The sequence below is a fragment of the Streptomyces sp. A012304 genome (assembly GCF_026008495.1).
Lineage (GTDB): Bacteria > Actinomycetota > Actinomycetes > Streptomycetales > Streptomycetaceae > Streptomyces.
The window spans coordinates 1-56,470 of sequence record NZ_BQUN01000039.1 but is presented as its reverse complement, the minus strand read 5'-3'; the positions used below and the strand labels follow the sequence as shown (position 1 = coordinate 56,470).

Sequence of the window (56,470 nt, the reverse complement as noted above, 5' to 3'; positions counted from 1 at the left end):
GGACGGGGCGTCTCCACCGTGCGGACCTCGCCGTCGCGCACCAGCAGCGGCGGCGCGTGCCCGCAGTTGACCAGTTCCAGGCTGCCCGGCCGGGGGTGTCCGGCGACCACGGCGGTGACGAAGTCGTCGCTGCCGAGGTTGCGCGCCAGGCTCCGCTCGATCCGGTCGACGACGTCGAGGAGATCGGGCTCGTCGTAGGCCGCCTCACGGAACACACCGAGCACCAGCGCGGCGGTCCCCACCGCCGGCAGCCCCTTGCCGCGCACATCGCCGACGATCAGCCGGACACCGTACGGAGTGGACACCAGCGCGTAGAGGTCGCCGCCGATCCGGGCCTCCGCCGCGGCGGCGCTGTAGCGGACGGCCACCTGGAACGGGCCGACCCTCGCGGGGACGGGTTTGAGCAGCGCGTGCTGGGCGGCCTCCGCGACCGAGCGGACCGCCGCGAGGACCCGCTCGCGACGTCCCCGCAGCGCGCTGGCCAGACCGCTGGCCAGGGTGACGGCGCCCAGGGCGGCCAGGACGACCGCCAGGTCGTGCCCCGGCGCCCCGTCCCGCAGCCCGAGCGTCGTGCCGAGCACGGTGGCGAGCAGGCCGACGCAGAGCACACCGCGTGGTCCGCAGGTGGTGGTGGCGAGCGCCGGGGCCGCGGCGAGCATCGGCAGCCAGGTCATCGCCGCCCCGCCGAGGAGGTCGACGACCACGATGGCCGTGATGATCAGTACGGGCAGTACGGGCGTGCCGGCGGCCAGTTGGGCGGGGGTGTGCTTGCGGGGCGTCGCCTGACTCATGATTCGTCCGCGGTCCTCACCTGTGGGCGGGGGTGTACAGGTGTCTTCAGGAAACAGGTTCGGTCGCGTGCGTCACAAGGAGAGGGTTTTCAGATAGTGAGCGACAGGCCCCTGGTCACGCGGCTCGCGGTCGGCAGCAGCCGCGCCCGGACCGCCTCCAGCCGGGACAGCCGGTCGGCGGGCAGCGACACGCCGAGCGAGCCGAGCGTGTCCCCGCTGTACACCGGTACGGCGACGCAGACCGTCCCGAGCGTGTACTCCTCCAGGTCGGTGACGGCCGGCGCCAGCGGCGCGGCGTCCAGGCGGCGCAGCAGTTCCGGCGGGTCGGTGATGGTGCGCGGCGTGAGGTCGGCGAGCTGGTGCCGGGAGAGGTAGTCCTTGCGGGCCTCGTCGTCCAGCTCGCGCAGCACGGTCTTGCCCAGCGCGGTGGCGTGCGCGGCGTCCTCGAAGCCCACCCAGAGGTCCACCCGGGGCGCGCGGGGGCCGTCGACGATCTCGGCGACCCTGATCTCGCCGTCCTCGTAGAAGGTGAGGTAGGCGGCGGTCGACAGCTCGTCCCGCAGCGCGGCCAGCGCCGGACGGACCCGGCTGAGCAGCGCCTGCCCGCGACCCCCGGTGTGCAGCGTCCGCAGCTTGTCGCCCAGGATGAACCCGCCGTCGTCCAACTTGCGCAGGTATCCGTCGTGCACCAGCGTGCGCAGCAGGTGGTAGGCGGTGGCCAGGGGCAGCCCCGTCTCGCGCGCCAGCTGTTTCGCCGGTGCGCCGTTCGCGTGCGCCCCCACCGCCTCCAGCAGCCGGAACGCCCGCTGCACGGAGGTGATGAGCGTGGGTCCCTCGCTCGCACCCATAGGACCAGCGTGCGCCGGGCGCGCGGCCCAGGCAAGGCACGCCCGGTTCCGCACGCTCCGGCGCGGGACGGTGACGTCCTAGGCGTTCTTGGGCGCCGCCTGCTGCACGACCTCGAACGACCACAGCGTGGAGGCGGACGCCGCGGGCTTGGGCCGCTCGGCGCCCTCGCCGCCGCCCTGGTGGGCGGCCTTCATCGGCCCCTCCATCCACGCCTGGAACGACTCCTCGTCGCGCCACCGCGTGTACACCAGGTAGGTGTCGGTGCCCTCCACCGGCCGCAGGAGCTCGAACCACTCGAACCCGTCGGAGCTCTCGACGGCGTGGGCCCGGGAGGCGAACCGCTTCTCCAGCGTCTCCCGCTGCTCGGCGGGCACGGTCAGCACGTTGATCTTCACTACGCTCATGACCCCATCCTGCCGGATGCCCCCACCACCCGGCCCCACCGGGCACCTGCGGCGTGCTGGGCGCCCCGAGCCGGGCCCACGCGGCCGGCCGGCCGAAGTCCGGCACGGTCGCGGGGCGGGCGGGCGGCGGTCCGGCGTCCGGGACCGTCGCGGAAGGAACGGGCGCCCGGCGTCCGGTGGGTCAGGTCTCGGACGACAGCACCGGGTCGCCTCCCAGGGCGGCCAGTTCCTCCGGGCTGCGGGGGCCGGGGGCGGTGTCCGCCAGGAGGCCCCGGGCGCGCAGCAGACGGGTGACCGCGACACCCCAGGGCAGTCGCAGCCCGGCCTGCCGGAGGAGATCCGCGCGGGCCAGCGTCGTGGGCGCGGGCCCGGTGTGGGCGCCCGACGGGGTGAGCAGGGCGGCGTCGTCGGCCCAGCGCAGGGCGAGGTCGACGTCGTGGGTGGCCATCACCACCGTGGTGCCGCGGGCGCGCAGCTCGTCGAGGGTGACGAGCAGCCGCTCCTGGCCGTCGGGGTCGAGCCCGGCGGTCGGCTCGTCGAGGATCAGGACCCGCGGGCGCATCGCGACGGCGCCCGCGATCGCGGTCCGCTTGCGCTGCCCGTAGGAGAGCAGATGGGTGGGCCGGTCGGCCAGGCCGGTGATGTCCAGCGCGGCCAGCGCCTCCGCCACCCGCGTCCGCACCTCGGCGTCGGACAGCCCCAGGTTCAGTGGCCCGAAGGACACGTCCTGGGCGACGGACGCGGCGAACAGCTGGTCGTCCGGATCCTGGACGACCAGCTGGACGGTCGTGCGCAGCCGGGTCAGCCCCGCCCGGTCGTACGACACCGCCCGGCCGTCGACCGTCAGCTCCCCGCGGTGCGGGCGCAGCCCGCCGCTCAGCAGCCGCATCAGGGTGGTCTTGCCGCTGCCGTTGCGGCCCAGCAGCGCGAGCGCGCGCCCTTCGCGGATCTCGAAGTCGAGGCCGTCGAGCACGGTCGGGCCGTCCTCGTACGCGAAGGAGGCGCCCCGCAGCGCGACCAGCTCGCTCATGACAAGGACCTTTCCAGGACGAGGGTGAGGGCGGCCAGGGCCACCAGGAGCGCGCACGCGGCCGCCGTGAACCGCGGCGAGACACGGGCCTCGGGCACCAGCACGCGCAGGGTGCCGTCGTAGCCGCGTCCGGCGAGCCCGGCCTGGAGCCGGGCCGCCCGGTCGAAGGACCGCACGAACGCGGTCGCTCCGAGCCCCGCCAGGGAACGCCACTCGGCGGCCCGGGAGGTGTGTCCGAGCCGTGCCGCCTGCGCCTGGCGGATCCGGCGCACGGAGTCCAGCAGCAGGAAGCTCATGCGGTACGTCACCAGCGCGACGTCGACGACCGGCGCCGGCACGCCCGCCCGCACCAGACGCGGCAGCAGATCGGACATGGGGGTGGTGAAGGCGAACAGCAGGACGCCGAGGGAGGCGGCCGAGGTGCGCAGCATCAGCTCCCCGGCCCGCACCCATCCGCCGTCGGCCGGCGTGAGGAACCCGTCGGGCCCGCCCACCTGGACCAGCAGGGTGACCGCGCCCGTCGCGCAGAAACCCAGCGGCACCCGGTAGGCGCGCCACAGCCGCCGGGCCGGCACGCCCGCCGGACCCAGCAGCACGACGAGCGCCGTCACCAGCACCAGGGCAGCGCCCGGCCACGGCGGGAGCGAGATCGCCAGCACGGTCAGGCCCAGCCCGAGCACGGCCTTGTCCACGGGATGACGGCGGCGCCAGCGGCTGCTGTGCGCCGCCGCGTCGATCGGCAGCACGAGCGCTCAGGCCCGTTCCGGTGTGGACCGCTCGGCGTCCGCCGACCTCGCCACCCCCGCGCTGCCCGCGGGAGCGGCGTCCGCCGTCCGCGCCATCCCGGCGGTGTCCGCGTCCGCCGCCTGCGCGCGCGCCCGCAGCTCGCCCTGGCGCCGCCCGCGCCGCAGCCCGAAGTAGTAGGCGAGGACGCCCGCGCCGAGGGCCGCCTGGACGGCGAACAGCGCCGACTCGATCTCCCCGGACGGCGGCTCGTACAGCGGCGAGAACCACGGCTCGTAGTCCGGTTCGATCTCGGTGATCGCCGTCTCCGCCTCGGCGTCGGCGCCCGTGAAGGGCTCCTCCTTGTGGTCGCCCAGGCCGAGCGCCAGCGGCAGCACGGCGAGCGCGACCACCACGAGCAGCAGCAGACCGTTGATCTTCGTGTTCCGGTTCATCGGGACACCGCCTCCGTCCCGGCGGGGGCCTTCCCGCCCGTCACCAGCACCCCGAGCCGGGTCAGCTCACCCTTGCTGGACTGCACCAGCAGACGCATCACCAGCACCGTGAGCAGGCCCTCGCTCACCGCGAGCGGGATCTGCGTGACGGCGAAGATGGACCCGAACTTGCCGAGCGCGCCCAGGAACCCGCTGCCCGGGTCGGGGAACGCGAGCGCCAGCTGCACGCTGGTGACGCAGTACGTGGACAGGTCGGCGACGAACGCCCCGAAGAACACCGCGACCATCAGCGGCGCCTCGGAGCGCCGCAGCAGCCGGTACACGCCGTAGCCGGCCCACGGGCCGACGATCGCCATCGAGAAGACGTTGGCGCCGAGCGTGGTCAGGCCGCCGTGCGCGAGCAGCAGTGCCTGGAAGAGCAGGGTGATGGTGCCCAGCACCGCCATGATCGGCGGCCGGAACAGCATGGCGCCCAGGCCGGTTCCGGTGGGGTGCGAGCAACTGCCGGTGACGGAGGGCAGTTTCAGTGCGGACAGGACGAACGTGAAGGCCCCGGAGGCGCCGAGGAGCAGGGTGCTCTCGGGGTGCTCGCGCACCTCACGCTGGAGTGCACGGACTCCGTGGACGACGAACGGCGCCGACGCGACGCCCCAGGCGACCGCGTGCGCCGGAGGCAGGAAACCCTCGGCTATGTGCATGGCTCAGCAGACCCTCTCCAGCACCTCGTGGATGGTTGACGCGCCTTGGCCGGTCTCCTGGCTGACGGGTACCACCGCCCGTGCTCCGCCTTCCCGGGTCCGAGGACCCAGTGGCTGCCCGTGAGGGCCGGAGCCGGACTTCCCGATCACAGTGGCGAGGGCCGCACCGGCATCACACCGGATTTCCCGTTCACCAAGGCGTGGTGACAGTAGTGGCTGTACAGGGGCGGTGACAAGCGGCCACGGGGGCGCGCGCACGGCGCCCGACGGCTCACACCCCGGCGCACAGCGCTGGCACGTGCTCTCGCCGCTCGGGCCATGATCCCCCTCGCCGTCCCACGCATGATCTGCCCCCAGGGGGTTACTCCGGTCCCATGGCACGGACATCGAGACCCGATCACCGCACCGGTGGCCCGACGAAGTCCGCGCAGCGGCACTCGCCCGGGCCGGACGAGCAGGTGGAACGACGCGCACCGGACGAGCCCAGCCAGCTGCCCAAGCAGTCCTGGTGGGCGGTGCTCAAAGGCACGGTGAAGGAGTTCAAGGACGACGAGCTCACCGACCGTGCGGCGGCCCTCACCTACTACGGCGTGCTCTCCCTGTTCCCGGCCCTGCTGGTGCTGGTGTCCATCCTGGGCCTGGCCGGCCGGTCGGCGACCGAGCAGGTGCTGGAGAACCTCCAGAAACTCGCCCCGGGCTCGGCCCGGGACATCATCAGCGACGCCGTGCAGCAGCTCCAGGGCCGCGGCGGGATCGGCTCGATCATGGCGGTCGTCGGCGTCGTCCTGGCGGTGTGGTCGGCGTCCGGCTATGTCGCCGCCTTCATCCGCAGCGCGAACGCCGTGTACGACATGCCCGAGGGCCGCCCCGTGTGGAAGGTGCTGCCGGTCCGGGTCGCGGTGACCGTGGTGCTGCTCGTGCTGGCCGTGATCAGCGCGCTGATCGTGGTGTTCACCGGCGATCTCGCCCGCCGGGCCGGTACCGCGCTCGGCATCGGCGACACCGCGCTGACGGTCTGGTCGATCGCTAAGTGGCCGGTGCTGATCGTCCTGGTCACGCTCATGATCGCGATCCTGTACTGGGCGGCGCCGAACGTGAAGGGACGCGGCTTCCGCTGGATCACGCCGGGCAGTGTGCTCGCCCTGGTGATCTGGCTGATCGCCTCGGCCGGCTTCGCGTTCTACGTGGCGAACTTCGCCTCCTACAACAAGACCTACGGCACGCTCGCCGGCGTCATCGTGTTCCTGGTGTGGCTGTGGATCACCAACATCGCCATCCTGCTCGGCCTGGAGTTCGACGCGGAGCTGTCCCGCCAGCGCGCCGTCGCCGGGGGACTCCCGCACGACGAGGAACCGTACGTCACGCCCCGTGACACCCGGGCCTGGAGCGAGGAGGACCAGCGCCGACTGGAATGAGGGCCGGCCGCGTTAGCGTCCGGCCGGCTCGGGAAGTCGCAGGTCATGAGGGTGTTGGCGGATCTGCGGAAGGGTGACCGCCGGCTGACGCGCCGCGTGGCGTCATGGCGGTCGGGCCGCGCGCGGCAGGTGTTGCCGGCGGTGGAGGAGGCGGCGCAGCACACCAAGCTGTGGTGGGGAGCCGCCGCCGTCATGGCCACGGCCGGAGGGTGGCGAGGGCGGCGGGCCGCGGCGGCGGGTGTGCTGAGCATGGCGGTGGCGGAGACGGTGTCGAACGGAGTCGTCAAACAGCTTTGGCAGCGGCGCCGGCCGCCGAAGGAGTGGATCCCGCACGAGGACGTCCACGACCGGCCCGAGTCCTCGTCGTTCCCCTCCGGTCACACCGCGGCCGCCGTCGGCTTCACCGCCGCCGTGGCGATGGTCTGGCCCTGGGCGGGCGCGGCCTGCGCGGTTCCGACGGTGCTGGTGGGCTGCGAACGGATCCACACCGGTGCCCACTACCCCTCCGACGTCACCGCCGGCGCCGCGGTCGGCCTGGCCGCCGCCGCCCTGACCCACCGCGTCCCCCGTCTGGCGGCACGGGCCCTGACCTGAGCCCGGTCCCGCGGGCACTTCCGGCCGCCCGGACGGCACCCGCGGATCCGGGTAGGTCCGCCCGGCGCGGGTGAGTACGGGTACTCATGAGCGGGCCCGGCCGCCTGCCGCACGCTGGTCGCACCAGACGTCGAGCGCTTCAGGGGGAGTCGAGGGTGCGTACCAGCGAGCGAGTTCAGGGGCGGGTCCGGGTCGTGTGGGGTCTCGCGCTGGCCGGGGCGGCCGCCGTGCTGCTGAGCGGCTGCTCCCTGAAGGAGGCCAGCTGCGGCGGGGGCGAGTACCCGGTCCTGGCCGTGGGCAGCACCGGCAGCGCCTGCGTGCCGAACGGCGAGGAGCCGCCGGAGGGATACGCGCGCTACCCCGAGGGCAAGGTCCCCGAGTACGTCGGCGACAAGTGGGACACCTACTGGAGCACCCACACCCTCGACGAGAAGGGGAACATCGTCGAGGCGCCGGCGGGGTGAACGTCACCCGTATCACCCCTCGGCGAGGGTCCGGTGCGGGGGACGGCCGTAGGCGCGGCGGTACAGGGCGGCGAAGCGACCCGGGTGCAGGAAGCCCCAGCGGGCGGCGACCTCGGTGACCGTGGTGCCGTCGAGGGGGTTCGCGGCCAGCAGCTCGGCGTGCGCGTGGGACAGCCGCACCCGGCGCAGATGGGCGAGCGGCGTGGTGTCCAGATGGCGCCGGAACGCGTACTGCAGGGCCCGCACGGTGACATGGGCGGCCGCGGCGATGTCGGCGACGGTCAGGGGCTCGTGGGCGTGGTCGTCGATGTAGGACAGCGCCAGGCGCAGGGTGGCCGGGTGGGCGTCCTTGCGGTCGGTCGCGGTGGGGTCGGTCAGCGCGGTGTTGGGGAAGGCGGCGAGCACCCCCGCGGCCAGGTGCTGGGCGGCGGTGGAGGCGATCAGCGGCTGGTCGGCGAAGCCGGGGTCGGACAGCACGTGGTCGCGCAGATAGCTGACGGAGTGCCGCAGGCGTCGCGCCGCGGCGTCGGAGTGGGGCCGGTGGCCGGTCAGGCGCACCGGCTCGGCTCTGCGTCCCGGGGCGCCCGCGGCGACCTGTGCCAGCAGGTCGGTGTCCAGCATGGTGATGTTGTAGCGGGCGTTGCGGACCCGGCCCGCGTACGGCAGGTCCGGTGGGGCGAACGACACCACGTCGCCGGGTCCGAAGGCGTCCTCGACCCCGTCGAAGACATGGTCCTCGATCGTGCCGTCGTGCATGAGACACAGGCAGATCCGCCCCAGCGGGGCCACCGAGTAGCTCATCTCGAAACCGAGGTCGATCTCGTCGACCGTCACCGACGGCAGCGCGGCGCGGCTGATCCGCGCCCGGACGGTCTCGGGCGCGTCGCTGCGTATGCGCATCTTGGCGTAGGCCCGGCTGAGGAAGTCCTCGGTCAGGTCCAGGTCGTCACTGTCGAAGAACAGCGTCTCCATCACGGCCTCGTCGGTGGGTCGGGTGCTCGGCACGGGTCGGGAGCGGGACACCCCCGACCGCCGCGTCCGCGACGTACACGACGAGGGGGAACGGCCATGCGCTCGTCACCCTCGGCTGCCCGGCATCGCGGCGGACATTCGTTTTCCGGACCGGCCCGGCCCAAGGTGTTCGTCCCCTGTGCGGCGGAATCCCTCCCTGAGGTGCAGGCTGGGACGTGACAGCGCCGCGACACCGCTCCGGCAGCGGTTCACGAAACTCGGATCAGCTCAGCGGAAAGACGGGTCGGCATGGCAGCGGAGGAGGACCTCCAGGAACGGATCGGCGCCTTGGAGGCGGAGGTCCGGCAACTGCGGCAGGCCGTCGCCTCCCACGCCGTCATCGACCAGGCCATCGGCGTCGTCATCACCGTCGGCCACCTCCGTCCGGAGCAGGGCTGGAGCGTCCTGAAGGACATCTCCCAGCACACCAACACCAAGCTGCGCGAGGTCGCCGAGTACGTCGTCCAGGGCGCCCACTGCGGCTGGCTCCCCGACGGCATCCACCAGGCGCTGGCCGACGCCCTCAAGCGCACCGACCAAGGCCGGGAGGATTCCGGGAACCCATCCGTGCGTGACTCTGGGTGACGCACGCAGTGACGTAGAGTCGACCTCCGGGGAGAGATACCGGAGGGGGATGACGTGCCGCTGGAGTCGGTGCGGTTCGCGGTCCTGGGGCCCGTACGGGTGTGGCGGGGGCGGACGGAGCTTGAGCCGGAGGGCCGCAGGAGCGTGCCTTCCTGGCGCTGCTGCTGGTCGGAGCGGGTCGGCCGGTCGCCGTCGCGGAGATCGTCGACGCGCTGTGGGGGACGGACCCGCCGCGCAGCGCGCTCAACGTGATCCGCCGGCACGTGGGGACCCTGCGGCGCCTGCTGGAGCCCGGCCTTCCCGCACGCGCGGAGGGACGGTGGCTGCTGCGGGAGGCGGGTGGCGTCGGTGCCGGCGGCGACGGTCAGGCCGCGCTCCAGCATGGCCGCCAGCGGCGGGGCGTCCGCGGCCGCTCCGGTGCCGTAGCGCCGCAGGAACGCCTCGCCCTGGAAGGACAGTCGGTTCTGCACGGACAGTGCGCCGCCGAGGGCGGCGACGCGGTCGAGGCTCGCGGGGGAGACGGTCTCCGCGTGGTCGAACAGCCAGCGGTTGCCGGCCGGGAAGAGACCTTCCGCCGCGAGTTTCTCGAACACGGCGAGATCGCGGCGGATCGTCTCGTCGTAGGTGGCGTGCAGACGGAATCCCCAGCCGTTCTCCATGAGGAGCCGGACCGCCTTCTCGAATTCCGCCTCGTAGGCGTTGAGTTCCGGCCGTGGCTGGGTGAAGTTCTCGAAGTCGGCGGCCGCCCAGGTGAGATTCTCACCCGCGCCGTTGAGGCGCAGCCAGGCGTCGCCGTCCTCGGGGCGGGCCATTTCGATCCACCGGGTGAGATCGTCGATCTCCTGCCCCGGGGTCTGCGGGAAAAGGTGATAGGCGATGCGCAGCGACAACTGGCCGGATTTCGCCAGTTCGACGACGGTGGAGTAGTTCTCGGGGAAGTTCTGGAATCCGCCGGCGGCGTCGATGGCCGAGGTCAGCCCGAACGGTTGAGTTCGCGCAGGAAGTGCCGGGTCGAGGTCTTCCTGTCCTCGCCTTCCAGGGCCGGCGCCTTCGCCAGCGCCGAGTACAGGATCAGCGCGCTGGGCGCGGCCAGCAGCATGCCCGTGGGCTCCCCGTCCCGGCCGCGGACGATCTGGCCGCCCTTCGGGTCGGGGGTGGAGCGGTCGTAGCCGGCGGCCTTGAGGGCGGCCCGGTTGAGGACGGCCGACTGGTAGAGGTGCAGGACGAAGACGGGCATGTCCGGCGCGGCCGCGTTCAGTTCCGCGACCGTCGGCAGCCGCCGCTCCGCGAACTGCTCCGCCGACCAGCCGCCGACCACCCGCACCCACTGGCCCTTCGGGGTGCGGGCGGCCTGCTCGCGCAGCATCGCCAGGCCCTGCCGCAGGGTGCGCACACCGTCCCAGCGCAGTTCCAGCACGTAGTTGAGGCCGCCGCGGATCACATGCAGGTGGGCGTCGTTGAGGCCCGGCACGACCCGTCGGCCGAGCGCGTCGACGACCCGGGTGCGCGGGCAGATGTGCGCGGCGATGTCCTGGTCGTCGCCGACGGCCGTGACGACACCGCCGCGCACGGCGAGCGCCCCGGCCTGCGGGTGGCGCGGGTCCTGGGTGTGGACGCGCCCGTTGCGGACGACGAGTTCCGCGGCGTTGTCGGTGGCCCGGGGGACCAGTCCGCCGACCGGCATTGCTGACACCGTGCGACAACCCCTTCGGGAATCGAGGAATTCATGTGCCCTCAACACAAGCCGTTCGGACGGCGCTCATGTGTTCTGTGAGCGCACCGAATGAGTGCTCACAGCGCACCGCATTCCTGTGCGCTGAGAGGACAGCGGCGGTGCACGCGTGAGCAATGCCGAGCCGCCCCGCGGATTTAGCGTGACGAGGAGAGGAAACGCACACGAGGACCGCGGGAGATGTTCATGTCCGAAGTCGTCGAGCCGGTTCGGCCGGTTCTGGAACCCGCCGCGCGGGCGTTCGCGGAGGCGACGGCGAACCCGCCGTACCTGTTCGAACTGCCGCCGGCGGAGGGACGCAAGGCCGTCGACGAGGTCCAGTCCGGCGACATCGACAAGCCGGCCGTCGACGAGGAGTGGATCACCGTCCCCGGCGGCCCCACCGGCAGCGTCCGCGCCCGCCTCGTGCGGCCCGCCGGCCGCACCGGCATCCTCCCGGTGATCCTCTACATCCACGGCGCCGGCTGGGTCTTCGGCAACGCCCACACCCACGACCGCCTGGTCCGCGAACTCGCCGCCGGCACCGACGCCGCCGTCGTCTTCCCCGAGTACGACCTCTCACCCGAGGTCCGCTACCCCGTCGCCCTGGAACAGAACTACACCGTCGCCCGCTGGATCACCGAACAGGGCAGCGCCCACGGCCTGGACGGCACACGGCTGGCGGTGGCCGGCGACTCCGTCGGCGGCAACATGACCGCCGCCCTGACCCTGCTGGCCAAGGAACGCGGCGGCCCCCACCTCACCCACCAGGTGCTGTTCTACCCCGTCACCGACGCCGCCTTCGACACCCCCTCCTACCACCAGTTCGCCCAGGGCTACTTCCTGCGCCGGGACGGCATGCGCTGGTTCTGGGACCAATACACCACCGACACCGCCGAACGCGACCAGCCCACCGCCTCACCCCTGCGCGCCACCACCGAACAGCTCACCGGCCTGCCCCCCGCGCTCGTCGTCACCGCCGAGGCCGACGTCCTGCGCGACGAGGGCGAGGCCTACGCGGCCAGACTCCGCACCGCCGGCGTCCCCGTCACCGCCGTCCGCTTCCAGGGCGTCATCCACGACTTCGTCATGCTCAACGCCCTGCGCTCCACCCATGCCGCCGAAGCCGCCATCACCCTCGCCGTCCACACCCTGCGCACCGCCCTGCACCCCGCCTGAGTCCGAGGAGACACCCCTTACATGTCCGCCGCCACGCCCACCGTCCTCCTCGTCCACGGCGCGTTCGCCGACGCCGCGAGCTGGTCCGGTGTCATCGCCGAGCTCCAGGGCCACGGCATCCCCGTCATCGCCCCGCCCAACCCGCTGCGCGGTCTGGCCTCCGACGCCGCGTACATCGCCTCCGTCGCCGCCCAGATCGACGGCCCCGTGATCCTCGTCGGCCACTCCTACGGCGGTGCCCTCATCACCGTGGCCGGCACCACGGAGAACGTCGTCGGTCTCGTCTACGTCGCCGCGTACGTCCTGGAAGAGGGCGAGAGCCTCGGCGAGCTTCAGGGCCGCTTCCCGGCGTCGCCGCTGGTCAGCAACCTCAAGCAGTGGACGTACCCGGTGCCGGGCGGCGGCACCGCCGTCGAGGTCACCATCGCCGAGGACGCCTTCCCGACGGTGTTCGCCGCCGACGTGCCGGCCGGGGTCACCAAGATCCTCGCCTCCGCCCAGCGCCCGCTGGCCGCCGCCGCGTTCGAGGAGACCGCGAGCGCGGCCGCCTGGACGGCCAAGCCGTCCTGGGCCGTCGTGGCCGGCGCCGACAACGCGATCAACCCCGAGGTCCAGCGCTTCGCCGCGAAGCGCGCCGGCGCGACCGTCGTCGAACTGGACGACGCCTCCCACGCCGTCGCCGTCTCCCGCCCCGAGCAGGTCGCCGAGGTGATCCGCGAGGCGGTACGCGCCACCGGCTGACACCCGGGGGCCCCGAGCAGCCGTGCGGACGCGTTCCCGTGCGACGCGCCCGCACGGCCCACACCCGCCCCCGTCGGCGCGAGCGCCCCGTCACCGCACGGCGGGTTCGCGCCGGCCATGGCGGTGGCGGTGGGTGAGGTCTTCCGCTGCCCCGGCCCAGTCGGGGTGGGTGAAGGTGAACCCGGCGTCGAGGAGGCGGCCGGGCACGACGCGGCGGCTCTTGAGCAGCAGTTCGGTGTCGGAGCGCAGGGCGAAGGCGCCGACCTCGGCCATCCAGCGCGTCGCGGGCAGCCCCACCGGGACGCCCCACGCGGTGCGCAGGGCGCGCATGAACGCGCGGTGCGGCTGGGGCTCTGGAGCGGCGAGGTTGACCGGCCCGGAGAGATCCTCCCGGTCGATCAGGAACTCGACGGCGCGCAGGAAGTCGAGGTCGTGGATCCACGACACGTACTGCGCGCCGCCCGCCACCGGCCCGCCGAGACCGAGCCGGACCAGCCGCGACAGCACGTCGAAGACACCGCCCCGGTCGGGGCTCATGACCATGGCGGACCGCAGGGCCACCCTGCGGGTGTCCGGTGTCGCGGCCCGCTCCTGCTCCCGCTCCCAGTTCCTGGCGATGTCGACGCTGTAGGACCAGTACCCCGGAGCGTCGGGCTCCGTGCCGCCCAGCACGCCGGTGGCCTCGTCGTGGGCGGTGTCGAAGCGGTGGGCGTAGATCGTGGCGGTGCTCATCTGGAGCCAGACCCTCGGCGGCCGGGCGGCCCGGGCGATCGCCTCGCCCACGACCCGGGCGGAGAGCACCCGGGAGTCCATCATCTCCCGCAGGTTGTCGGGGGTGTAGCGGCAGCTGACGCTGCGCCCCGCCAGGTTGATCACCACGTCACTGCCGTCGACCGCGTCGGCCCAGGGGCCGAGCGTCCGGCCGTCCCACGGCAGCTCTCCCGGGCCGGACGCCCGCCGGGTCAGCACCACGACCTCGTGCCCGGCCGCCGTCAGCGCACGCCGCAGCACGGTCCCCACCTGCCCGGTCCCCCCGGGTATGACGATCCTCATCTGGCCTCCCCGTCTCGTCGTGGGACGGACACTACCCCGGTTTTGAACGTGTTCAAAACCGGGGTGGTGGTCGGGGCGGCCCGTCTCAGCTCCCGTGCACCTCCAGCGCGGCCCGCACCGCCGACTCCACCGCGCCCTCGATCCACGACGGCTTCACCGAGGTGTGGTCGCCCGCGAAGTGCAGCGGCCCCTCGGGCGAGCGGATCGCCGTCAGCAACTCGGTGTGCTGGCCCGGCAGCAGCACCGACGCCTCCCCGTAGGCGTAGGGGTCGCGCAGCCAGCTCTGGGTGCGGCCGGCGCCCGTGTAGAAGACCTCGACGCGCTGGCCGTACACCTGCTGAAGTCCCCTGAGCGCGTGCGGATAGCGGGCGTCGTCCTCCAGGGAGTCCCAGCGGGAGGCGTCGTCGGCCCAGCTGTAGGAGGCCAGCACCACTCCGCCCTCGCTGCCCGCCACCGGATGGGACGGGTTGATCATGAAGCGGTTGGAGTTGTCGGAGACCGAGCCGCCGCCGACGATCCGCGCCGCCTCCGGCTGGTCACGGGTCACCCACCGGTCGGCCGCGTAGTGCACCCGCTGCGCTGCGCTGATGTGGCCCGGCGGCACGGACGGGTGCGCGCCCAGCAGACTCCCGTCCGAGAGCGCCTTCCCGGCCCGGTACTCCTCGTACAGCCCCGTCCGTACGGCGTCGAGCTCCCGCTTCCAGTCGTCCTCCGAGAACTCCCACCACCGGCGGCTGAACTCCAGCAGCACCTTCGTCGCGCTGTCGTAGTGCAGTTCCGCGACGGCACGCCGCTTCTTGTACGACATCAGCGGGCTGACCTGCACCTGCCGCAGCCCCGAGAACGGCACGGTCACGATCGCGACGTCACCGGTGAACTGCTCCCGCACGACCTTGCCGTCACGGCCCTCGGACACCGTGTCGACCCACACGTGCGGCCCGTCGGCGCGGACGTGCGCGGTGTCGTCGGTGCCGGTCCGCTCCGGCGACCAGTACTCGACGCGCGTCACCCGCCGGTCGAGCCGCAGCACGTCGGAGACCTCCCGCAGCAGCGCGTCCGGCAGCGTGGCCGTGCCGCCGACCAGCTCCCAGAACTCGGTGTCGGGGCTGATCAGCGAGGCGCTGATGAAGCTGTGGATGAAGGACAGCGGCAGACGGGAGGTGAGGTTCTCCAGGGTGCCGACCAGATCGATGGTGCGCTCGTCCAGACCGGCCTCCTCGGTCAGGAACCGGTACATCGACCAGTCCCCGTACCTCTGCACGACCCGGGCCCAGCCCCGCACCCGCTCCGGCATCGGCTTGTCGACGCGTTTGCCGTCGGCGCCCACGGTGCTGAACTCGTCGCGCACCGGGTCCAGGGCCTGGCGCAGGATCGTCGAGGACGGTGTGTCCCAGTACGCGCGCGGCACCCCGAAGGACCGGTTGACCTTGCGCGGCGACCGCGCGTACTCGGAGCGGCGCACCCGGACGCCGTTGACGTGCAGCCAGGCGTTGTTGACGGGCTTGCCGTCGGCGTCGACGTCGACGAGGTGGAACCGGCGCCGCTCGACGCCCAGTCGGTCGATGAGGCTCATCACCAGCGGATGGCTGCCGGGGATCCGCATGGCCCCCGCCTCCGCGTACTGCGCCGGATCGGCGAACGCCCGCGCCGCGTTCTCGTGCCCGCCGGTCCGGAAGGTCTTGATCCGGCCGCCGACCCGGTTGCCGTTGGCCTCCAGGAGCGTGACGTGGTGCCCGGCCCGCTTCAGCAGCCAGGCGGCCACCAGCCCGGCGGGCCCGGCACCCACGACGAGCACCTTCTTCGCGGTCTTCGTCCCGGTGCGGGGCAGTCCGTCGGCCAGGACCTTCCGGTACCCGGGCACCAGGGGCCGGTCCTGCGAGTCCACCACCAGCAGGGCCCGGGCGACCGCCAGGCAGGTGGCCGGGTCGGCGGTGGACCGCGGCGGACGGGGCGCCTGCGGCACCGCGGCCGCGGCGAGCGGGGCCGAGGCCGCGAGCGCGGCTCCGGCCGCACCGGCCGTGGCGGTGAACTGCCGCCGCGACAAACGGGGTTGAGGGGATCGGGACTGCTCGACAGAGGCATGGGAATGGTCCATGTGCCCTGGATACGGGGGCGGTCCGGCGGCCCGTGGAGGTCCGGCCGATCATCACCTGAACGTGGGAGCGTGACGGCGCGGGCGGGCTCCCACCGGTGCATCCGGGCGAGGGCCGCGAGGGGTTTGTCCCCGGCTTCGGTGGGGTTCTGTGGGCTCCGGTGGGTTCGGTGACCACCGGGCCGCGGCCGGTTCCGCTAGTAGCCGACGCGGAAGGTCGCGTCCTGGCGGTCCGTGGCCGTCGAGACGGGGTCGATGCGCAGGGCGTAGTTGGAGTGGCGGATGTAGCGGGTCGGGTTGTTGTACGAGCGGAAGGACGACCAGCTCGCGTCCGCGAGGCCCGCCGTACGGTGGAAGGTGGCGTCCGCCGCGAACGTCGACGTGCCGTCGTTGACGTCCAGCCGCAGCTCGTAGTTGTAGTGCCGCAGGTAGCGGGTGGGGAAGTTGACCGACTGGAAGGAGACCCCGGAGCTGTCGGCGAGGCCGGGGACCAGCTTCCAGAGGGAGTCCAGGTACGGGTCGAAGGGGTACTGGTCGATACGGCCGGCGTAGTTGGCGTGGCGGACGTAACGGGCCGGGAAGTTGTAGGACTTGAGCCGGTTCCAGGTGGGGGCGCCCCATTTCGCGAGGAGGTTGTCGTACTCGGTGGACGTGATCGTCGCGATGCCGCAGTGCTTGGAGTTCACCGGCTGGGTGTAGGTCTTCTGGTCGAGCGCGGTCCAGGTGCCCGAGGACAGGTCGGAGGACTGCCAGGCGTAGAAGACGCCGTTGGGGGTGTAGGTGTCTCCCCACAGGAACCAGTTGTTGGACGTCAGGGACTTCACGATGGTCGGCGCCTCGGTGCCGCCGTGGGCGACGCCGGTGCTGAACTCGGTGAAGCTGCCCGGGTCGAGGGAGGTCGACCGGGCGGCGACGAGGGTCTGGTTCTTCTTGAAGAAGAGGTAGTTGACGCCGTTGACGCCCACGGCCATGTTGCCGTCGATGACGTCGTAGCCGGGGTCGAAGAAGACCTGCGGGGCGGAGGCGGTGACGAAGTCGCGGGTGTAGTTGACCATGATCACGTTGTGGCCGCTGCTGTTCACCGAGGAGTAGATGACCGCGTACTGGCCCCGGCCCGCGTCCCAGAACGCCTCGGGCGCCCAGCTGTGGGTGGTCATGTCGTGCAGCTTCAGCCGCCGGTAGCCGGTGAAGGTGCGCAGGTCGGCGGAGTCCCAGACGTGGATGTACTGGCTGTTGTAGCTCCAATCGGTGCCCTTGAGGTCGGTGGCGAGGACGACGAACGTGCCGTCCTGCTTGCGCAGCAGGAACGGGTCGCGCAGGCCGAGCGCGCCCGCCGTGGGAGTGGCCACGGGGTTGTTCTGGTTCAGCGGCGTCCAGTTGAGCCCGTCCGGGCTGACGGCGAGGTGCAGGCCGTAGTCGGTGCCGGTGCCGAGGGTGGTCGACTCGGTGAAGTAGCACATCACGTACGCCGAGTCCGCGGCATGCGCGGTCCCGGCGCCCAGCGTCAGCGCGCCGGACACGGCCAGCGGGGCGGCGGCGGTCATGCCCAGGAACAGACGACGGGAGGGGAGGGGGCGGGAGGTCATGCCGGCTCCAAAGGGGGTGCGGGGGCCCTCGGAAGGGTCGTGAAGTGGGAGAACGGACACGGCTATTCGGTATATCGAACATGGTTCGGTGAATCGGTCAGAAGGTAGACCTTGACCATGTGCGCGTCAATGACTTCGCGCGGGTCCCCGCGGGTTCACAGGAAGCGGGCTCCGATGGCGCCAGGACGACCGGTCCCCGCTCGTGAGACGGCCGTGGAGGACCGCGGCCGACCCCGTGCCGACGCCGGCTAGGCCGGCGTCCTCCGGTCGACGATCATGACCGCCCGACACCGCCCCGTGGGCCGTGACATCGTGGTGTCATGACCATCGAGGTGCGCCCGGCTTCGGTCTTCGCGGACGTCCGGGCCCTGCTCGGCCCGAAGAAGCCGGGGGCGAACGTCTGCTGGTGCCTGAGCTACCGGATCCCGTCCAAGCTCAACAACGAGCTGCGCGGCCCGGCGCGCGGGGAGTACGTCGCCGAGCTGTGCCGCGCCGACCCGCCTCCGGGTGTCGTCGCCTACGACGGTGACGAGCCGGTCGGCTGGGCCGCCGTCGCCCCGCGCTCGGCCACCTCCTTCGCGCGCAGCCGCACGATCCCGCACGTCGACGATCTGCCGGTCTGGTCCCTGTGGTGCGTCCGGGTCCGCCCCGGCCGCCGCAAGCAGGGCATCTCCCACGCCCTCATCGCCGGCGCGGTCGAATTCGCCCGCGCCCACGGCGCCCCCGCCGTCGAGGCCTACCCCCTCGACAACGGCGACGCCCAGGTCGACCTGACCATGGCCTACGCCGGACTCCGCAAGAACTTCGAGCGGGCCGGCTTCGTGCACGCCGCCGACACCACGTCGGTGCTGGCCGGCCACCCCCGCGTCCTGATGCGGCTCGACCTGCGTCCGTAGGCGCCGGGGCCGGTCCCTGGACCGTCTGCCACGCCCGGCTCACGGGAGCGGCTGCTCCCATCGCGGCGATCGCTACGGCGAGAACGAGTTCGGCCCTGGATGGGGGAGTCCAGGTGGCCGGGGGGAAATACCGCGCTCAATACTCCTTGCAGGAGTCATGCGCCACGCTTCAGCCCTCGTTCGTCCACCCATCTGAGGGTGCGTCAGCATAAAGTGCGGCAATGGAGATCCGTGTTTCTCGATCGGCCGCGATTTCCCTGTGCCATTCAGCCGGTCGCCGCACGACAGGAAAGGCATGAGAATGTCACGCTTGGCGCATTCGGCGCTGCAACTAGTCCGTCCGGGCCTGGCCGCGATCGCCGCCGGCGCGGCCGTCGTGACCGCCGTACTGCTCCCGTCGTCGGCGGCCGCCGTACCGTCCGCACCCCGTGCGGCGGACGCCGGACCCGCCGCCCCCGGCGCGGCCGACGCGCCGTCCGGCATCAGCCGTCTGTCGGACAAGTGGACGACGCCCTGGGGCATCTCCTTCCTGCCGGACGGCACGGCGGCGCTGGTGACCGAGCGCAACACCGGAGAGGTCTACAAGGCCGGCGTCGACGGCTCCCGACAGCGGGTCGGCGCGGTGCCGTACTCCGTGTGGAGCCTGGAGACCCAGGACAAGGGCGGGCTGCTGGGCGTCGCCGTGTCCCCGACCTGGAACGGCGTCACGGACCAGGCCGTGTTCTTCATGCAGACCACGGCCGTCGACAACCGTGTCGTCAGGATGGACTTCGACGGGAGGTCCCTCAGCGGCTACACCCCCGTCCTCACCGGCATCCGCCGGGACACCCAGCACAACGGCGGCCACCTCGCCTTCGGCCCCGACGGCTACCTGTACGTCACCACCGGCGACGCGCTACAGCCCAGGCTCGCCCAGGACAAGGACTCGCTCAACGGGAAGATCCTGCGCATCACCCGGACCGGCGCCGCCGCGCCCGGCAACCCCTTCGGCAACCACGTCTACAGCTACGGCCACCGCAACCCCGAGGGCCTGGCCTGGGACGAGCGGGGCAGGCTGTGGGAGACCGAGATCGGCGAGTCCACCTGGGACGAGCTCAACCTCATCGACCCCGGCGCCAACTACGGCTGGCCCACGTGCGAAGGCTTCTGCTCCACCCCGGGCATGACCGACCCCAAGCGGGTCTGGAACCCGGCCGAGGGAGGCGTGCCCGCCCAGCTCGCGGTCGTCGACGACGTCATCTACACCTCGACGCTGCGCGGCCGGCGGCTGTGGCGGCTGCCGATCGACGACACCGGCGAGGACGTCGGCACGGGGAAGTCGTACTACAAAGGCGACTACGGCCGGCTGCGGGCGCTCGTCAAGGTCCCCGGCGCCGACGAGCTCTGGCTGGGCACGAGCGACCGAGGCACCGGCAAGGACCTCATCCTCAAGATCACCCTCGACTGAACCCGCCCCGGCTCGCCCCGGGCGCCTCCGTCAGCAGGATGGGGCAGTCCGGGTGGCCCGCGCGAAATCCGCGTCCAATACTCCTCTCAGGAGTCAGGTGCCACCGCTCGCCCCTCGTCGCCCGTCCTTTTCTCCTCGCCTTTTTGAGGACGCGTCATGAGGCGTGCGGTGACCGGCGCCTCCTCCTTCGCTTCGAATGCGCCGACGGATTCTCCTCACGGAATTCAGCCGGTCGCCCTCCACGACACGAAAGGCCGCAGAATGTCACGCTTGGCGCATTCGGCGCTGCATGGGCTCCGCCCGGGCAGAGCCGCGCTCGCTGCCGCCACCGCCCTCCTCGGCACCTGTGTCCTCCAGCCGACGGCCTCGGCCGCGGTCACGGAGCACACCGCCTCCCGGGCGGCGGACATCGACACGAGCACCCGGGCCTACCGCGGCGCCCCGGTGGGAGCCTCCGTCCTCTCCGACAAGTGGACCAGACCGTGGGCCATCTCCTTCCTGCCCGACGGGAAGAAGGCGCTGGTCACCGAGCGCCGCACCTCGGAGGTGTGGGTCCAGTCCCGCGACGGGTCCAAGAAGAAGGCGGGCAAGGTCCCGCACACCGTCGCCGACGACGCCGACCCCGCGGTGGGCAGCGGCGGGCTGCTGGGCGTCGCCCCCTCACCCACCTGGAACGGCACCACGGACCGGAACGTCTTCTTCGTCCACACGGTCGCCCACGAGACCCGGGTCGCGAAGATGCAGTTCGACGGCGCCTCGCTCAGCGGGTACACCGTCGTGCTCGGCGGCATCGCCCGCGGCGGCGACCACAACGGCGGCAAGATCGCCTTCGGCCCCGACGGCTACCTGTACGTCGCCACCGGCGACGCCCTCAAGCCGTCCCTCGCGCAGAACAAGAACTCGCTCAACGGGAAGGTCCTGCGCATCACCAAGAGCGGTGCCGCCGCCCCCGGCAACCCCTTCGGCAACCGCGTCTACAGCTACGGCCACCGCAACCCGCAGGGCCTGGCCTGGGACGCGCGGGGCAGGCTGTGGGAGACCGAGATCGGCGACTCCGCCTGGGACGAGCTCAACCTCATCAGCGCCGGCGCCAACTACGGCTGGCCCATGTGCGAGGGATCCTGCTCCACCGCGGGTATGACCAACCCCAAACACGTCTGGAAACCCGCCTCGGGAGGCGTGCCCGCCCAGCTCGCCGTCGTCGACGACGTCGTGTACGTCTCGACACTGCGCGGCCAGCGGCTGTGGGCGCTGCCCATCGACGGCACCGGCAAGGACGTCGGCACCGCGAAGGCCTACTACAACGGCGCCTACGGCCGGCTGCGGGCCCTCACCAAGGTCCCCGGCGCCGACGAGCTCTGGCTGGGCAGCACCGACCGCGGCGACGACAGGGACCGGATCCTCAAGATCACCGTCAACTGACCTCCTTCCCCGCCCCCTCCGCACGACGGGGTGAACCCACCTCCCCCGAAAGGAAGGTACGCACCATGACCGAAACCACCGAGCAGGCGCAGCACCCGGCCGCGACCACCGCGGAGCAGACCGACGGCGCCGTCTGGCAGACGCCCGGGTACACCGTCGTCGACACCGCGCTGGAGGTCACCGCCTACTCCCTCTCCACCCGCTAGTCCGCCGCCATGCTGCTGCAGGTGCTCGGCACCGCGGCCGGCGGCGGCATCCCGCAGTGGAACTGCGCGTGCCCCGGCTGCTCCGGGGCACGCGCGCATCCCGAGCGCCGCCGCCGTCACGCCTCGCTCGCGGTCCGCGCCCAAGAGGGCCGCTGGTACCTCGTCAACGCGACGCCCGACATCGGTGACCAGATCGAGGCCCACCCGGCACTCCACCCGGGCCCCGGGCCCCGGCACACCCCGATCGCCGGAGTCGTCCTCACCGACGCCGAACTCGACCACACTCTGGGCATCGCACGTCTGCGCGAGGCGGACCGCCTGGAGATCCACGCCACCGAGCCGGTCCGGCGGGCCCTCGACGAACGTCTGCGCCTCGGCGCGATCCTGGGCCCCTACACCGACCTGACCTGGCGGGACCTGCCCTGCCACGGCGCACGGCCCCTGCACGGCGACCCCGACGACCCCCCGGACCACGGTCTGAGGATCAGCGCCGTCCCCGTGTCGACGAAGCGCCCCCGGTACGCCGTCGACGCCCCCGAGGACGACGCCTGGGTGGTGGCCCTGCGCCTGTACGACCAGGCCACCGGCCGGGTCGCGCTCTATGCCCCCGCCGTCGCCGCCTGGTCCGACGCGCTGCACCGCGCCGCCGCCGAGGCCGACTGCGTCATCGTCGACGGCACCTTCTGGGACGAGGAGGAACCACGCCGTACCGGCATCTCCTCCCGCACCGCCACCGGCATGGGCCATCTGCCCATCGACGGCCCGGGCGGCACCGCCGGCATCCTCGCCACGCTGTCCGCGCGCTGCCTCTACACACACCTCAACAACACGAACCCCCTCGTCGACCCCGCCGCGGCACAGCACAAGCGGCTCGCCCGACTGGGCCTCGAGGTGGCCGACGACGAGATGGTGATCGAGCTGTGACCACGACACTCGCCCCCCTGACGGAACCCTGGAGCGCCACCGAGTTCGAGGCCCGACTGCGCGCGGTGGGCCAGGAGCGCTACCACGACCGCCACCCCTTCAACGTCCGTATGCACGAGGGCGACCTCAGCCCGGCGGAGGTACGCCGCTGGATCGCCAACCGCTTCCACTACCAGCGCCACATCCCCGTCAAGGACGCGCTGATCACCGCGAAGCTGGACTCCCCGAACCTGCGGCGCACCTGGCTGCGGCGGATCGAGGACCACGACGGGCGCGGCGAGGGCGAAGGCGGCATCGAGCGCTGGCTGCGACTCGGCGAGGCCGCCGGCCTGGACCGCGCGAGCCTGCTCAGGGGTGACTTCGTCCTGCCGGGCGTACGGCTGGCCGTGGAGGGGTACGTCAATTTCTGCCGCCTGCGCCCGCCGCTGGAGGCCGTCGCGGCGTCGCTCACCGAACTGACCGCTCCGGACCTGATGAGCCGGCGCATCGACGCCTTCGAACGCCACTACTCCTGGATCGCTCCGTCCGGACTGGAGTACTTCCGCGCCCGCGTCGAGCAGGGCCGGCGCGACAGCGGCGAGGCCCTCGCGCTCGTCCTGGGCTGGGCCCGCACCCGCGATGAGCAGGAGCGGGCCCTGGCCGCGCTGTCGTTCAAGTGCGACGTGCTGTGGGCCCTGCTCGACGCCGTGCAGCAGGCCGGGGAACAGGCCCCGCCCGACGCGGCGGACCGGGCCGGGACGGCGGACCGGGTGGAGGCGGCGGACCCCGCCGACGGGGAGGGCCGGTCCGCCCTGCCGAGCCGCACCGGACGACGCACCCGGACCGACCGGCCGGTGGTGGACAGCCGGCCGTGGCGCAACGGCCGGCCCGAGCGGGTCGGCCCGCCGCCGCTGGACGGCCGGCCCTGGCGCAGCATCCGACGGGGGCCGATGTGACCGCCGAGCCCAGTGTGAGCGCTGAGCCGATCGTGACGGCGCCGCCGCACGACGAGCCGGCGCCGCCGGACGGCACGGGGGGCCCAGAGGAGTGGCGCCCCGCCCTCGCCCCCGCCCTGATGCTGCGGCACGACCGCGTGCGCGGCACGGACCTGCTGGTCCTGCCCGAACGGGTCGTCGTCCTCCAGGGACACGCCGGCCGGATCGTCGGACTGTGCGACGGCACCCGAACCCTGCGCGGGATCGTCGACGAGCTGGCCGGCCGCCACCCCGGCGCCCCGGTGGCCACCGAGGTCCCCGCGTTCCTCCACCGCCTGCGCCAGGAGGGCTGGCTCGAGTGACCACGCACACCCCTCCCTGGGCCCTGCTCGCCGAACTCACCCACGCCTGCCCCCTCCACTGCCCCTACTGCTCCAACCCCCTGGAACTGGCCCGCCGCTCGGGCGAACTCGGCACCGACGAGTGGACCGACGTACTGCGCCAGGCCGCCGCGCTGGGCGTCGTGCACACCCACCTCTCCGGTGGCGAGCCGCTGCTGCGCCCGGACCTGGAGCAGATCGTCGCCGCCGCCGAGGCCGCCGGGATCTACACCCAGCTCGTCACGAGCGGCACCGGTCTGGACGAGGCCCGGCTGACCGCGCTGTGCGGGGCGGGGCTGCGCAGCGTGCAGCTCTCCGTCCAGCACGCGGATCCCGAGGCCAACGACCGTATCGCCGGACGCCGGTCGTCCTTCGCCGCCAAGGAGCGGGCCGCGGCCCTCGTCCGCCGGGCCGGTCTTCCCCTCGGCCTCAACGTGGTGCTGCACCGCGACAACCTCGACGCCGTCGACGCCGTCGTCGAACTGGGCGTCGCCTGGGGCGTGGACCGCATCGAGCTGGCCAACACCCAGTTCTACGGCTGGGGTCTGCTCAACCGCGCCGCCCTGCTGCCCACCAGGGACCAGCTGGCGCGCGCCCGGGACACCGTCGAACGCCTGCGGGAGCGGCTCGCCGGCCGTGTCGACCTCGTCTGGGTCGTCCCCGACTACTTCGACGGCGTCGCCAAGCCCTGCATGGGCGGCTGGGGAGCGGTCTCGCTCACCGTCGCACCCGACGGCACGGTCCTGCCCTGCCCGGCGGCCGCCTCCCTGCCGGACCTGGACGCGCCCAACGTGCGCGACCGTCCACTCGACTGGATCTGGCGGCACTCCCCGGCCTTCGACCGCTTCCGCGGCACCGACTGGATGACCGGCCCCTGCGGCGGCTGCCCGCGCCGCGAGGAGGACTTCGGCGGCTGCCGCTGCCAGGCGTACGCCCTCACCGGCGACGCCGCCCGCACCGACCCGGCGTGCGCGCTCTCCCCCGACCACCACCTCGTCCGCGCCCTCACCGCCGACCGCCCCGCGGGGGATCCGCCCCCGTACGTCTACCGCCGCCCCGGAGCCGTACCGGCGCCGTGACCCTCCGGGGAGGAGCCGCTCGGGGCGGAGCCACCGTCCCGGGCGGCCAGCGCCTGCTCCAGTCGCCGGATGTGGTAGTACTGCACCCGCGTGGTGCGCTGGAGGGCCATGACCGCGGAGAGGAACTGATCCATCTCGGCGGCCCGGGTGAGGATGTCGTCGGGTACGTGCTCGTCCCGCAGACAGGCTTCCGCGTCCTGGGAGAGCACGGCGTGCGCCCAGCCACGGGTGATCGGCTTGAACAGGGTCGGGTGGTTGGCCACGATCCGCGCCCGGATCGCCAGGTCGTTCTCGGCGGCTTCCAGATGCAGTCCGGTGTCCTTGTTGCGGGCCCCGAACAGCGGCTCGTGGATGTGGTGGGCGTCGAAGCCGTGCTCCACGCAGCCGATCCAGAAGTCCCAGTCCTCCCCGGCCCGCATGGTCTCGTCGTACCCGCCCACGGTCTGCCATGCCTCACGCCGGTACAGCGAGCAGTAGAACATGATCAGTCGCTGGAGCAGCAGCTCTCGGCTGTAGGCGGGCAGGGGCATCGCCTGCGGCGGCAGGTCGTCGTCGGTGAAGGTGAAGACATCGGTGGAGGCGATGGCGATGCCGGGGTCGCGGTCGAGTACCTCGACGGTCTTCTCCAGCATCGTGGGGGCGATCACGTCGTCCGCGTCCAGCGGAAGGACGTAACGGCCGGCGCAGGCCTTGATGCCGGTGTTGCGCGCGGCGGAGACCCCGGCATTGGCCTGTCGGAGCAGGCTGATGCGCCGGTCGGGATGGCGGGCGATCAGGTCCTGGGCCACCTGGACGGTGTCGTCGGTGCTGCCGTCGTCGACGATGACGAGCTCCCAGTCGCGAAACGTCTGGGCGAGGACGCTGGAGACCGCCTCGGGCAGATAGCGGGCGTAGTCGTGGCAGGGGATGACCACCGAGACCGCGGGGTCGGAACTGTGGGGCATGCGCCGTCTTTCGCGTCGGGGGGATTGGGAGAGGAGGGAGAGGAGGGAGAGGAGGGAGAGGAGGGAGAGGAGGGAGAGGAGGGAGAGGAGGGAGAGGAGCAAGCGGGGTGCGGCCGGCCTCGATTCCGCGGCGTCGGGCGCCGACGCCCCCCCGGCCCTGTCAGAGGGCCACGTCGCGGCGGACCGGCCGGGTCACGTGCTAGGCGACGCCCGGCCGACGCCCATGGTCGTGGTCGTGGACCTGGTAGTGACCGTGGTCGTGGTGCTCCTGGTGGTGCCCGTAGTCACAGACGATGACGTTGCTCACCGGCGTGCAGCAGTGCGAGTAGTCGGTGATGGTCATGTTGGCCAGGGGCGTGCAGCAGTGCCCGTAGTCGGTGATGGTGACGTTCCCCATCGGGGTGCAGGGGTTTCCGTCCGCGGAGACGAGGGCGACGTCGCCGTCTATCGACTGGCCCTGGTGCGCGTAGCGGGCCGACGCGGTCAGCGGCTCCGAGCCGGCGGCGGCCGCGTACGCCGCCTCCGCGGTGCTGAGCAGACCGGCGGTGGCCAGCGCGGCGGGCAGGGCCAGGGAGGACATGACACGGGCTTTCACGGTGAGGCCTTTCTCGGGGGATCGGGGGTACTGCCCGCTGCGGCCGGTGAACTCGCACGGCAGGGGACAGCAGAACCACCGTAGGCTTCCCGTCACGCCAGGTGCCCGGACGATTACTCCATGTGGTGGACCTGTGTCGTCAGCTCCGTGGCGTGCCGCGGGTGCAGCACCTCCAGGTCGGGCAGCGCCCAGCAGGCGGTGCCCATGTCCTGGGCCATCGCGGCCAGCCCCTCCGTCTCGATGAGCTGCCGGTACGGGAAGGAGGGGAAGACCAGGCCGTCCCGGTGGAGGTCGGCGCGGACCAGCAGCGCCGTGCCGCCGACCGAGTCGACGCGCACCAGCCCTCGGCCGCGCAGCTCGTCGAGGTACGTCCGGCCGAACCCCTTGGGAGGCTGCAGAATCCCGTCGCGCAGCCACCGGGACCAGTTGAGGGTGCCGGCCCCGGGATGCAGCACGAAGGTGTTGAGATCGAACGTGGGCCCACCCGGCGAGGCGGCGCAGTGCGGGACGACGATGTCCTTGCCCGCCCCGAGCAGGCGCTGGACCAGGTCGGCCGGGTATCCGGTGACGTCCACGTCCAGCCACAGCACCCACTCCTCGTCGGCGAGGGCCCGGAAGAGCAGCTGGTTGCGCACCTTGGCCAGCGCCGAGCGCCGCCGGCGCTGGATGCCCGGCTCCCAGCGGGGTCCGTCCAGCTGGAGGCCGACGTCACGGTGGACGAGGGTGACCCGCCGGTACTCCGCCTCCAGCTCGGGCAGGACCTGCCGCAGCAGCTCCGGCGTCTCGTCCGTGCTGTCGCCCTCCAGCAGGCCCAGGGAGATCGCCTCACGCGGGTAGTCCAGGGCGCGGAGGTTCTCCAGATGGCCCGGCAGGAACGCCGCCGCGTCCTTGAGCGGTGTGAGCACCAGGATCCGGGGCCGCTCGCTCGCCGGGCCCGGCGCGGGGTGGGGGACCGTCGGTGACTCGCGCTCACGGTCCCGGGCGGCGGCGGGCCCGGTCTCGGCGTGCGCGATGTCCCGCGGCCCGAGCGGCAGCCGGGTCGCCATGGCGAGCAACCGCTCGGCGTAGGCGCCGGGTTCGGACCAGATCTCGGTCGCCACGTCGAAGTGCTCCGCGAAATGGGCCTCGGCGAACGTGTTGCCGCCGTGACACACGTACGTGTACAGCTCGGGGGCGTCGACCGACACGACCCGGTGGCTGCGGACCAGCTCCTCCGCCACCGGGGTGTCCTCGCCCCGGCGCAGCGCCGGGTAGCGCGGGAGGCGGTCCTTGGCGCACACCATCGACCCCTCCCACAGCCGGGCGCAGGAGATCGCGAGCCGGTGGCGGGCGGGCCACCACAGCCGTTCGCGGGCCAGGAAGCAGGCGTCGGTGCCGAGCGCGAGGAGCGCCGCCATCTGCGTCTCGACGCGCTCCGGGTCGTACAGGTCGTCGTCGTCCCACTGGCACACGTACGGCCCGGTGGCCCGGTCCACCGCCTCGTTGCGCAGTTCGCCCAGCGTCCGCCCCTCCGCCGGGAGCCGGTGATGGCGGATCCTCGGGTCGTCCAGTTCGCGAAGGTGCTCCTCGAGGGCGTCGTCCGTGCCGTCCTCCACGACGACCAGTTCCAGGGCCGGATAGGTCTGAGCGCGGAAGCAGGCGATCGCGCGGCGGGCCGTCGACGAGCGGTCCTTCGTCACCATCAGGCAGGACACCGTCGGTGTGGGCGCGCCCGAGGCCCAGCGGTGGCGCTGCGCGTCCAGGTTGAGCAGGCCGTCGGCGACCGGGTGCAGCTCCTGGCTCGCCCAGAACGGGAACCGTCTGCCGGCCGACGGCCGCACCGGCCGTGGGACCTCGCGCACCCAGCTGCCGGACCAGTGGTGCACGGCGTACGCCCGCCCGTGGTCGGCCTCCTGAGGGCCGAACAGCTCGGTCGCGTACGGGCTCACCTCGGGATACAGAACCTCCGGCTCCAGGACCGTGACCGTGTCGGGCTCCGGGGCGCTGTCGACCGCCCGGGTGAGGAAGAAGGGGCCGGTGACGTCCAGCGCGCCGGGCATGCGGTGGGCGCCGACCAACTCCCGGTGCACATGGGCCCAGAAGGGGTGGCCCGGCCGGGACGCGATGAACGCGTTGCCGACGATGCGGTCGAGTCCGCGCCGGCGGGCCAGCAGCAGACGCGTGTGCGCGTGCGGCTCACAGCCGAGGACGAGTTCGCGCCCGTCCAGGATCGCGTCGACCGGCCTCAGGCACTCGAAGTCCATGTCGACGTACAGCCCGCCGAAATGGTCGAGCAGGAAATAGCGGATCGCGTCGGCCCGCATGATCGGTTCCGGATAGCCGTCGTACACCGGCAGGAACCACGGGTAGTGCTCCTGGAGGAACGCGCGGTTGTCCGAGTCGGTCCACAAGCGGTATCCCCAGCCCGGATGATGACGGCGCCACGACTCGGCCCATTCCTTCCAGTGGGCGGGTACGTCGGTGTCTTTCCAGGTCTGGTGGATCAGGGCGGGAATCTGCTTCGGCGTCCGCATTCACGCAGTATGCCGATCCGATCGACCGGGAGGATTTCCGGTGGGATCCGTCGGCGGAACATTCACCCGGGCGGCTGGCGGGCCGGGGCCCGGGGAGGCTCGCACCCCCCGGGCCCCCGCCCGACGCCGTTCGTGGCCGGAAGTCAGGCCGAGGGCGCCCCGGTGAGGACCTCCACACGGCCGGTGTCGAGCGAGTAGTAGGCGCTGACGACGGCCAGCCCGCCCTTCTTGATCAGCGGGGCGAGCGCCTTGTTGGCCCGCAGGTCCTCGGCGGTCTGCTCGGCGTGGATGCGGATCATGGCGTCGACGGGGTCGTCGGTGCTCTTCTTCAGGGTCGCCCGGTACGCCGGCCGCAGGGCCTGCGCGACGGACGGCAGGGTGCCGGGCAGTTCCTTGCCGTCACGGAGCGACTCGTACGCCGCCTTGATGGCGCCGCAGCGCTGGTGGCCGAGCACCACCACGAGCGGGGTCCCGGACGTCAGCGGACCGTACTCGGCGGAACCGGTGACCACGGGGCTGACCACCTGCCCGCCGGTGCGCAGCACGAACAGGTCGCCGAGCCCGGTGTCGAAGACCAGCTCCGGCGGCACCCGGGAGTCGATGCACGACAGGACCACGCCGTAGGGGGTCTGCTTCTCGGCGACGGCCTTGCGCCGGGCGGGGTCCTGGTCGGGGTGGCGCAAGGTACCGGCGACCCAGCGGGCGTTGCCCTCCATCAGTCTCGCGAACGCCGTCGACGGCGAGTCCGGCCGGGGGCCGGCGGCCGGCGCGGGAGTCTTCTTCGCCGCCCCCGCGACCACCGTCTTCTCCGCGGCCGTGTCGTCCGACGCGGACGAGCAGCCCGTGATCAGGGCCGCGCCGGCCACCAGCCCTCCGGTCAGAATCGCCCTGCGCTGCGGGTGCCCGGCTATACCCATGGATCTCTCCCCTTTTCCACTGCGTCCTTCGCTCGGGCACCTGATCGGAGCCCGTGATTCCACTGTGGTGAGGGGCCGGTTAGCGCCCGTACAGCGGTGATCAAGCGGAAAAGAAAGACCGGTCCAATTGACGCAAAGTGCGGGTTTCCTGACGCCGGGTTACCGTGCGTCCGGCCGAGTTCCGTACCCGCGGCGTGCGGGTGGAGCGGCGGTTGTCGCCGGGGGAGCGCCGGGCGACGCCGGCCCGCTTCCCCGTCTCGACTGTGGCCTCAGCCATGGGAGTCACATGTCAGCCGTTCGCCGGGAGGACGTCCAACTGCCGCTGTGCCGGCGGCACTCCGTATTCGACGGACGGGAGGCCGTGTGGGCCGCCCTCACCGGGGCGGCGCGGCGGCCGTACGGGCCGGATGGCGTGGGCCGAGGAAGACGGTGAGGCCCTGGCCCTCCGGGGAAGGGTGCGTGGCCTGGGTCCAGCCCTGGCTGCGATAGAAGGCGATGGCCCGGGGTGCCCGGGCCGATGTGAGCAGCCAGACGCGCCCTTCGGGGGCGTCGGCGGTGACGGCCTGGAGGAGAGCGGCGGCGAGGCCGGTGCCCCGGGCGGCGGGGTGGACGGCCATCTCGTCGATCTCCCGGGCGCCGCACAGCCACCGCAGGGTGCGCTCGGCGCCCAGGCCGGCGGCGGCCTGCGGGTAACAGCGGTCGGTGGGGAAGGGGGTGCGGGTGGTCCAGGCGGTGGCGAAGCCCACGACGTCCGCGCCCGCGAAGGCGAGGGCGGCGGTGAAGCCCGGCCGCCGCACGTCCGCGGCCAGCCGTGCCACGAACGCCGACGCCTTCTCCGCGTCCTCGTTCCAGGGCGGTGCGCCGAAGGCCTCGGCGTACACGGAGCGCAGCGCGGCGGTGTGCGTCAGCAGGTCCTCGCCGGCGAAGAGGCGGATGTCCGTGCGCCCCATCGAAGCCTCCACGCGACCGCCCCTCTCTGCGATGCACCAGCTATTGCAAGTATCTTGCAATAAGTGGGCGGTGTTGGGTACCCCCGGAGCTGTGCGAGGGCTCGACGGTCAGGAGCCGCCGGCGTCGGTGCCGACGACGCGCCGGAGCCGGGACCGGTGCCGCGGTCCCGGCTCCGTGTGCGGCGCGCCTTACCCGCTGTGCACGATCTGGATCAGGTTGCCGCAGGTGTCGTCGAGGACCGCGGTGGTGATCGTGCCCGTCTCCAGCGGCTCCTGGAGGAAGCGCACCCCGGACGCGCGCAGCCGGTCGAACTCCACGCGTACGTCGTCCACGGCGAAGGAGGCGGCCGGGATGCCGTCCTCGACCAGCGCCGTCTTGTACGGCTGCACCGCGGGATGGCCCGAGGGTTCGAGCAGCAGCTCGGTTCCGTCGGGGTCCTCCGGTGAGACCACGGTCAGCCACCGGTCCGCACCCATCGGGACATCGTGCTTCTTCACGAAGCCCAGCAGATCGGTGTAGAAGCGCAGGGCCTTCTCCTGGTCGTCGACGAAGACGCTGGTGAGGTGGATCCTCATGGGTGCTCTCCGGTGCATCGGGGCGGAGCCATCGGGGCACGATCGCTCCGGGGGGTTCGGTCAAGCGGCGGCCGAGAGGCAGCTCGCCCATCAAGCTAGGCGCTCCCGCCTCGCCCGGGCGACGGGACGCGCCCTGGTGGAGAGCGCGTCGGCCGCAACGGCCGCCAGTGCCGCCTCTGCCACACCGGCGCGGTCCGCCGTCACCCCCTGGCGTCCCGGCCGGGGCGCCGTGAGTCGTGCTGCCCCGCCGGGCCGGCGGTCGCCCTCAGCACAGCGGCACACCCCCGCGGGAACCCGTCGCCGTCGGCGGCCCGTTCGTCATGAACACCAAGGGCAGAATGCTCGCATGACCCTCCACTGCGCTGTGCTGGACGACTACCAGGGCGCGGCCCTGACCCTGGCGGACTGGAGCCCCCTGGACGGCGAGGTCGAGGTGCGCACGCTCCGCGAGAACATCACCGACCGGGACAGGCTCGCCGCCGAACTCGCCGACTACGAGATCGTCGTGGCCATGCGGGAGCGCACCCCCTTCGACGCCGACCTCCTGCGTCGCCTGCCCCGGCTGCGCCTGCTGGTGACCACCGGCATGCGCAACGCCTCCATCGACCTCGCCGCGGCGGCCGCCCAGGGGGTGACCGTCTGCGGCACGGCGAGCAGTTCCACCCCACCCGTCGAACTGACCTGGGCGCTCCTCCTCGGCCTCGCCCGGAACCTCACCACCGAGAACCGGGCCCTGCGCGAAGGCGGCCCCTGGCAGTCCACCGTCGGCCAGGATCTGCACGGCCGCACGCTCGGTCTGCTCGGACTCGGCAAGATCGGCACCCGGGTGGCCCGCGTCGCCACCGCCTTCGGGATGGAGGTCCTCGCCTGGAGCGAGCACCTCACCGCCGAGCGGGCGGCCGACGCCGGAGCCCGGCTCGCCGACAGCAAGGAGGAGGTGCTGCGCCGCAGCGACTTCGTCTCCCTGCACCTCGTCCTGTCCGACCGCACCCGAGGCCTGCTCGGCGAGCCGGAACTGCGTGCCATGCCCGCCCACGCCTACCTGGTCAACACCTCCCGCGCCGCCATCGTCGACCGGCCGGCACTCCTGCGCGCCCTGCGCGAGGGCTGGATCGCCGGCGCGGGACTCGACGTCTTCGACACCGAGCCGCTCCCCGCCGACGACCCGCTGCGCACCCTGCCGAACGTGCTGGCCACGCCGCACCTCGGCTACGTCACCGAGCAGAACTACCGCACCTTCTACACACAGGCGGTGGAGGACATCACCGCCTTCCTCGCCGGCACCCCCGTCCGACGGCTCACGAGCGGCTGAGCCCGCCCTGTCACGTCCCCGTCGGCGCTCCGAACGGCAGCGACGCGTTGGCGCGCAGATGTTCCCTCAGCCACTGCTCGGTGTTGCTCACGTGCAGCAGCGCGGCGGCCTGGCTGAGGGCGGCGTCGCGTTGGGACAGCGCCCTGAAGATCGCCTCGTGTTCGGCCAGGGTCCGGCCTGAGGCCTGGTCGTCGACGAGACCGCGCCAGATGCGGGCGCGCAGGGTGCGGCCGGAGACCCCCTCCAGGAGCGTGAGGAGGGTCTCGTTGCCCGTGGCCGAGATGACGGCGCGGTGGAAGGCGGCGTCGTGGGCGTTGAGCCGCTCCACATCGTCGCGGGCCTCCCGCATCGCGTCCAGATGCCGTTTCACCTCGGCCAGTTGGACGTCGGAGATCCGGGTGGCGGCCAGCGCCGTCGCGATCGGTTCGAGAAGGCGCCGTACCTCCATCAGGTCCTGGAGGGCGGCGTCGCCCTGGAGCAGCTCCACCGCGCCGCCGAGCCCCTCCAGCAGCAGGCTCGGTTGCAGGCTGGTCACGTAGGTGCCGTCGCCCCGCCGCACCTCGAGGACGCGTGCGACGGCCAGCGCCTTGACCGCTTCGCGGGCGAGGTTGCGGGACAGGCCCAGCTGGGCGGCGAGGTCCGGCTCCGGCGGGAGCTTCGAGCCGGGCGGCAGCGCCCCGGTGCGGATCAGCTCCCGGATCTGCTCGATGGCCTTGTCCGTCAGGGACACCGCGACCCCCTTTCCCGAGTGTTCGCCCTGGGCCCGTCGGCCCTGATCAGTCCTTGGCAGCGGAGATCGTCCCAGAGGCCTTCGGGGATGGGCTGATGGTGGAGTTCCACGTTCCGCCTGACCTGCTCCGGATCTCGCATACCGAGGGTGACATCGATGATAGGGGGATGGGCGTTCGGGGAGGCGAACGCGGCGGCCGGCCGGGTCGTACCGTGCGCCCCGCGGACCTCGGCGATCGCCCGGGCGCGGGCGACCAGCGTCGGGGAAGCCACCGTACGGCCAGCACGGACACGGCAGGCCTCTCGACGGGCGACCGACTTCTTCCGCCCCACGGATCGAACGCGAAGGATCCGGGCACCGATGGGATGGACAGGACATCGGAGTGCCGGGCGACCACGTCCGGCATCACCACGCCCAGGACGAGAGGAAGACGATGGTCCCACCGGAGCGGGAACCGAAGGCGGAACCTCAACTGATCGGCATACCCGCCGAGTCCACCGCGGGCGAGACCAGGGTGGCGGCGACACCTGCCACCGTGGCCGGATTCGTCCGGCTCGGATACCGCGTGGTCCTCGAGCCGGGAGCGGGAGAGGCGTCCCGCTTCTCGGACACGGCCTACGAGGAGGCGGGAGCCCGGCTCGGCGACCCCTGGCGGGCGGAGATCGTACTGAAGGTCAACGGCCCGTCGAGCGAGGAGATCGGCCGGCTGCGCGACGGAGCGACCCTGATCGCGCTCATCGGCCCGGCGCTCCACCCCGAACTGGTCGAGGAGCTGGCGCGGCGGCCGATCACCGTCCTCGCCATGGACGCCGTCCCGCGCATCTCGCGCGCCCAGTCCCTGGACGTCCTCAGCTCGATGGCGAACATCGCCGGATACCGGGCCGTGGTCGAGGCCGCGCACGCCTTCGGCCGCTTCTTCACCGGTCAGGTGACCGCCGCGGGCAAGGTGCCGCCCGCCAAGGTGCTGGTGGCCGGCGCGGGAGTGGCCGGGCTCGCGGCGATCGGCGCGGCGCGCAGTCTCGGCGCCGTGGTCCGCGCCACCGACCCCCGGCCCGAGGTCGCCGAGCAGGTGCGCTCGCTGGGCGGGGAGTTCCTCGTGGTGCGGCCCGAGCAGGACGAACCGGAGGTCAGCACCGACGGTTACGCCAAGGCCACCTCGGACGACTACAACCGGCTCGCCGCGCGGCTGTACGCCGAGCAGGCCGCCGACGTCGACATCGTCATCACCACCGCCCTCGTCCCCGGCAGACCGGCGCCGAAGCTGATCACCGCCCAGGACGTCGCACGGATGAAGCCCGGCAGCGTGATCGTCGACATGGCCGCCGCCCAGGGCGGCAACGTCGAGGGAACGGTCGCCGGAAAGGCGGTCGTCACCGACAACGACGTGACGATCATCGGCTACACGGACCTGCCCGGCAGGCTCCCGGCGCAGGCGTCGCAGCTGTACGGCACCAACCTCGTCAACCTGCTGAAGCTGCTCACCCCCGGCAAGGACGGCCGGCTCGTCCTCGACTTCGACGACGTGGTGCAGCGGTCGATGACGGTGGTCCGCGACGGCGAGAAGACCTGGCCGCCGCCACCGGTTCGGGTGTCCGCGACGCCCGCCCCCGGCCCGGCCACGGAACCCACCACGCCCGCCGAGGCATCGGCGGTGCCCACCCGCTCCACCACCCGCTCCCCGCGGTCCGCGTACGCGCTCGTCGGCGCCGGAGCGCTCGCGCTCTTCCTGGTGACCGCCTTCTCACCGCCTCAGCTCATCAGCCACGTCACGGTCTTCGTCCTGGCGATCGTCATCGGCTTCTACGTCATCGGCCATGTGCACCACGCGCTGCACACCCCGCTGATGTCGGTCACCAACGCGATCTCCGGGATCGTCGTGGTCGGCGCGCTGCTGCAGATCGGGCGGGGAGACACCGCGGTCACCGCGCTGTCGTTCGCCGCGATCCTGCTGGCGAGCATCAACATCTTCGGCGGATTCGCCGTCACCCGCCGCATGCTCGGCATGTTCTCGAAGGGCTGATCACGGATGACCACCGCCACGGCCGCAGAAGCCGCCTACGTCGTCGCCGCGCTGCTCTTCGTCCTCAGTCTCGCCGGACTCTCGCACCACCGGACCTCCCGCTCGGGAGTCGTCTGGGGCATCGCGGGCATGGTCATCGCGACGGCCGCCACCATCGGGCTCGCCTCCCGCAGCATCACCGCCACCGGTCTCGTGCTGATCGCCGTCGCCACGGCGGTGGGCGCGGGCATCGGACTGTGGCGGGCCCGGGTCGTCGAGATGACCGGCATGCCGGAGCTGATCGCCATCATGCACAGCCTCGTCGGCCTCGCCGCCGCGCTCGTCGGCTGGAACGGCTACCTCGACGTCGAGGCCGGCGCTCACGCGGGTCAGGAACTCACCGGCTCGCTGCTGCGCATCCACCACGCCGAGGTGTTCATCGGCGTGTTCATCGGCGCCGTCACCTTCACCGGCTCGGTCGTCGCCTATCTGAAGCTGTCGGCGCGGATCGAGTCCCGCCCGCTCACGCTGCCCGGCAAGCACGCCCTCAACCTCGGCGCGCTCGTCGGGTTCGTCGCGCTCACCGTCGCGTTCGTGGCGCGCCCCCACATGGGGCTGCTCGTCGCGGTCACCGTGCTGGCGCTCGCCCTCGGCGCGCATCTGGTCGCCTCCATCGGCGGTGGTGACATGCCGGTGGTCGTGTCGATGCTCAACAGCTACTCCGGCTGGGCCGCGGCGGCTTCGGGCTTCCTGCTCGCCAACAACCTGCTGATCGTCACCGGCGCGCTGGTCGGCTCCTCCGGCGCCTACCTGTCGTACATCATGTGCAAGGCGATGAACCGCTCCTTCCTCTCGGTGATCGCGGGTGGCTTCGGCGCCCCGGCGGTGACGGGCGACGACAGCGACCACGGGGAGCACCGGGAGATCAGCGCGCAGGACACCGCGGAGCTGCTGCGCGACGCCTCCTCGGTGATCATCACCCCGGGCTACGGCATGGCGGTCGCCCAGGCCCAGTACCCGGTCGCGGAGCTGGCGCGCAAGCTGCGCGAGCGGGGCGTCGAGGTGCGCTTCGGCATCCACCCCGTCGCCGGCCGGCTCCCCGGGCACATGAACGTGCTGCTCGCCGAGGCCAGCGTGCCGTACGACATCGTCCTCGAAATGGACGAGATCAACGCCGACTTCGCCGCCACCTCCGTCGTCTTGGTCATCGGCGCCAACGACACCGTCAACCCGGCCGCCGCCGAGGACCCGGCCAGCCCCATCGCCGGGATGCCGGTGCTGCACGTCTGGGAGGCGGCCCACGTCGTCGTCTTCAAGCGCTCCATGGCCGCCGGATACGCGGGCGTGCAGAATCCGCTGTTCTTCCGGGAGAACAGCCGGATGCTCTTCGGTGACGCCAAGCAGCGGGTCGAGGACATCCTGCGCAGCCTCGACGCCACCGACGCGCCGGCCCCGGCCACCGTCGGCACGGCCCGGTAGCCCCTTTCCCTGGCGGTGCCGCGCAGGCGGCTCCGGGACGCTGCCGGGGCTCCTTGACGTCCGACCGGCCGGCAAGGAGCCCCGGCGGCCCTTTCTCGTGACGGCCGTCGCCCTGCCCGGGAAGTCCCAGGCCACCAGCTGCCGCCGCTCCGGCCCCTCGACGACGGGACGCGCCGGGGCGCACGTGAGGTGCGCTGCCCTACGGCTGCGGGGAGCGGGAGGTGACCGCGCGGCGGAGTGCGTCGCGGCAGGCCAGGACGGCGGGGTGCCGGCTGCGGCCCTGCCGCACGACGGTGAAGATGCGGCGCGTGCGCCGCCCGTGGGGGAGTCGCCGCAGGGCGACGGTCGGGGGCTGTCCGTTCCAGACGAGGTCGGGGAGGAAGGCCGCCGCGTGTTTCTGCTCGACGAGGCGCTGGTGGAGCAGGAGGTCGGTGGTCTCGAACCGTACGTCGGGTTCGAAGCCGGCGGTGCGGCACAGGGTCACGGCCCAGTGCCGGGCGGCGGTGCCCTCGGGTTCCATCACCCAGGGGTGGTCCGCCAGTGAGCGCAGGTCGGCCATCGGGGCTGTGCCGTCCGAACCGTCGACCGGCTCCGGCAGCGCGAGGTGCAGGGGGTCGTCGAGCAGGTCCTCCTGTTCGAGTCCGGCGGGCCGCGGATTGGGGTTGCCGGGGTACTCCTCGGCGAGGACGAGGTCGAAGTCGCGGGCCTGGAGAGCGGGCAGTGCCTTCTCAGGTTCCATCTGCGTGACGTGGACGCGCAGACGCGGGTGCTGGTCACGCAGCAGGCCGAGCGCGGTCGGAATCAGGGCCAGGGCGGCCGTCTGGAACGAGGCGACGCGCAGGGTGCCGGTCAGGTCGGTCAGGGAGGCGGCGATGTCCGCCTCTGCGCGTTCCAGGCGTTCGAGCACCGCTTCGGCGTGGGCGACGAGGATCTCGGCCTGCGCGGTGAGCCTCACCCGCCGTCCGACCGGCTCCAGGAGCGGGACGCCGACCTCGGCCTCCAGCTGGGACAGCTGCTGGGAGACGGAGGAGGGGGCGTAGGAGAGCGCGGCGGCGACGGCCGCCAGGGTGCCGCGGTGCTTGAGCTCCCGGAGCAGACGCAGTCGGTGCAGATCGAACATGGGCGGCCCGCTCTCCTCACCCCCGCGGAGCGACCGCCGCACCCGTCCCGGCGCGTCAATGCTCGGATTTTCCGATGGGTATAGATCGAAAACATTCGCTGGACCGATTGTAGGAAGGGGCCGCACCCTGATCGTGTGTCCGACAAACCCTCCTCCCTCCGTCCGCTGCCGTGGCTCGCGCGCCCCGACGCCCGAGCCTGGCGGTGCGAGCCCGCGCCCGCCGAGGTGCGCGACTTCCACTCCTCGCTGCCCGACTACGCGCCCACCCCACTGACCGAACTCCCGGCATGGGCGGCGGAGTGGGGAGTCGGCCGGGTCTTCGTCAAGGACGAGTCGTCCCGTCTGGGGCTGCCCGCGTTCAAGGCGCTGGGCGCGTCCTGGGCGGTCCACCGGATCCTCGCCGAGCGGGCGGCGAACGGCCCGGAGCGCGGCCCGATCACCCTGGTGACCGCCACCGACGGCAACCACGGCCGGGCGGTGGCCCGTATGGCACACCGCCTCGGGCAGGACGCCCACGTCTTCGTTCCCCAGGGCGTGCATCCACGGGCCGTGGCGGCCATCGCCGCCGAACAGGCGAAGGTCACCGAGGTCGCGGGGCCGTACGACGAGGCCGTGCGCCTGGCGGCCGAGGCGGCTGCCGCGCCGGACACGGTCCTGGTCCAGGACACCGCCTGGCCGGGTTATGAGCGGATCCCGGGGTGGATCGTCGAGGGCTACTCCACGCTCTGCGCCGAGATCGACGAGCAGCTGGCGGCCGAAGGGGTCGTCGCGGGCCCCGACCTCGTCTGCGTACCGGTGGGCGTGGGCTCGTTGGCCCAGGCCGTGGTCACCCACTACCGCAGCCGACCCTCCGGGCATGCCCCGGCGCTGCTGTCGGTGGAGCCGGAGGCCGCGCCCTGCGTCCTGGAGAGCCTCACCCTCGGCGAACCCGTCAGCGTCACCACGGGGGAGACGACCATGGCCGGGCTGAACTGCGGCACCCCGTCCAGCATCGCCTGGCCCCACCTGCGCGGCGGGCTGGACGCGGCGGTCGCCGTCACGGACGCCGACAGCGCCCGCGCGGCCGCCGATCTGGCCGCTGCCGGGGTCTCCTCGGGCCCCTGCGGGGCCGCGGCGCTCGCCGGTCCGCGCGCGGCGCTCACCGGCGTGGGAGCCGAGGAACGCCGTACGGCGCTGGGGCTCGGCCCCACCTCGGTGGTCGTCCTGCTGAGCACCGAGGGCACGGCCGCCAACCCGCACTCCGGCGCCGACCACTGAACACGCGAAGGGCTGCCGCTCCGCCAGCCCCTGGCGGGCCGGCCCGGTCAGCGACGGTCCACAACCCGGAGACCGCCGTCTCCCGCACCGGGCTGCCGCCCGCCTCGGCCCGGCCGGCCCGTACCCGCCACCCGCCTCACCGTTCCGGCAACCCACCAAAGACGCACGCGGCCACCGAGTACGTCGACCTCGCCTCACTGGACCGCCTCACCGACATCTGCACCGCCACGGTCACCGGCCTCTGTTCCTGAGCCCACCGTCCCGGTGGATCGGTGTCCCCGCACCGGTCAGGGGCGCGCCGGTACCGCCCTGGCGTGCCGCGACGATCTCCACCGCGATGGACACGGCGGTCTCCTCGGGCGTGCGGGCACCGAGGTCGAGGCCGATCGGCGAGCGCACGCCGGGACAGCTCCGCCTCGCTCACGCCGGCCTCGCGCAGCCGCCGCTCGCGGTCGGTGTGGGTGCGGCGGGAGCCCATCGCGCCGATGTAGGCGACCGGCAGCGGCAGGGCCGCCTTGAGCAGCGGGACGTCGAACTTGGCGTCGTGGGTGAGGACGCACAGCACGGTCCGCTCGTCGGTCGCCGTCCGCTCCAGGTAGCGGTGCGCGGGGAGGTGCGCGCGGGCTCGGTCGAGCGTGTCGCGGTGCCGCTCACCGCCGCGTTGCAGGGTTTCGTCACGCTCATGGTGAGTGGCGCGATCACCGCCGACCGGATCGGGCAGAGCCTGGACGACACGGTCGCGGTCCTCCTGCGGGGCTATGCGCCGTGAGCCGTACCGGCCGCGGGAGCCGTACCGGTCACGGCGTCCGGAGCCGCGCCGCTCACGGGATCCGTACCGCTCAAGGCGTCCGGAACCCGCGGAAGGTCACGTGTGTGCGGCTTTCGAAGCCGAGCCGTTCGTAGAGCGCGATCGCGGCGGTGTTCGCCTCGGCCACGTGCAGGAAGGGCCGTTCGTTCCGGGCCAGTATCCGTGCGGCGACCGCGCTCACCAGGCGGGCGGCGTGGCCTCGCCCGCGTGCCTCGGGTGCCGTGCAGACGGCGCTGATCTCGGTCCATCCCGGTGGCCTGAGCCGTTCGCCCGCCATGGCCACCAGCCGGCCGTTGTCACGGATGCCGAGGTAGGTGCCGAGTGTGTGGGTGCGCGGCCAGAACGGCCCCGGCTGGGTCCGCGCCGCGAGGTCGAGCATCTCGGGCGCGTCGGCCGCACCCAGTTCGACCACCTCGGCGTCGCTCGCGGTACGGGTTTGACCGGATCGGTCGCTGCCGGGCCAGATCATCTGCCGGCCTTCGAGGACGAAAACCGGCTCCCAGTCCGGTGGCGGGGTCGCCCGGCAGCTGAACATGTCGGCGAATTCGCCTCGGCCGAGCAGCCGGGCGAGGTCGGCCCAGTCCGTCGAGTCCGCGGCGGGGGACACGGCCGAGAAGGTCGCGACGTCCGGCAGGTAGGTCGCGGCACGGCCGACCCGGCGCGCGAGGTCCGCGTGGTGGCCGCGCAGTGACTCGCCCACCGGGTCGTCGAGTACGGCGGTGTCCTCGCTCCGCATTGTCTGTGCCCTTCCGGATTGCCGATACGATTTCGGGATACACCATATCCCCGACGGGGATTCCTGCCGGGGCGGGTCCGGAAACGCCCCGCTCCTTGCCTGGTCAGGGCCACTGGTCATATCCGCATTCACCATGACTCGCTACCGGGATCCCCGGGGGCGCCTTACGGTGCGACAGAGCGATGCGCGCGATATTCCGTGGATATCCGCGTCCCTTTTTGTCTCATTTCATTTCGAGGAGAGAATGCCGTGTCCCGGGATGCCGACCGTGCTCACAGGGCCGCACAGGTGGCGGAGCCCGGGGCCGCCGTGGCGGTCGTCCCGGTGCGGGAGCGGCCACCCCGGGGTCACGCGCTGAGGCCCCGCGGCGTGGTGTCAGATGGCCTCGCGGACGGCCCGCTCGAAGTCCTCGACATGACTGCGGGCCAGCCGCGCCGCCTTCGGGGGGGCGGCGGCGGGGACACCACCCGAGGTGCCGCACCGCGCCGTCGTGGCCGCTCCGAGGAACTCCTCGATGGGTGAAGGGCCCGCGACCATCCGGGCGTCGCCCCGCGTGGCGTGCGTCCGGCCGTGGCGCCCGTGATGTGCCCTGAGGTGTCAGGACGGCTCACCGCGAAGGAGACACACGGAATGTTCGGAGAATCGCAGGCGTTCAGCGGCTTCTCGGTCGACGACCTCGGCGAGGCCCGCCGGTTCTACGGGGAGACGCTCGGCCTGCCGGTGGAGGAGTCCGGGCAGGGGGACATGCGGATGCTGACCCTCAAGCTCGGCAGCGGCACGCAGGTCTTCGTCTATCCCAAGGAGTCGCACACCCCCGCGACGTTCACGATTCTCAACTTCCCCGTGGCGGACATCGAGGCAGCCGTCGACGAACTGGAGCGGCGTGGCGTGACCCTTGAGCGCTACCCCGGCTTCGACCACGACGAGAGGGGCGTCGTGCGGGTCGGCGACGGCGGCCCCGCGGCGATCGGCTGGTTCACCGACCCCGCCGGGAACGTCCTCTCCGTGCTCCAGGAGAACTGACCGGTCGAACCCGCCCGGGGGCGGCGTCTGCCTCATCGGGCAGCGGTGGCTGCACTCGCGTGAGCAGCCGCACGCCTGTACCGGGCGGGCGCACTGAGGCAGTGTCAGGGTCGAAGAGGTCTGCCGCTGGACGTCCCAGGGAGCGAGGATGCCCGACCACGTACACGACCACGAGCACGATCACGACCACCAACAAGCCGGCCACAGGCAGCCCCAGAGCGACGACTCACGGCTGTTCAAGGCGGCAGCCGCGGGTCGCCCCGATGTTCTGGGCCCCTCCGGCATGGGCACGCTGCAGCGCGCCGTCGGCAACAGCGCGGTGGGCGCCATGCTGCAACGGGAGCAGGACGATGAGACCCCCGCGACCCCCTCGCCGCAGCGCTCGCCCGTGCACGACGTCATCGGGTCCGGCTCCGGGCAGGCACTCGGCGCCGATGTCCGCTCCGACATGGAGGCAAGGCTCGGCGCGGACTTCTCCGACGTGCGGGTGCACACGGGCGACGCGGCGCACGAGTCCGCGAAGTCCGTCGGAGCGCACGCCTACACCGTCGGCAACAACGTCGTCTTCCAGCGGGACGCCTACGACCCGTCGTCCCATGCCGGGCGCACGACGATCGCCCATGAACTGACCCACGTGATCCAGCAGCGCAGCGGCCCGGTCGACGGGACCGAGGCACCCGGGGGCATCCGGGTCAGCGACCCCTCGGACCGGTACGAGCGGGAGGCCAGCGCGAACGCCGAACGTGTGATGTCCGCCCCGGCCCCGGCCGCACAGACCGCGGAGGGGGCGGCGGCCGCCTCCGGGCCGTCCGTAGCGGCCCAACGGCAGTCCGAGCAGGAGGGCGAGGAACCCGCCGACGTGCAGGGGCTGTTCGTGCAGCGGGCCGAGCAGGAGGACGAGGAGCCCGCCGACGTGCAAGGGCTGTTCGTGCAGCGCGCCGAGCAGGAGGACGAGCAGCAGGAGGAGCCGGGCGACGCATGACGGGTACGGCCCCCGGGCTCGTGCCCGGGGGCCGTACCCGCTCACCGTCCCTGACGGCTTCCGTCCCGCTCGCCCGAACGCCTGACCGGCAGGCCCCGCTCCCGTCGGCCGGGTCAGGCCGCGGAGGGGGAGGGGCTCACGCTGGGCGCCTGCCGCAGCGTCCCGCCGACCAGCACCGACCCGTCGCACTGGGCTGGCGCCGGACCGCCCACGGGCCGCCCCACCGCGCTGCACGTCACCGTCATGGTGATCTGCCCCCCGGCGGGCACCACGATCGGGGTGACGAAGTGGTAGTCCTGGTCACGGAAGTTCTGCAGCGCGAGCCTCAGCAGGGTCCGGCTGCCGGCGGCGATGACGACGGTGCCGGAGTCGCCCTGCGGGTTCTGCACCACGAGGTCCGTCAGGTCGAACACCTGACCGGCCGGGACGCGGTACACCGTGCCGGACGTCGGTTCGCCGCCCACCGAGTCCTTGACCTCGGCCTGAGCGCTGCGCGGGTCGCCCGCACCCCCGCCGGCGCTCACTCCCGTGCCACCGCCGCCGCTTCCTCCCGTGCCCGCGCCGCCGGTGCCTGCGCCCGTGCTCCCACCCCCGCCGGTGCCTCCGCCCGTCGATCCCGCCGCGGTACCGGAGCCGGGCGCACCACCACCCGCCGGATCCTGCCCCGATCCGGCGGAGCCCGCCGACGCTCCGGACGAGCCGGCGCCGCCCGCGGCGGCGGACGCGCTGGGGCTGGGCGACAGCACGGCGGCCACCTGCTTCTTGGACTCCTCCCGCGCCGCCGACCGCACCACCGGGCGCAGCATGGCGAACCACAGGATGGCCAGGACCACCGCCATCGCCACCACCGCCGCCAGGGCCCGCGGCAGCCAGCGCGGCAGTATCGCGTCCTGCTGGTAGGTGCCGTCCAGGAGGACCGACTCGTGCGGCACGTCCCCCGTGGGCATCGCCACCACCTGGAACGGGTGCACGACGGGGGCGCCGCGCCACAGCCGCCGCGCCGGACGCGCGGTGAGCCGCGACAACTCGGCCGCACCCGGAGCCAGCTCGACGGTCTCCCGGGCGAAGCCCAGCCGCACCCGGGAGCTGTCGCTCTGGGCCGCCAGCTGCACCGTCATCGGGATGTTGCCGCGGTTGTCGACGGCCACGTCCGTACGGCCGCGCCAGGCGCCGTCGAACCCACGGGGCACCAGCTCCCCGGTGATCTCGGCGAACGGCAGGACCGTGACGACGCCCTCGGGGACCACCGCCGTGTCGGGGGCGCTGGTGGGCACCACCCGCACCCCGAACGGGACGTCCCCGGCCGGCACCTCCGAGCTTCGGGGCGGGCTCAGCGTGAGGACCGCGGTGCCCGTACTGTCCGGATAAAGCGAAAGGCTCGTCGGTTCGACGGTCGCCCAGGCCGCTGCCGGGCCCACGACCTCGAAGCGATACTCCTCCACCGTGCTGCCGGAGTTGCGTATCTGAAGGGGGACGTCGGTCCGCCCACCAGGCTCGGCGGTCACAGCGGTCGTGTCCAGGCTCGCCGCAGTTGTCATGATCGGCACCATAAGGTCGTCGGCGGTGTCCGGCAGGGGCCTCACAGGAAGACTTTCGGGAAGCTGAGGTGCCCATTGACGCCTTGTTGACTTTGCGTGGAGTCGCCTGCCGCATACTGCTCGACGCGCCGCGATGCGCTCGACCAGGGGGGAGACTGGTGTGGACCGGATAGTTGTGTGCCTGCGCGCGGATGACCCGATCTCGAGAGCGGGGGTGGCCACGCAGCTGCGGCCCCGGCCGGAGATCCGGCTCCAGGAAGAGGGGGAGGAGCCGGCCGCCGCCGTGATGGTGGTCGTCGTGGACACCATAGACGAGGAGTCGCTGCGGACCCTGCGCCACATCCGGCGGACGACGGAGGCCCGGGTGGCGCTGATCGCCACCCGCATCGACGACCAGCAACTGGTCGGTGCCGCGGAGTGCGGGGTGGCGGGCGTCCTGCGCCGGTCCGAGGCGACGCCCGAGCGGCTGGTACAGGTGATCAACGCGGTGGCCAGGGGAGAGGGAAGCGTTCCGGCGGACCTGCTGGGCCGCTTGCTGGAGCAGGTCGGCCAGTTGCAGAGCCAGGTACTGGCGCCGCGCGGCCTGAACTTCAGCGGGCTCACCGACCGGGAGATCGAGGTCGTCCGACTCGTCGCCGAAGGGTACGACACCGGGGACATCGCCTCGAAGCTCGCGTACTCCGAGCGCACCATCAAGAACATCCTGCACGACCTCGTCACCCGGCTGCACCTGCGCAACCGCTCCCATGTCGTCGCCTACGCGCTCCGGCAGGGGCTGATCTGAAGGGGGACCGGTCCGAAGGGCGGCCGCCTCGGTGGGGAGAGGCGGATTGCCCGGAGGGGCAGACGGCTCTTCCCCGAGGCGTGTCCCCTGCACCGCTCCGTCCGGGAGCGGTGCCGGGGACGGTTGGGCGACGCCGATCTGGGAGGGGATGTCGTGCGGTTGTTCCGACTGCGGGCGGGCCTGATGGCCTCGGTCCTCGCGCTCGGCGCGGTAGGGGCCGGAGTCTCGGACACGGCGCCGCGGGCCCGGACGGCGGCTTCGTCCTCCTCGCCGTCCCCCGACACGCCGTTCCCTGACACCGCGTCCGCTGACACGACATCACCTGACACCGCGTCCGCGGACACGCCTTCCTCGGCCGCGGACGCCTCGGTCCCGGTGTCCCCGGTCACGCCGTCGCTGGTGGAGCAGTCGCTGAACCCCGGTGCCTCGATCACCGTCGCCAAGCAGGTGCGGACTCCGGTGGTGCCGCCCAAGCCGGATGTCGTCCTGCTGGTGGACAACACCGGCAGCATGAGCGGTGCCATCACCAACGTGAAGAACAACCTGCCCACGATCGTCAGCCAGGTCTTCGAGGCGCAGCAGGAGTCCCGGTTCGCCGTCGCCAGCTACGGCGACGCGAGGGACGCCGGTGGAAGCCGGCTCTTCTTCCTGCACCAGGCGTTCACCGCAGACCGGAGCGCCATCCAGCGCGGCGTGAACGCCCTGACCGCCTCCGGCGGCGGCGACACGCCGGAGGACTGGGGCAACGCGCTCCACGAGGTGGCGACCGGGGTCGGCGGCCGGAACACCTTCCGGGACGGCGCCAGCCCCATCGTCGTCCTGGTCGGTGACGCCTCCACCCACGACCCCAGCGCGGGGCACCGGTTCGCCGACGTCGTCAGAACGCTCCAGAACCGCGGTGTGAAGGTGCTCGCCGTCGACGTGACCAGCTCCAGCGACGGACTCGACGGCCAGCGGCCCAGCGACGGCGACTACGAGAACGGCCAGGCCACCCTTGTCACCCGGTCCACCGGCGGTACGTATCTCCAGGGCATCAACCCGGGTCAGGTGTCGAACGCCATCGTCCAGGGCCTGACGAACCTGCCCGTCACCGTCAGCCACCAGCTCGTCGACTGCGACAGCTCGCTGGGCGTCTCCCTCTCTCCGCCCAGCCTCCAGGTGACCAGCGGCCAGACCGCCTCCTTCAGCGAGGTGATCACGGTGTCCCCGGACGCACCGCAGGGCTCGACGCTGGCCTGCACGGTCCAGTTCGCCCTCGGTCCGACAGCCGAACCGGCCTACCGGCAGCAGATCCGCATCACCGTCAACGACGTGACCGCCCCGTCGGTGACCGTCGACGACCGTACGGTGGAAGCCGCCGGCCCGGACGGCGCGGTCGTCGACTACCCGGCCGGCGCGCGCGACAACGTCGACGGCGAGGTGCCGGTGTCGTGCGAGCCGCCGTCCGGGACGCGTTTTCCCATCGGGCGGACGACGGTCACCTGCACGGCGACCGACAAGGCGGGCAACACCGGGCGCGACACGGCCGTGGTCACCGTCGTCGACACCACCGCGCCGGTGGTGAGCGTCGACGACCGCACCGTCGAGGCGACCGGTCCCGCCGGCGCCGTGATCACGTATCCCGCCACGGCCACGGACCTCGTGGACGGCGACGTCCAGGTGGTGTGCGATCCGCCCCCCGGCTCGACGTTCCCGATCGGGAAGACCACCGTCACCTGCACGGCGACCGACAAGGCGGGCAACATCGGGAAGGACACGGCCGAGTTCACGGTGACCGACTCGACCGGCCCCGTCGTCACCGTCGAGGACCGCACCGCGGAGGCGACCGGCCCCGCAGGCGCGGTCGTGGAATACCCCGCGTCGGCGCGGGACACGGTCGACGGGACGGTGCCGGTCACCTGCGAGCCGCCGTCGGGTTCGGTGTTCCCGATCGGCGGGACGACGGTGACCTGCACGGCGACCGACTCCCGCGAGAACACCGGCACGGACACCGCCGTCATCACCGTCGTCGACACGACCCCGCCCGTCGTGACCGTCGACGACCTGACGGTGGAGGCCACCGGTCCCGACGGCGCGGCCGTGGACTACGTCGCCACCGCGGTCGACACCGTGGACGGACCGACGAACGTCACCTGCGCACCGCCCCCCGGCTCCACCTTCCCGCTCGGGGAGACCACCGTGACCTGCACGGCGACGGACGCGCACGAGAACACCGGCGAGGACACCGCCGTGATCACGGTGGTCGACACGACCGCGCCCGTGGTCACCGTGGACGACCGCACCGAGCGGGCCACCGGCCCCGCCGGCGCCGTCATCGAGTACACCGCCACGGCCCAGGACATCGTCGACGGACCCCTGGCCGTCACCTGCACGCCGGTGTCCGGTTCCACCTTCCCGATCGGGAAGACCACCGTGACGTGCACGGCGACCGACAAGGCGGGCAACACCGGTACCGACACCGCCGTCCTCACCGTCGTCGACGACGGCAAGCCCGTCGTCCAGGTGGACGACCGGACCGTACGGACCCTCAGCCGGGACGGCGCACCCGTCGGGTACATCGCCACCGCCCGGGACATCGTCGACGGCGTCCTCCCCGCCACCTGCGTCCCGCCCTCCGGTTCCACCTTCCCGATCGGGAAGACCACCGTGACGTGCAGGGCGACCGACAAGGCGGGCAACACCGGTACCGACACGGCCGTCGTCACCGTCGTGCTGATCCCGCCCGTGCCGGTGGCGCCCTCCGCCGACCTCGCCGTGACCGCCGCCGCCGGCCCGCAGCCCGCCTTCACCGGCGGGACCGTCACGGTGACGTACACCCTCACCAACGCCGGACCGGACGCCGCCAAGAACGTCGTCCTGACCGCCGGGACACCCGTGCCCGTCACCGTGGTGAGCGCCCAGGACCGCTGCACCGCCGCCCGCCCCTGCACCCTGCCCGCCGGCGGCCGGATCCAGGTCACCACCCGGCTGTCGTACGACAAGGCCGTCAGCGGCACCGTGACGGCCCGGGTCGCCGGCACGCCGACCGACCCGCGCACCGCCAACAACACCGACACGGTCCGGCTCCGCGTCCTCAAACCCGTGTTGACCGTCGGGCCCGTCGTCGCCCGGCTCGGCGACGTCGTCCTCGCCGAGGGCCGCGACTTCCCGGCCGGAACCGTCGTGCGACTGACGTGGAGCCAGGGCATCACCGCCGCGACGGTTCCGGTGAGGGTGGGCGCCGACGGGACGTTCCGCACCCAGGTCCTCGTCCTGCGCAAGGACCGGACCGGACCACGGCTGCTCCGCGCCACAGGACCCGGATACGACCCGCTCACCGCGAGGGTCCTCGTCGTGCCCCGCAGCCTCCAGCCACCCGACTTCATCGGCCGCGGATGACCAGGACGGAGACGGAACCGTGATCCACGAGGTGGACGCCGCACTGCGCGCCCTCGTCAAGGACGACGCCCTGGGCGGCACACAGGTCAGCGTCGTGTTCGACGCGCCCACCCGCGACTGGGCGGCCAAGGTCAACGCCCCCACCGTCAATCTCTACCTCTACGACATCCGGGAGGACATGCGCCGCCGCTCCCGAGGCCTGTCCAACGAGTACGACGCGCGCGGCACCGTCGTCGCCCGTCATCGCCCGCCCCGGTACTTCAAGCTGTCCTACCTGATCACCGCCTGGACCCGGCGCCCCGAGGACGAACACCGCCTGCTGTCCTCCCTCCTGCTGTGCCTGCTGGAGAGCGACGCCATGCCCACCCACCACTTGACCGGCTCACTGGCCGAGCTTCCGTTGCCGGTGCCGATGACGATCGCGCTGCCGCCCCCCGAGGACCGGTCGTTCTCGGACGTGTGGAGCGCGCTCGGCGGGGAGCTGAAGCCCTCCCTCGACCTCGTGGTCAGCGTCCCCCTCGTCGGCACGGGAGTCGTTCCGGCGGCGCCGCCGGTCACCGAGGAGGGCGGCCTGCGACTCGGGCTGGAGGACACCGGGCGCGCCGGCCAGGGCCGCACCGCGGCGCGGGAAGCCGGCCCGGCGGACGAGCCGGCGGCGCGTCGCCCACGGCCCGCGCGGTCCCGGCGCGTCCGAGAATGAGCAGCGGCGGCTGCCGGACGCCCCCGGCGGCCAAGGCTGCGGGGGGATCCGGCGCGGACGCTTGCGAGCGCCGCGTTCTTGGTCGCGCCGAGGCCGGGAGGCCGATGCTTGGGCCGCGGTCGGGAGGCCGACGGTCGGGACGCCGATGCTTGTGCCGAGGTCGGGACGCCGATGCTTCTGCCGCGCGGTCAGGACGCCGGCGGTCGGGTCGAGGTCGGGAGGCCGGTGGTTGTGCCCGGACCAGCAGGCCCGCCGGGATTTCGGCGCGGGCTCGTGAGTGCCGTGCCGCACTCGCGGTCGTACCGGGACCCGGCGCGGCACCGCGCCCCGTGAGGAACGCGGGCGACCACACGGCCGGCGGCCACGCACGACCCGACCCGCGACATCCCACCCGCACACACCGAGTGGAGCGAGGAGCATCCCATCGCCGAGAACCCCAGCCTCCGCCACCTGCTGGACCGGGTGGTCCTCGTCGAGGAACGGGTACGCCGCGCCGTCGCCGCCCGCAGGCAGACCGACCCCAACCCCGACGACGCCTTCCGGGGCCTCTACCTCACCGACGAGTCCGTCCACCGCCTCCTCGACACGCCGCCCCGCCCCGCCGCCCCCGACCACACGGACGCCGCCCGGCACGCCGAGGCCGAGACACGGGCCGACACCGCCGACCCGCCCACCAGCCTGCGCCGCCTCACGGCCGGCCTGGGCCTGACCGACCTCGACGTCGAGATCCTGCTCATCGCCCTGCTGCCCGATCTGGACGCCCGGTTCGAATCGTTCTACGGCTATCTCAACGACGACGTCACCCGGCGCCGGCCCTCCATCGGCGTGGCTCTGGCGCTGTGCGGACTGTCCCCGGCGGACGCCTCCGCCCGCGCCCGCCTCGGCGCCACCGCGCCGCTGCTCTCCGGCGGCCTGCTGCTCATCGAGGACCCGGACCGCCCCTTCCTCGGGCGCGCCCTGCGCGTACCGGACCGGGTCACCGCGCACCTGCTCGGCGACGACACCCTCGACCCCCGGGTCGCGGACCTGCTGCACCCGGCCCCGCCCGTACCCGGCGTGGGTGACGCCGCCCCGCTGGCCCGGGCCCTGGCGGCCGAAGTCCCCCTGGCCTATCTGCGCGAGGACCAGGGCGGCGCGGGTCTCGCCCTCGCCGCGACCGCACTCGCCCGGGCCGGGCGCCCCGCCCTCGCCCTGGACCTGGCCCGCCTCGCCCGCGACCCGGCCCCCGCGGACGCCGTGCGCACCGCCGTGCGCGAGGCCCGGCTGACCGGCGCCGGCCTGGTCTGCGCCCCGGTCGACGCCCTGGACCGGGACCGCGAACGGGTCGCGCTGCTACGGCAGCTGACGGACGCTCCTGTCCCCGTCGTCCTCGTCGGCCGCACCCCGTGGGACGCCGCCTGGTCCACGCGGCCCCCGCTGCTGCTGCGCGCCCCGCGCGTCGAGCCGACCGAGCGAGCAGCGCTGTGGCAGGCCGCGTACGGGCAGCATCTTCCGGCCGGCTTGAACCTCCCGAACCTCCTTGCCCCCTTCCTCCTCACCCCCGAACAGATCACCCGCGCCGCCCGAGGCGCCGCCCAGAACGCCGTCCTGGACGGTGACGAGCTGCGCCCCGAGCACGTACGCCGCGGCGCCCGGGCCCAGAACTCCGCCGGCCTCGACCTGCTCGCCCGCCGTATCGAACCCGCCGTCGGCTGGGACGACCTCGTCCTGCCTCCGGACTCCCTGACCCAGCTGCGCGAGCTGACGGCCCGCGCCCGCCACCGCGACGTCGTGCTCGGCGAATGGGGCATGCGACCCGGAGGCGCCCGTGGCCGCGGCGTCGTCGCCCTGTTCGCGGGGGACTCCGGCACCGGCAAGACCATGTCGGCGGAGGTCATCGCCGCCGACCTGGGTCTGGACCTCTACACCGTCGACCTGTCGACCGTGATCGACAAATACGTCGGCGAGACCGAGAAGAACCTCGAGCGCATCTTCTCCGAGGCGGCCGGGGTGAACGGCGTCCTCCTCTTCGACGAGGCCGACGCCATCTTCGGCAAGCGCTCCGAGGTCAAGGACGCCCACGACCGCTACGCCAACGTCGAGAGCGCCTACCTCCTCCAGCGCATGGAGTCCTTCGACGGCCTCGCCATCCTCGCCACGAACCTCCGTGCCAACCTCGACGACGCCTTCACCCGCCGCCTCGACCTGGTCATCGACTTCCCCGTCCCCGACTCCACCCAGCGCCTCGCCCTCTGGCACCGCTGCCTGGCCCCCCTCCTGCCCGGCGCCGGCGACCTCGATCTCCCCTTCTGCGCCGACTCCTTCGAACTCGCCGGCGGTAACATCCGCTCCATCGCCGTCACCGCCGCCTACCTCACCGCAGAGGCCGGCTCACCCCTGACCATGCGACAACTGATCCACGCCATCCAACGCGAATACCAGAAACTGGGCCGCCTGACTTTGGCCAGCGAATTCGGCCCGTACGTCGATCTGCTCGTCCTGTGACCGACCGGAGGAGGACCGCTGTGCGCGCGCACGACGAACGACTGACGGAACAGGGCCGGGAGCGGACCCACCGCACAGGCCGGCCGTACGAGTCGCCCGTCGCCGCCCTGCTGGCCCTGCAGCGGACGGCCGGGAACGACGCGGTCGTGCGACTGCTGACGGCGCAGCGGGTGCCGGAGCGTACCGTCCGGGAGAAGCGACACGCGGTCAGCAACTCCCCGTACGGCAACCGGCCGCGGTCCGCCCGGCAGCAGGCCCAGCAGGGCTTCGACCCGGACGCGCCCCGGGCCCCGGAACTCCCCAGCCGGGGCCCGCGAGACGAAGTCATCTGGAGCGGCACCAGGGACGACATCGGTTTCACCCCGGCGACGGTGAACGCCGTACTGGCCGCGGCGCCCAGCCAGAACACGAACGGGCGGACCGAGTACCAGTGCGCGCAGTGCGCCAGGTACATCCCCCAGCTCAGTGACAAGACGGCCGCGGATGGCAACCGCTACGTCACCATCGACCACGCCACGGAGATCATCGCCTACGTCCAGGCCAACGCGACGGCGGTGACCTGGCAGGTCGACGGCCGCACCGTCAGCGCGATCACCCGCGCGGAAGCGAAGCGCTGGGCCAACGACGTCAACAACTTGCGCGTCCTCTGCGCCCAGCCCTGCAACGGCGGCACCCGCGCGGCCCACAGCGCCAGCCGGCACTACGACACGAACAGGGCGGTGTGGTGGGCGTCGTAGGGTCACCCCCTGTCAAGTCTTGACGACCCACACTCGGCTCCGCAGAGATTTCCATGGCCTCGGGGTCGGAAGTCGGCACCACCGCCGGACCGCGCGCCCTCAGAGCGGTCGCCGCCACGACGGCGTACTTGTGGCTGTGCAATCCCGCTTCCGCGAGCGCGGCAAGGGCGTCGGTACGAGCACTGAGCCTAGCCTGCTTCCCGAGCGAACAGCTTGTGGACTTCCTCTGGTCCCCGCTGCAGGACCGCCTCCAGTTCGGCGGGGCCGATTTCCGCGTGACCCGCGTCCGGCGTGTCGGTGAACGCCAGGCCAGGCCGACACAGGAGGTAGCTGTTGCCCTGCCGGAAGTAGTCGAACGGCACCCCGGCGGCGTAGAGCTTGCGGGTGATCTGCCACTCCTGTTCCTCGGAGACCGTCACGGTTTCCATGCCCCGCTGCCGCAGCTCGGGCACCACCTCGCGATAGCTCTCCTCGGAGAGCGGATTGCCGGTGAGAACGACCTCGTACAGCTTGGGCAGCTCGGACCGCAGGGCGGTGATGTCCTCGATGGCGTTGAGGGGCAGTTGGAGGCTGCGGATCGTGGGCAGCGTCTGCACCGCGCTGATGTCGGCGAGCGCGCTGAAACGCATGGAGAGCGACGCCAGCCGCGGGTGGCCAGCCAGCGCCGCGAGGTCGCCTCCCCCGTAGCCGACCACGTGCAGCGTTTTCAGCATGGGGAAACGGGCGAGGTCGCCGAGGTCGCGGGGGAAGAGCACGGCCAGGGTGTCGAGCTGGGCGAGGTCGTCGTCGCTGAAGGGCGGATTTCTCTGTAGCCGGCGCTGAACAGCCTCTTCCACCTGGGGTTCGAGGAGCGGCATGGATCAGCTCACCTCTTTCACAGCGTCGTTGGCTTCTGCGAGGTTGACCATGATGGCGTTGAAGTTGGCTGTCTGCTCAGCACCGAGCTGCCGGACGGTCATCGGGACTATACCCGCGGCGGTCTTCACGAGCGCCGCGACCGGCTTGTCGAGGAACTGTGGATCATGATTGTCGAGGTTCCCGTTCCAGATCAGGGGGTTGTTCGCGTCCTGCATCTGGGCTCGCAGGGCACTCACATACTGCAGGGCGCTGCCCTGGTGCTGGTTGAAGATGTCGCGCAGCCTGTTGTGGAAGGCTTCCTGGCCGTTGGTCAAAGTGAATTTGTACTTGGTTTTTCCGCCCTCGACGTATTGCTGCCAGAGGGCGCCGGAATGGCCGTTGGGTGACACGCCCTGGATGGCCCAGATGACGTGCTCGGTCTTCGACCGCAGGGCGTGGTGTAGCGCCACCCAGCGGGCCGCTTCGAGCTTGTCGCCCCGCGAGAGGTGGCCCATCGCGCGCACGAGAACGGCCGGGATGTAGTCGGTGGGAATCCACTCGTGCTTGCCGGAGTCGGCCCGCCGGAAGAGGTCCATCAGGTATTCCTTGGACGGCTTGTGTTTCGCCCACAGGTCGAGAACCCTGGTGTTCCATTCCGAGCTCTCGGTGGCGACGAAACGCAGGAAGCCGATGATGCCGTCCTTGGCGTTGACGATGGCTTCGAGGTCCTTGTTCACCCCGGAGCCGGAGCCGGGCAGCGGCGCGAACTTGCCGTAGGGGCCCGCCGCCACTCCGTATCCCATGGTGTTGACCTGGTTCGTGGCGTCCGCCGAGCGGCCGGCGCGCGGCATCTTGAGTTCTCGCAGCGCGGCCTCGCCGAGGGCCCGCAGCATCTTCTCGCGCAGTGGCCCGCCGCCCTTGAAGGCGTGGTTGTAGAAGCTGGCGGTGTCGGCGGCGGTGCCCGGGTTGTCTCCCTTGCCGCTTCTCCGGCGGGGCTTCTCCTTGAAGTAGCCGAGCAGCTGCTTTAGGACGGCCTGGTTGGTGAGAAGCTCCGTAGCCTCGGCGGGGAGGCTTGCGAGTTGGACCGGAGGGTCGCCCCACACCGGCTCCTCATCGACCTCGGTCACCCTCAGCGTCTTGTTCCACGCTTCCTGCGCCTCCTTGGAGAAGGTCGCAGCGTGCGCCGGCAGTGCTTGGCGGATCATCTCGAGGTAGCGGGCGTCCGAGGGGTCCTGCGTCTCCTGCGAGTTCTCCTCGCTGTCGCGGGCCTCGACGCCGAGCCCGACCTCGTCGGTCGGGTTCACCGTTCCACGCGCCGACCAGCTGCCGCCCCGGACGACCGGTTCCAGGGAGGCCATGCCGTAGCGGACCCGGATCGCCGCGAAGGCCGCGCGCAGGGCGGCCTGGCTGAACCGGCCGTTGCTGTTCAGGCGCTGGGCAGCGGACCGTGCGGCGGCGAGGCCCTTGGCCAGGCGCTGCCGCTTGCCCTCGGGACTGTCGTCGCCCCCACGGATCTTGCTCTTGAATTTGGCCCACAGCTTCTTCGCCTTCTTCGCGATGAAGTCGACGATCCTGTCGATGGCCTTGTTGACCGGCTTGGCGACCGCCTGGAAGACCTGTTTGACCTTGCCGGCCAGGTTGCCGACGCCCAGGAGGGCGGCGAGGAAGCCGATGAGGACCGGGATGGAGGCGGCGAGGGCGCCTTCGATGAGGGCGGGGACGCCGCCACCGCCGCCGCTCGCGATGGCGACGACCGCGTCCAGGATCGAGTTGACGAACTGGATGATCTGGGCGCCCTGGGTCACCACGAAGGTGACGATGTCGATGATGCCCTTGACGGCGCGGATGAAGGCGGAGGCCGGGTTGAGCAGGGAGATGATCCAGGTGATGCCGGCGACGATGACCGTGGGGATCAGGTAGGAGGTCAGCTTCTCCAGGATCGTCGACTTCAGGTCTCCGACCTCGGCCTTGATGTGTTCCACCGCGCCTGCCGGGCCCTCCTTCTGGAGGGCCTGGGCGACGGGGACGGACTGTTCGGCGGCGGTGACCGCCTGGTCGGGGACGCCCTTGCGGGTGATGCGCGCGCGGATGTTGGCCCAGGTCAGCCCCAGCATGCCGGCGATGAGCTGGATGATGCCCTTGAGGTCGAACTTCGCGGGCAGGTTGAGGCCCGCGCCGGCGGCCGTGCCCAGCAGCCAGGAGACCAGGCCCTTCTTCAGATGGTCGGCGATGTTGCCGATGAACTGCCTCAGACCGGCGCCGACGGCGGTGACCAGGTTGCGGAGGAACCCGATGGGGTCCTTGATGATGCTCATGACCGCGGCGGCGGCTTTCGCCAGAACGCCGAGCAGCATGTTCTTCAGTTCGATGATGGTCTGGATGACACCGACGACGGCGTCCTTGGCCTTGGCGATGAGACCCTTGTTCTCCTCCTGGAGCTTCTTGATCTCGTCGTCGACGGCGTTCAGCGCCTGCGTGTACTTCTGGGCGAGGTCCTGGACCAGTTGATCCGATTTCGCGTTGACGTCGGCTTCCAGCCCGTCGAACTTCTCCGTGAAGTCCTTGGCGGCGTCCTGGCCGAACTTCTTCAGATCGGCGGGCAGACGGTCGACTTCGGCCTTCAGCTCGGCCCGGCCCTTGGCGATCCGGTCCTTCGCCCTGCCGAGTTCGGTACCGATGACGTCGGCGATGGAGGAGATGACCTGCTGCATCTGCGCGACATAGAGCTTGCGTGACTCCTGGAAGAGCTGGTTGGCCTCCTCCGGCATGCCCGCGAACTTGTCCTTGACCCATTTGAGTTTGCCGGTGAAGCCGGAGTAACGCTTGTCCTTGTAGGCGTCCATCCGGCGCTTGTGGTCCGCCGTGAACGCGTCCCGCGCCGCCTTCTCGCCGGCGTTGAACTTGTCGTCCACCAGCTTGTCCAGGCCCGACAGGGTGCTCTCGACGTCGGTCTTGGTGGCGTCGAAGACCTTCTGCAGACGGGCGGTGACCTCCGCCCGCTTGCGTTCGTCGGCCGACTTGCCGGCGCTCTTGCCCGCGTCGACCTGTTTGCCGACGGCGGCGCGGGTGGCGGCCAGTTCGCCCATGGCCTGCGTACCGGTCGCCGCGGCGCCTTGTCGGGCGGCGGCGAGTTGCTTGGCCTCGGCCCCGCGCGCCGCGCCGGGGGCGGTGGCCGAGTGCTGCTCGCCTTCCTTCTTCGCCGCCAAGGCGTCGGTGAACTGAGGCTCGTTGCTCTTGGCGAGCTGGTCCTCGGTGACCTGGGCGTCGGCCATCTGCTGGTCGACCTGCTGCGGGCCGCCGGAGAAGTCGGTGACCGCGTCCGGCTGCCGGGCCGGAACCGCGCCCGCCGGGTTCGGGGCGCCGGGGGCGGGCGGGGGAGCGTCGGGGGTGAGGGGGGTGACCGGCTTGTCCTTGGCCTGGGA

General features: G+C 72.4%; 48 protein-coding genes, 6 pseudogenes and 1 riboswitch (1 of these 55 cut by a window edge). Of the genes and pseudogenes, 27 read left to right on the top strand and 27 right to left on the bottom strand.

The features are described from left to right. The 7 genes from ALMP_RS09435 to ALMP_RS09405 form a co-directional block, all read right to left on the bottom strand. A protein-coding gene (locus ALMP_RS09435) for a PP2C family protein-serine/threonine phosphatase (RefSeq protein WP_264925830.1) crosses the window boundary here: on the bottom strand, nucleotides 1–791 show its 5' portion. The gene continues 391 nt to the left of window position 1, outside the view; the window shows 791 of its 1,182 coding nt (coding positions 1–791); it begins with the start codon at nucleotides 789–791; the stop codon falls past the left edge of the window. An 89-nt stretch (nucleotides 792–880) separates the two neighbouring features. Beyond that, nucleotides 881–1,639, bottom strand: coding sequence for an IclR family transcriptional regulator (locus ALMP_RS09430; RefSeq protein WP_264925829.1), 759 nt, complete (start codon nucleotides 1,637–1,639; stop codon nucleotides 881–883). A 78-nt stretch (nucleotides 1,640–1,717) separates the two neighbouring features. Continuing rightward, the gene (locus ALMP_RS09425; protein WP_264925828.1) at nucleotides 1,718–2,044 is read right to left on the bottom strand and encodes an antibiotic biosynthesis monooxygenase; all 327 of its coding nucleotides are present in this window, start codon (nucleotides 2,042–2,044) and stop codon (nucleotides 1,718–1,720) included. 181 nt (nucleotides 2,045–2,225) lie between these two features. After that, nucleotides 2,226–3,074, bottom strand: a complete 849-nt coding sequence (locus tag ALMP_RS09420) for an energy-coupling factor ABC transporter ATP-binding protein (RefSeq protein WP_264925827.1) — start codon at nucleotides 3,072–3,074, stop codon at nucleotides 2,226–2,228. After that, nucleotides 3,071–3,820 (bottom strand): cobalt ECF transporter T component CbiQ, encoded by a 750-nt coding sequence (cbiQ, locus tag ALMP_RS09415; protein ID WP_264925826.1) that lies wholly within the window; start codon nucleotides 3,818–3,820, stop codon nucleotides 3,071–3,073. Before cbiQ ends, ALMP_RS09420 begins: the two co-directional genes overlap by 4 nt. Before the next feature lie 6 nt (nucleotides 3,821–3,826). After that, on the bottom strand, nucleotides 3,827–4,252 hold the full coding sequence (locus ALMP_RS09410) for an energy-coupling factor ABC transporter substrate-binding protein (RefSeq protein WP_264925825.1): 426 nt from the start codon (nucleotides 4,250–4,252) through the stop codon (nucleotides 3,827–3,829). Continuing rightward, a complete protein-coding gene (locus ALMP_RS09405) occupies nucleotides 4,249–4,950 on the bottom strand; it encodes an energy-coupling factor ABC transporter permease (protein ID WP_264925824.1) in 702 nt (233 codons plus the stop codon). The genes ALMP_RS09410 and ALMP_RS09405 overlap by 4 nt, the downstream gene beginning before the upstream one ends. 29 nt (nucleotides 4,951–4,979) lie before the next feature. Beyond that, nucleotides 4,980–5,163, bottom strand: a riboswitch (cobalamin riboswitch). 161 nt (nucleotides 5,164–5,324) lie between these two features. On the opposite strand from ALMP_RS09405, the gene ALMP_RS09400 reads away from it, so the two are divergent. The 3 genes from ALMP_RS09400 (at nucleotide 5,325) to ALMP_RS09390 (ending at nucleotide 7,423) form a co-directional block, all read left to right on the top strand. Then, nucleotides 5,325–6,365, top strand: a complete 1,041-nt coding sequence (locus tag ALMP_RS09400) for a YihY/virulence factor BrkB family protein (RefSeq protein WP_264925823.1) — start codon at nucleotides 5,325–5,327, stop codon at nucleotides 6,363–6,365. Between the two features lie 45 nt (nucleotides 6,366–6,410). Then, complete coding sequence (locus tag ALMP_RS09395; RefSeq protein WP_264925822.1) at nucleotides 6,411–6,959, top strand: phosphatase PAP2 family protein; 549 nt, start codon at nucleotides 6,411–6,413, stop codon at nucleotides 6,957–6,959. Nucleotides 6,960–7,114: 155 nt separating this feature from the next. Next, on the top strand, nucleotides 7,115–7,423 hold the full coding sequence (locus ALMP_RS09390) for an SCO0607 family lipoprotein (RefSeq protein WP_264925821.1): 309 nt from the start codon (nucleotides 7,115–7,117) through the stop codon (nucleotides 7,421–7,423). 12 nt (nucleotides 7,424–7,435) lie between these two features. Here ALMP_RS09390 and ALMP_RS09385 read toward each other — a convergent pair whose 3' ends face one another. After that, on the bottom strand, nucleotides 7,436–8,428 hold the full coding sequence (locus ALMP_RS09385; protein ID WP_375803461.1) for a helix-turn-helix transcriptional regulator: 993 nt from the start codon (nucleotides 8,426–8,428) through the stop codon (nucleotides 7,436–7,438). Between the two features lie 255 nt (nucleotides 8,429–8,683). On the opposite strand from ALMP_RS09385, the gene ALMP_RS09380 reads away from it, so the two are divergent. After that, a complete protein-coding gene (locus tag ALMP_RS09380) occupies nucleotides 8,684–9,019 on the top strand; it encodes an ANTAR domain-containing protein (RefSeq protein ID WP_264925820.1) in 336 nt (111 codons plus the stop codon). A 152-nt stretch (nucleotides 9,020–9,171) separates the two neighbouring features. Beyond that, nucleotides 9,172–9,252: pseudogene (locus tag ALMP_RS44130) on the top strand (hypothetical protein); the annotation flags it as partial. 84 nt (nucleotides 9,253–9,336) lie between these two features. On the opposite strand, the pseudogene ALMP_RS09370 reads toward ALMP_RS44130, so the two are convergent. Further along, nucleotides 9,337–10,712, bottom strand: a pseudogene (locus ALMP_RS09370) (amidohydrolase); the annotation flags it as partial. 225 nt (nucleotides 10,713–10,937) lie between these two features. On the opposite strand from ALMP_RS09370, the gene ALMP_RS09365 reads away from it, so the two are divergent. Next, nucleotides 10,938–11,909, top strand: coding sequence for an alpha/beta hydrolase (locus ALMP_RS09365; protein ID WP_264925819.1), 972 nt, complete (start codon nucleotides 10,938–10,940; stop codon nucleotides 11,907–11,909). 21 nt (nucleotides 11,910–11,930) lie between these two features. Beyond that, the gene (locus ALMP_RS09360; protein ID WP_264925818.1) at nucleotides 11,931–12,650 is read left to right on the top strand and encodes an alpha/beta fold hydrolase; all 720 of its coding nucleotides are present in this window, start codon (nucleotides 11,931–11,933) and stop codon (nucleotides 12,648–12,650) included. Between the two features lie 90 nt (nucleotides 12,651–12,740). On the opposite strand, the gene ALMP_RS09355 is transcribed toward ALMP_RS09360, so the two are convergent. From ALMP_RS09355 to ALMP_RS09345, 3 genes are all read right to left on the bottom strand, one after another. Then, entirely contained in the window at nucleotides 12,741–13,703 is a 963-nt protein-coding gene (locus ALMP_RS09355) for an epimerase (RefSeq protein ID WP_264925817.1), read from the bottom strand. An 85-nt stretch (nucleotides 13,704–13,788) separates the two neighbouring features. Beyond that, the gene (locus tag ALMP_RS09350; protein WP_264925815.1) at nucleotides 13,789–15,798 is read right to left on the bottom strand and encodes an FAD-dependent oxidoreductase; all 2,010 of its coding nucleotides are present in this window, start codon (nucleotides 15,796–15,798) and stop codon (nucleotides 13,789–13,791) included. Nucleotides 15,799–15,992: 194 nt separating this feature from the next. Beyond that, nucleotides 15,993–17,381: a glycoside hydrolase family 43 protein gene (locus ALMP_RS09345; protein ID WP_264925814.1), complete on the bottom strand. Its 1,389-nt coding sequence runs from the start codon at nucleotides 17,379–17,381 to the stop codon at nucleotides 15,993–15,995. Nucleotides 17,382–17,701: 320 nt separating this feature from the next. On the opposite strand from ALMP_RS09345, the gene ALMP_RS09340 reads away from it, so the two are divergent. The 8 genes and pseudogenes from ALMP_RS09340 (at nucleotide 17,702) to pqqE (ending at nucleotide 24,649) form a co-directional block, all read left to right on the top strand. Next, nucleotides 17,702–18,277: a GNAT family N-acetyltransferase gene (locus ALMP_RS09340; RefSeq protein WP_264925813.1), complete on the top strand. Its 576-nt coding sequence runs from the start codon at nucleotides 17,702–17,704 to the stop codon at nucleotides 18,275–18,277. Between the two features lie 310 nt (nucleotides 18,278–18,587). Continuing rightward, nucleotides 18,588–19,724 (top strand): sorbosone dehydrogenase family protein, encoded by a 1,137-nt coding sequence (locus ALMP_RS09335; protein ID WP_264925812.1) that lies wholly within the window; start codon nucleotides 18,588–18,590, stop codon nucleotides 19,722–19,724. Between the two features lie 270 nt (nucleotides 19,725–19,994). Next, complete coding sequence (locus ALMP_RS09330; RefSeq protein ID WP_264925811.1) at nucleotides 19,995–21,146, top strand: sorbosone dehydrogenase family protein; 1,152 nt, start codon at nucleotides 19,995–19,997, stop codon at nucleotides 21,144–21,146. Between the two features lie 65 nt (nucleotides 21,147–21,211). Then, nucleotides 21,212–21,352 (top strand): pyrroloquinoline quinone precursor peptide PqqA, encoded by a 141-nt coding sequence (gene pqqA, locus ALMP_RS09325; protein WP_264925810.1) that lies wholly within the window; start codon nucleotides 21,212–21,214, stop codon nucleotides 21,350–21,352. Nucleotides 21,353–21,361: 9 nt separating this feature from the next. Beyond that, on the top strand, nucleotides 21,362–22,276 hold the full coding sequence (gene pqqB / locus ALMP_RS09320) for a pyrroloquinoline quinone biosynthesis protein PqqB (protein ID WP_264925809.1): 915 nt from the start codon (nucleotides 21,362–21,364) through the stop codon (nucleotides 22,274–22,276). After that, nucleotides 22,273–22,989, top strand: a pseudogene (gene pqqC, locus ALMP_RS09315) (pyrroloquinoline-quinone synthase PqqC); the annotation flags it as partial. The gene pqqB and the pseudogene pqqC, both read left to right, overlap by 4 nt. Nucleotides 22,990–23,330: 341 nt before the next feature. Continuing rightward, entirely contained in the window at nucleotides 23,331–23,552 is a 222-nt protein-coding gene (pqqD, locus tag ALMP_RS09310; RefSeq protein ID WP_264925951.1) for a pyrroloquinoline quinone biosynthesis peptide chaperone PqqD, read from the top strand. Then, complete coding sequence (pqqE, locus tag ALMP_RS09305; RefSeq protein WP_264925808.1) at nucleotides 23,549–24,649, top strand: pyrroloquinoline quinone biosynthesis protein PqqE; 1,101 nt, start codon at nucleotides 23,549–23,551, stop codon at nucleotides 24,647–24,649. Before pqqD ends, pqqE begins: the two co-directional genes overlap by 4 nt. On the opposite strand, the gene ALMP_RS09300 is transcribed toward pqqE, so the two are convergent. From ALMP_RS09300 to ALMP_RS09275, 6 genes are all read right to left on the bottom strand, one after another. Next, nucleotides 24,616–25,593: a glycosyltransferase family A protein gene (locus ALMP_RS09300; RefSeq protein ID WP_264925807.1), complete on the bottom strand. Its 978-nt coding sequence runs from the start codon at nucleotides 25,591–25,593 to the stop codon at nucleotides 24,616–24,618. The two genes, pqqE and ALMP_RS09300, sit on opposite strands and share 34 nt — an antisense overlap. A gap of 199 nt (nucleotides 25,594–25,792) precedes the next feature. Next, entirely contained in the window at nucleotides 25,793–26,188 is a 396-nt protein-coding gene (locus ALMP_RS09295; RefSeq protein ID WP_264925806.1) for a hypothetical protein, read from the bottom strand. Nucleotides 26,189–26,301: 113 nt separating this feature from the next. Then, nucleotides 26,302–28,701 (bottom strand): glycosyltransferase, encoded by a 2,400-nt coding sequence (locus ALMP_RS09290; protein ID WP_264925805.1) that lies wholly within the window; start codon nucleotides 28,699–28,701, stop codon nucleotides 26,302–26,304. A 143-nt stretch (nucleotides 28,702–28,844) separates the two neighbouring features. After that, the gene (locus ALMP_RS09285; protein WP_264925804.1) at nucleotides 28,845–29,618 is read right to left on the bottom strand and encodes a carbonic anhydrase; all 774 of its coding nucleotides are present in this window, start codon (nucleotides 29,616–29,618) and stop codon (nucleotides 28,845–28,847) included. Nucleotides 29,619–29,992: 374 nt separating this feature from the next. Then, nucleotides 29,993–30,568 carry a GNAT family N-acetyltransferase gene (locus tag ALMP_RS09280; RefSeq protein WP_264925803.1) on the bottom strand — a complete coding sequence of 192 codons (576 nt, stop codon included), beginning with the start codon at nucleotides 30,566–30,568 and terminating at the stop codon, nucleotides 29,993–29,995. A 189-nt stretch (nucleotides 30,569–30,757) separates the two neighbouring features. Then, nucleotides 30,758–31,144: a VOC family protein gene (locus ALMP_RS09275; protein WP_264925802.1), complete on the bottom strand. Its 387-nt coding sequence runs from the start codon at nucleotides 31,142–31,144 to the stop codon at nucleotides 30,758–30,760. A 346-nt stretch (nucleotides 31,145–31,490) separates the two neighbouring features. Between ALMP_RS09275 and ALMP_RS09270 the strand changes: the two genes are divergently transcribed. Then, the gene (locus ALMP_RS09270; protein WP_264925801.1) at nucleotides 31,491–32,456 is read left to right on the top strand and encodes a D-2-hydroxyacid dehydrogenase family protein; all 966 of its coding nucleotides are present in this window, start codon (nucleotides 31,491–31,493) and stop codon (nucleotides 32,454–32,456) included. Between the two features lie 10 nt (nucleotides 32,457–32,466). Here ALMP_RS09270 and ALMP_RS09265 read toward each other — a convergent pair whose 3' ends face one another. Then, nucleotides 32,467–33,186: a FadR/GntR family transcriptional regulator gene (locus tag ALMP_RS09265; protein WP_264925800.1), complete on the bottom strand. Its 720-nt coding sequence runs from the start codon at nucleotides 33,184–33,186 to the stop codon at nucleotides 32,467–32,469. Between the two features lie 433 nt (nucleotides 33,187–33,619). On the opposite strand from ALMP_RS09265, the gene ALMP_RS09255 reads away from it, so the two are divergent. Beyond that, nucleotides 33,620–35,206 (top strand): Re/Si-specific NAD(P)(+) transhydrogenase subunit alpha, encoded by a 1,587-nt coding sequence (locus ALMP_RS09255; RefSeq protein ID WP_264925799.1) that lies wholly within the window; start codon nucleotides 33,620–33,622, stop codon nucleotides 35,204–35,206. Nucleotides 35,207–35,212: 6 nt separating this feature from the next. Next, nucleotides 35,213–36,664 (top strand): Re/Si-specific NAD(P)(+) transhydrogenase subunit beta, encoded by a 1,452-nt coding sequence (gene pntB / locus ALMP_RS09250; RefSeq protein WP_264925798.1) that lies wholly within the window; start codon nucleotides 35,213–35,215, stop codon nucleotides 36,662–36,664. Between the two features lie 199 nt (nucleotides 36,665–36,863). Here pntB and ALMP_RS09245 read toward each other — a convergent pair whose 3' ends face one another. Continuing rightward, complete coding sequence (locus tag ALMP_RS09245) at nucleotides 36,864–37,784, bottom strand: LysR family transcriptional regulator (protein ID WP_264925797.1); 921 nt, start codon at nucleotides 37,782–37,784, stop codon at nucleotides 36,864–36,866. A gap of 135 nt (nucleotides 37,785–37,919) precedes the next feature. Between ALMP_RS09245 and ALMP_RS09240 the strand changes: the two genes are divergently transcribed. Next, entirely contained in the window at nucleotides 37,920–39,041 is a 1,122-nt protein-coding gene (locus tag ALMP_RS09240; protein WP_264925796.1) for a diaminopropionate ammonia-lyase, read from the top strand. A 231-nt stretch (nucleotides 39,042–39,272) separates the two neighbouring features. Here the strand turns inward: ALMP_RS09240 and ALMP_RS09235 are convergent. Beyond that, nucleotides 39,273–39,645 (bottom strand): annotated as a pseudogene (locus ALMP_RS09235) (XdhC family protein); the annotation flags it as partial. Between ALMP_RS09235 and ALMP_RS09230 the strand changes: the two are divergent. Next, entirely contained in the window at nucleotides 39,586–39,810 is a 225-nt protein-coding gene (locus ALMP_RS09230; protein WP_264925795.1) for a hypothetical protein, read from the top strand. The pseudogene ALMP_RS09235 and the gene ALMP_RS09230 sit on opposite strands and share 60 nt — an antisense overlap. Before the next feature lie 70 nt (nucleotides 39,811–39,880). Here ALMP_RS09230 and ALMP_RS09225 read toward each other — a convergent pair whose 3' ends face one another. Further along, nucleotides 39,881–40,585 (bottom strand): GNAT family N-acetyltransferase, encoded by a 705-nt coding sequence (locus ALMP_RS09225; protein ID WP_264925794.1) that lies wholly within the window; start codon nucleotides 40,583–40,585, stop codon nucleotides 39,881–39,883. A 375-nt stretch (nucleotides 40,586–40,960) separates the two neighbouring features. Beyond that, entirely contained in the window at nucleotides 40,961–41,122 is a 162-nt protein-coding gene (locus ALMP_RS09220; protein WP_264925793.1) for a hypothetical protein, read from the bottom strand. 93 nt (nucleotides 41,123–41,215) lie between these two features. Here ALMP_RS09220 and ALMP_RS09215 point away from each other — a divergent pair, with 93 nt between their 5' ends. Then, complete coding sequence (locus tag ALMP_RS09215; RefSeq protein WP_264925792.1) at nucleotides 41,216–41,608, top strand: VOC family protein; 393 nt, start codon at nucleotides 41,216–41,218, stop codon at nucleotides 41,606–41,608. 148 nt (nucleotides 41,609–41,756) lie between these two features. After that, a complete protein-coding gene (locus ALMP_RS09210; protein ID WP_264925791.1) occupies nucleotides 41,757–42,590 on the top strand; it encodes a DUF4157 domain-containing protein in 834 nt (277 codons plus the stop codon). Between the two features lie 113 nt (nucleotides 42,591–42,703). On the opposite strand, the gene ALMP_RS09205 is transcribed toward ALMP_RS09210, so the two are convergent. Next, nucleotides 42,704–44,128, bottom strand: coding sequence for a hypothetical protein (locus tag ALMP_RS09205; RefSeq protein ID WP_264925790.1), 1,425 nt, complete (start codon nucleotides 44,126–44,128; stop codon nucleotides 42,704–42,706). A 214-nt stretch (nucleotides 44,129–44,342) separates the two neighbouring features. On the opposite strand from ALMP_RS09205, the gene ALMP_RS09200 reads away from it, so the two are divergent. The 5 genes from ALMP_RS09200 to ALMP_RS09180 all read left to right on the top strand — a co-directional run bounded on the left by ALMP_RS09200 (nucleotide 44,343) and on the right by ALMP_RS09180 (nucleotide 52,211). Beyond that, nucleotides 44,343–44,912 carry a response regulator transcription factor gene (locus tag ALMP_RS09200; RefSeq protein ID WP_264925789.1) on the top strand — a complete coding sequence of 190 codons (570 nt, stop codon included), beginning with the start codon at nucleotides 44,343–44,345 and terminating at the stop codon, nucleotides 44,910–44,912. A gap of 153 nt (nucleotides 44,913–45,065) precedes the next feature. After that, nucleotides 45,066–48,290 carry an HYR domain-containing protein gene (locus ALMP_RS09195; RefSeq protein ID WP_264925788.1) on the top strand — a complete coding sequence of 1,075 codons (3,225 nt, stop codon included), beginning with the start codon at nucleotides 45,066–45,068 and terminating at the stop codon, nucleotides 48,288–48,290. A gap of 19 nt (nucleotides 48,291–48,309) precedes the next feature. Continuing rightward, nucleotides 48,310–48,990 (top strand): DUF4255 domain-containing protein, encoded by a 681-nt coding sequence (locus ALMP_RS09190; protein ID WP_264925787.1) that lies wholly within the window; start codon nucleotides 48,310–48,312, stop codon nucleotides 48,988–48,990. Nucleotides 48,991–49,413: 423 nt separating this feature from the next. Continuing rightward, nucleotides 49,414–51,474, top strand: coding sequence for an ATP-binding protein (locus ALMP_RS09185; RefSeq protein WP_264925949.1), 2,061 nt, complete (start codon nucleotides 49,414–49,416; stop codon nucleotides 51,472–51,474). Nucleotides 51,475–51,494: 20 nt separating this feature from the next. Beyond that, nucleotides 51,495–52,211: a hypothetical protein gene (locus ALMP_RS09180; protein WP_264925786.1), complete on the top strand. Its 717-nt coding sequence runs from the start codon at nucleotides 51,495–51,497 to the stop codon at nucleotides 52,209–52,211. Nucleotides 52,212–52,269: 58 nt separating this feature from the next. Here ALMP_RS09180 and ALMP_RS44345 read toward each other — a convergent pair. From ALMP_RS44345 to ALMP_RS09165, 3 genes and pseudogenes are all read right to left on the bottom strand, one after another. Next, nucleotides 52,270–52,380, bottom strand: a pseudogene (locus ALMP_RS44345) (DNA-binding protein); the annotation flags it as partial. Between the two features lie 19 nt (nucleotides 52,381–52,399). Next, on the bottom strand, nucleotides 52,400–53,068 hold the full coding sequence (locus tag ALMP_RS09170) for a hypothetical protein (RefSeq protein ID WP_264925785.1): 669 nt from the start codon (nucleotides 53,066–53,068) through the stop codon (nucleotides 52,400–52,402). A 3-nt stretch (nucleotides 53,069–53,071) separates the two neighbouring features. Continuing rightward, nucleotides 53,072–56,470: pseudogene (locus tag ALMP_RS09165) on the bottom strand (hypothetical protein); the annotation flags it as partial.

Coding starts and splice junctions, on each gene's coding strand:
- ALMP_RS09225 (WP_264925794.1), bottom strand. CDS start 40,585: ATGCGGAGCGAGGACACCGCCGTACTCGACGACCCGGTGGGCGAGTCA.
- ALMP_RS09170 (WP_264925785.1), bottom strand. CDS start 53,068: ATGCCGCTCCTCGAACCCCAGGTGGAAGAGGCTGTTCAGCGCCGGCTA.
- pqqD (WP_264925951.1), top strand. CDS start 23,331: ATGCTGCGGCACGACCGCGTGCGCGGCACGGACCTGCTGGTCCTGCCC.
- pqqA (WP_264925810.1), top strand. CDS start 21,212: ATGACCGAAACCACCGAGCAGGCGCAGCACCCGGCCGCGACCACCGCG.
- ALMP_RS09345 (WP_264925814.1), bottom strand. CDS start 17,381: ATGACCTCCCGCCCCCTCCCCTCCCGTCGTCTGTTCCTGGGCATGACC.
- ALMP_RS09410 (WP_264925825.1), bottom strand. CDS start 4,252: ATGAACCGGAACACGAAGATCAACGGTCTGCTGCTGCTCGTGGTGGTC.
- pntB (WP_264925798.1), top strand. CDS start 35,213: ATGACCACCGCCACGGCCGCAGAAGCCGCCTACGTCGTCGCCGCGCTG.
- ALMP_RS09280 (WP_264925803.1), bottom strand. CDS start 30,568: ATGGGGCGCACGGACATCCGCCTCTTCGCCGGCGAGGACCTGCTGACG.
- ALMP_RS09290 (WP_264925805.1), bottom strand. CDS start 28,701: ATGCGGACGCCGAAGCAGATTCCCGCCCTGATCCACCAGACCTGGAAA.
- ALMP_RS09275 (WP_264925802.1), bottom strand. CDS start 31,144: ATGAGGATCCACCTCACCAGCGTCTTCGTCGACGACCAGGAGAAGGCC.
- ALMP_RS09395 (WP_264925822.1), top strand. CDS start 6,411: ATGAGGGTGTTGGCGGATCTGCGGAAGGGTGACCGCCGGCTGACGCGC.
- ALMP_RS09350 (WP_264925815.1), bottom strand. CDS start 15,798: ATGGACCATTCCCATGCCTCTGTCGAGCAGTCCCGATCCCCTCAACCC.
- ALMP_RS09405 (WP_264925824.1), bottom strand. CDS start 4,950: ATGCACATAGCCGAGGGTTTCCTGCCTCCGGCGCACGCGGTCGCCTGG.
- ALMP_RS09355 (WP_264925817.1), bottom strand. CDS start 13,703: ATGAGGATCGTCATACCCGGGGGGACCGGGCAGGTGGGGACCGTGCTG.
- ALMP_RS09245 (WP_264925797.1), bottom strand. CDS start 37,784: ATGTTCGATCTGCACCGACTGCGTCTGCTCCGGGAGCTCAAGCACCGC.
- pqqB (WP_264925809.1), top strand. CDS start 21,362: ATGCTGCTGCAGGTGCTCGGCACCGCGGCCGGCGGCGGCATCCCGCAG.
- ALMP_RS09255 (WP_264925799.1), top strand. CDS start 33,620: ATGGTCCCACCGGAGCGGGAACCGAAGGCGGAACCTCAACTGATCGGC.
- ALMP_RS09285 (WP_264925804.1), bottom strand. CDS start 29,618: ATGGGTATAGCCGGGCACCCGCAGCGCAGGGCGATTCTGACCGGAGGG.
- ALMP_RS09270 (WP_264925801.1), top strand. CDS start 31,491: ATGACCCTCCACTGCGCTGTGCTGGACGACTACCAGGGCGCGGCCCTG.
- ALMP_RS09420 (WP_264925827.1), bottom strand. CDS start 3,074: ATGAGCGAGCTGGTCGCGCTGCGGGGCGCCTCCTTCGCGTACGAGGAC.
- ALMP_RS09340 (WP_264925813.1), top strand. CDS start 17,702: ATGACCATCGAGGTGCGCCCGGCTTCGGTCTTCGCGGACGTCCGGGCC.
- ALMP_RS09380 (WP_264925820.1), top strand. CDS start 8,684: ATGGCAGCGGAGGAGGACCTCCAGGAACGGATCGGCGCCTTGGAGGCG.
- ALMP_RS09430 (WP_264925829.1), bottom strand. CDS start 1,639: ATGGGTGCGAGCGAGGGACCCACGCTCATCACCTCCGTGCAGCGGGCG.
- ALMP_RS09400 (WP_264925823.1), top strand. CDS start 5,325: ATGGCACGGACATCGAGACCCGATCACCGCACCGGTGGCCCGACGAAG.
- ALMP_RS09360 (WP_264925818.1), top strand. CDS start 11,931: ATGTCCGCCGCCACGCCCACCGTCCTCCTCGTCCACGGCGCGTTCGCC.
- ALMP_RS09365 (WP_264925819.1), top strand. CDS start 10,938: ATGTCCGAAGTCGTCGAGCCGGTTCGGCCGGTTCTGGAACCCGCCGCG.
- ALMP_RS09300 (WP_264925807.1), bottom strand. CDS start 25,593: ATGCCCCACAGTTCCGACCCCGCGGTCTCGGTGGTCATCCCCTGCCAC.
- ALMP_RS09210 (WP_264925791.1), top strand. CDS start 41,757: ATGCCCGACCACGTACACGACCACGAGCACGATCACGACCACCAACAA.
- ALMP_RS09220 (WP_264925793.1), bottom strand. CDS start 41,122: ATGGTCGCGGGCCCTTCACCCATCGAGGAGTTCCTCGGAGCGGCCACG.
- ALMP_RS09425 (WP_264925828.1), bottom strand. CDS start 2,044: ATGAGCGTAGTGAAGATCAACGTGCTGACCGTGCCCGCCGAGCAGCGG.
- ALMP_RS09205 (WP_264925790.1), bottom strand. CDS start 44,128: ATGACAACTGCGGCGAGCCTGGACACGACCGCTGTGACCGCCGAGCCT.
- ALMP_RS09215 (WP_264925792.1), top strand. CDS start 41,216: ATGTTCGGAGAATCGCAGGCGTTCAGCGGCTTCTCGGTCGACGACCTC.